General features: G+C 57.2%; 32 protein-coding genes (1 of these 32 running past the window's edge). 10 read left to right on the top strand and 22 right to left on the bottom strand.

Features of this window, described 5'->3' with window-relative positions; translation table 11 throughout:
• Nucleotides 1-1,977, bottom strand: partial view of a heavy metal translocating P-type ATPase gene (locus tag VAE57_RS11090; protein WP_322821943.1) — the 5' portion only. Its footprint begins 207 nt before the window's first position; the window shows 1,977 of its 2,184 coding nt (coding positions 1-1,977); it begins with the start codon at nt 1,975-1,977; its stop codon lies beyond the left edge, outside the window.
• 275 nt (nt 1,978-2,252) lie between these two features.
• On the opposite strand from VAE57_RS11090, the gene VAE57_RS11085 reads away from it, so the two are divergent.
• Nucleotides 2,253-4,499 (top strand): 6-phosphofructokinase, encoded by a 2,247-nt coding sequence (locus VAE57_RS11085; RefSeq protein WP_322821942.1) that lies wholly within the window; start codon nt 2,253-2,255, stop codon nt 4,497-4,499.
• 1,231 nt (nt 4,500-5,730) lie between these two features.
• Here the strand turns inward: VAE57_RS11085 and VAE57_RS11080 are convergent.
• From VAE57_RS11080 to pheT, 14 genes are all read right to left on the bottom strand, one after another.
• A complete protein-coding gene (locus tag VAE57_RS11080) occupies nt 5,731-5,997 on the bottom strand; it encodes a hypothetical protein (RefSeq protein ID WP_322821941.1) in 267 nt (88 codons plus the stop codon).
• 145 nt (nt 5,998-6,142) lie between these two features.
• Nucleotides 6,143-6,673, bottom strand: a complete 531-nt coding sequence (locus tag VAE57_RS11075; protein ID WP_322821940.1) for a single-stranded DNA-binding protein — start codon at nt 6,671-6,673, stop codon at nt 6,143-6,145.
• A gap of 158 nt (nt 6,674-6,831) precedes the next feature.
• Nucleotides 6,832-7,110, bottom strand: coding sequence for an Lrp/AsnC family transcriptional regulator (locus tag VAE57_RS11070; protein WP_012256760.1), 279 nt, complete (start codon nt 7,108-7,110; stop codon nt 6,832-6,834).
• Between the two features lie 87 nt (nt 7,111-7,197).
• Complete coding sequence (locus VAE57_RS11065; protein ID WP_322821939.1) at nt 7,198-8,286, bottom strand: glycosyltransferase family 39 protein; 1,089 nt, start codon at nt 8,284-8,286, stop codon at nt 7,198-7,200.
• Complete coding sequence (locus VAE57_RS11060) at nt 8,246-9,166, bottom strand: hypothetical protein (RefSeq protein WP_322821938.1); 921 nt, start codon at nt 9,164-9,166, stop codon at nt 8,246-8,248. The genes VAE57_RS11065 and VAE57_RS11060 overlap by 41 nt, the downstream gene beginning before the upstream one ends.
• A 99-nt stretch (nt 9,167-9,265) precedes the next feature.
• Nucleotides 9,266-13,777, bottom strand: a complete 4,512-nt coding sequence (rpoC, locus tag VAE57_RS11055; RefSeq protein ID WP_322821937.1) for a DNA-directed RNA polymerase subunit beta' — start codon at nt 13,775-13,777, stop codon at nt 9,266-9,268.
• A 297-nt stretch (nt 13,778-14,074) separates the two neighbouring features.
• Complete coding sequence (locus tag VAE57_RS11050) at nt 14,075-17,758, bottom strand: DNA-directed RNA polymerase subunit beta (protein ID WP_322821936.1); 3,684 nt, start codon at nt 17,756-17,758, stop codon at nt 14,075-14,077.
• A gap of 672 nt (nt 17,759-18,430) precedes the next feature.
• A complete protein-coding gene (locus tag VAE57_RS11045) occupies nt 18,431-19,831 on the bottom strand; it encodes a sensor histidine kinase (RefSeq protein WP_322821935.1) in 1,401 nt (466 codons plus the stop codon).
• An 8-nt stretch (nt 19,832-19,839) separates the two neighbouring features.
• On the bottom strand, nt 19,840-20,556 hold the full coding sequence (locus VAE57_RS11040) for a response regulator transcription factor (RefSeq protein WP_322821934.1): 717 nt from the start codon (nt 20,554-20,556) through the stop codon (nt 19,840-19,842).
• An 88-nt stretch (nt 20,557-20,644) separates the two neighbouring features.
• Entirely contained in the window at nt 20,645-21,115 is a 471-nt protein-coding gene (locus VAE57_RS11035; RefSeq protein WP_322821933.1) for a hypothetical protein, read from the bottom strand.
• A 124-nt stretch (nt 21,116-21,239) separates the two neighbouring features.
• A complete protein-coding gene (locus VAE57_RS11030) occupies nt 21,240-24,242 on the bottom strand; it encodes an aminotransferase class III-fold pyridoxal phosphate-dependent enzyme (RefSeq protein ID WP_322821932.1) in 3,003 nt (1,000 codons plus the stop codon).
• Between the two features lie 216 nt (nt 24,243-24,458).
• Nucleotides 24,459-30,182: a pullulanase-type alpha-1,6-glucosidase gene (pulA, locus tag VAE57_RS11025; protein ID WP_322821931.1), complete on the bottom strand. Its 5,724-nt coding sequence runs from the start codon at nt 30,180-30,182 to the stop codon at nt 24,459-24,461.
• Between the two features lie 1,346 nt (nt 30,183-31,528).
• On the bottom strand, nt 31,529-32,464 hold the full coding sequence (mvk, locus tag VAE57_RS11020) for a mevalonate kinase (protein ID WP_322821930.1): 936 nt from the start codon (nt 32,462-32,464) through the stop codon (nt 31,529-31,531).
• Between the two features lie 3 nt (nt 32,465-32,467).
• Nucleotides 32,468-35,050 carry a phenylalanine--tRNA ligase subunit beta gene (pheT, locus tag VAE57_RS11015; RefSeq protein ID WP_322821929.1) on the bottom strand — a complete coding sequence of 861 codons (2,583 nt, stop codon included), beginning with the start codon at nt 35,048-35,050 and terminating at the stop codon, nt 32,468-32,470.
• 399 nt (nt 35,051-35,449) lie between these two features.
• Here pheT and VAE57_RS11010 point away from each other — a divergent pair, with 399 nt between their 5' ends.
• A complete protein-coding gene (locus VAE57_RS11010; protein ID WP_322821928.1) occupies nt 35,450-36,145 on the top strand; it encodes a hypothetical protein in 696 nt (231 codons plus the stop codon).
• 314 nt (nt 36,146-36,459) lie between these two features.
• Here the strand turns inward: VAE57_RS11010 and VAE57_RS11005 are convergent, their stop codons facing one another.
• Together VAE57_RS11005 and VAE57_RS11000 are read right to left on the bottom strand one after the other, a co-directional pair.
• Nucleotides 36,460-36,906, bottom strand: coding sequence for a hypothetical protein (locus tag VAE57_RS11005; protein WP_162015851.1), 447 nt, complete (start codon nt 36,904-36,906; stop codon nt 36,460-36,462).
• Nucleotides 36,839-37,333: a hypothetical protein gene (locus tag VAE57_RS11000; RefSeq protein WP_322821927.1), complete on the bottom strand. Its 495-nt coding sequence runs from the start codon at nt 37,331-37,333 to the stop codon at nt 36,839-36,841. Before VAE57_RS11000 ends, VAE57_RS11005 begins: the two co-directional genes overlap by 68 nt.
• A 317-nt stretch (nt 37,334-37,650) precedes the next feature.
• On the opposite strand from VAE57_RS11000, the gene VAE57_RS10995 reads away from it, so the two are divergent.
• The 6 genes from VAE57_RS10995 (at nt 37,651) to VAE57_RS10970 (ending at nt 44,052) form a co-directional block, all read left to right on the top strand.
• On the top strand, nt 37,651-38,106 hold the full coding sequence (locus VAE57_RS10995; RefSeq protein WP_322821926.1) for a division/cell wall cluster transcriptional repressor MraZ: 456 nt from the start codon (nt 37,651-37,653) through the stop codon (nt 38,104-38,106).
• 275 nt (nt 38,107-38,381) lie between these two features.
• The gene (locus VAE57_RS10990) at nt 38,382-38,576 is read left to right on the top strand and encodes a hypothetical protein (RefSeq protein WP_322821925.1); all 195 of its coding nucleotides are present in this window, start codon (nt 38,382-38,384) and stop codon (nt 38,574-38,576) included.
• 120 nt (nt 38,577-38,696) lie between these two features.
• Complete coding sequence (locus VAE57_RS10985) at nt 38,697-40,121, top strand: CHAT domain-containing protein (RefSeq protein ID WP_322821924.1); 1,425 nt, start codon at nt 38,697-38,699, stop codon at nt 40,119-40,121.
• Nucleotides 40,122-40,161: 40 nt separating this feature from the next.
• Nucleotides 40,162-42,066 (top strand): N-acetylmuramoyl-L-alanine amidase, encoded by a 1,905-nt coding sequence (locus VAE57_RS10980; protein WP_322821923.1) that lies wholly within the window; start codon nt 40,162-40,164, stop codon nt 42,064-42,066.
• Between the two features lie 46 nt (nt 42,067-42,112).
• Nucleotides 42,113-43,189 carry a cell division protein FtsZ gene (locus tag VAE57_RS10975; protein ID WP_322821922.1) on the top strand — a complete coding sequence of 359 codons (1,077 nt, stop codon included), beginning with the start codon at nt 42,113-42,115 and terminating at the stop codon, nt 43,187-43,189.
• A complete protein-coding gene (locus VAE57_RS10970) occupies nt 43,186-44,052 on the top strand; it encodes a hypothetical protein (protein ID WP_322821921.1) in 867 nt (288 codons plus the stop codon). Before VAE57_RS10975 ends, VAE57_RS10970 begins: the two co-directional genes overlap by 4 nt.
• Nucleotides 44,053-45,288: 1,236 nt before the next feature.
• Here the strand turns inward: VAE57_RS10970 and VAE57_RS10965 are convergent.
• From VAE57_RS10965 to VAE57_RS10955, 3 genes are read right to left on the bottom strand one after another with little or no spacing between them, the layout of a single operon-like run.
• Nucleotides 45,289-46,494 (bottom strand): glycosyltransferase family 2 protein, encoded by a 1,206-nt coding sequence (locus VAE57_RS10965; RefSeq protein WP_322821920.1) that lies wholly within the window; start codon nt 46,492-46,494, stop codon nt 45,289-45,291.
• Complete coding sequence (locus VAE57_RS10960; RefSeq protein ID WP_322821919.1) at nt 46,491-47,603, bottom strand: glycosyltransferase family 4 protein; 1,113 nt, start codon at nt 47,601-47,603, stop codon at nt 46,491-46,493. Before VAE57_RS10960 ends, VAE57_RS10965 begins: the two co-directional genes overlap by 4 nt.
• Entirely contained in the window at nt 47,600-48,724 is a 1,125-nt protein-coding gene (locus VAE57_RS10955) for a glycosyltransferase family 4 protein (RefSeq protein WP_322821918.1), read from the bottom strand. The genes VAE57_RS10960 and VAE57_RS10955 overlap by 4 nt, the downstream gene beginning before the upstream one ends.
• Nucleotides 48,725-49,358: 634 nt before the next feature.
• Between VAE57_RS10955 and VAE57_RS10950 the strand changes: the two genes are divergently transcribed.
• Nucleotides 49,359-51,338, top strand: a complete 1,980-nt coding sequence (locus tag VAE57_RS10950) for a hypothetical protein (protein WP_322821917.1) — start codon at nt 49,359-49,361, stop codon at nt 51,336-51,338.
• 1 nt (nt 51,339) lies between these two features.
• Here VAE57_RS10950 and nadC read toward each other — a convergent pair whose 3' ends face one another.
• Nucleotides 51,340-52,185, bottom strand: coding sequence for a carboxylating nicotinate-nucleotide diphosphorylase (gene nadC / locus VAE57_RS10945; protein ID WP_322821916.1), 846 nt, complete (start codon nt 52,183-52,185; stop codon nt 51,340-51,342).
• A 214-nt stretch (nt 52,186-52,399) separates the two neighbouring features.
• On the opposite strand from nadC, the gene VAE57_RS10940 reads away from it, so the two are divergent.
• Nucleotides 52,400-56,008, top strand: a complete 3,609-nt coding sequence (locus VAE57_RS10940) for a substrate-binding domain-containing protein (RefSeq protein ID WP_322821915.1) — start codon at nt 52,400-52,402, stop codon at nt 56,006-56,008.
• A 93-nt stretch (nt 56,009-56,101) separates the two neighbouring features.
• Here VAE57_RS10940 and VAE57_RS10935 read toward each other — a convergent pair whose 3' ends face one another.
• Nucleotides 56,102-57,073 carry a hypothetical protein gene (locus VAE57_RS10935; protein WP_322821914.1) on the bottom strand — a complete coding sequence of 324 codons (972 nt, stop codon included), beginning with the start codon at nt 57,071-57,073 and terminating at the stop codon, nt 56,102-56,104.
• Nucleotides 57,074-57,671 lie beyond the last annotated feature (598 nt).

Raw genomic sequence — 57,671 nt, 5'->3', positions numbered from 1 at the left:
CAACTGCCGTAAATCACCACCGAGCAGCGTAATATCGGCAGTCTCCATGGCCTGCGTCGTACCCCCAGCCTGTACACCCATCGCAATCCCGACATCAGCGGTTGCCAGGGCTGGCGCATCATTGATCCCGTCGCCGACCATTGCCACGGCACCACCAGACTGACGTAATGTACTGACCACCTGAGCCTTGGTTTCGGGCAGCAGACCGGCGCACACCTCAGACACCCCAATCTCACCGGCAATCCGTTCAGCGGTCGCCGGTTCATCACCGGTAAGCATGACGATGCGTAAGCCCTGATCGCGCAGCGCCGCCACTGCACTTCGGCTCTCGGCCCGCACCGTATCGGCAACGGTGATTGTACCGCGATACTGACCACCGACACCGACCATTAGGGGCGTGTAGCCGAGCTGACTATCGCGTTTCGCCGCGAGACAATGCCATTCATCGTGACTCAACGCCTGATCGAAGACACGATGACTCCCGATCAAGACTTCGTCGCCATTGACCACCCCCACCACACCCTTCCCGGTCAACGCCCGTACCTGCTCGGCTGGCGGCAGGGTAAGACCGTGATTGACTGCCGCACCGACAATGGCGAGGGCAAGGGGATGTTCAGAACGACGCTCGACCGCCCCGGCAATCGTGAGCAGTTCATCGCAGGTACGGCAATGCCCGACCGGGGTCGCCTCACCTGCAGGACAACCAACGGCTCGCAGACCGACCACGGTTGGTTTGCCGGTTGTGAGCGTACCAGTCTTATCCAGCGCAATTGTCTGCACCCGTGCCAGCGTCTCCAGGTATGCGCCACCTTTAATCAATACCCCATAGCGAGCCGCTGTGCTCAGCGCACTCACAACACTGACCGGTGTACTGATGACCAACGCGCACGGACATGCAACGACCAGCAGAGCCAGACCGCGGTAGAGCCAGCCAAACGTATCGGGATCGGGATTCCAGAACGGTTGCCCGAACACGAGTGGAGGTACAATTGCAACCAGCGTTGCCAGCGCGGTGACCAGAGGCGTATAGATGCGGGCAAAACGGTCGATGAACCGTTGCACCGGTGCCCGGCGCTCCTGCGCCTCCTGCACCAGATGGATCATCCGGGCAACCGCACTCTCGGCGGCGGGACGATCAACGCGCAACTCAATACTGCCTTCACCATTCATCGTCCCCGCAAAAAGCGTATCACCCACGTCGCGCTCAACCAGCCGACTCTCGCCGGTAATCGGCGCCTGATTCACCAGCGAACTCCCGGCGACAATCGTACCGTCAACCGGTACCCGTTCACCGGGCCGGATCAGAATCCGGTCACCGACCTGCAAAGCGGCAACCGGCACCACCTGCTCACCGCTGGATGTCAGCCGTGTGGCGGTGGGTGGCGTTAGCTCTAGCAGACTACGAATAGCGTGGCGGGCACGATTGGCCGTATACCCTTCAAGCGCTTCGCCAAGAGCGTAGAGCACCAGTACCAGCCCGGCTTCAACATAAGCACCAATCACCACCGCCCCGATAGCAGCGATGGTCATCAGCGCATCAATCCCCAGCTCACGGTTAGTGCGAAGTGTTCGCCAGGCCCGACGGGCAATGCCCGGCCCTACCAGTGCCAGCGCCAGCAGCGATAGCACATCTATCCACAACGCATCCCAACCAAGCACTTCGTGGAGTACTATCCCCGGCAATACTAGCACCAGACCGATCAAGGCCAGTTGGGTCTCCCGACGGCTTGCCATGAAACCTAAAAACGTCGGTGGTAACTCATCGCCAGAACCGGCCTCGGCCTGAATGTCGTACCCCAAATCGCGTACCCGGGCAATCACTGTCGCCGGGTCTACATCACCGGCTACGTGCAAGCGGGCAGTGGTAAAATGCAGCTCGCACGTCGTCACACCCGGCAATCGTTCGACTCCCCGTTCAATCTTCCGCGCACAATCCGGGCAATCCATCCCGCTAATGGTAAACTGCTGTTTATTCATGGTTGAAATTCCTCAGCAGGCCAACAACGTTCAGCTTACGACTTCACTTTACGCTATTTTGTCGCCGAGTCAAGGGGAATGCATGAAAATGAAACCATGTCTTACTGGTTTTTTCAGCAATGAAAATACTGTTGTATTCAATACATAATCTCAACAAGACATACAGTTCTACCCATCGTCCGGTGTGGCGGCTCTGCACATGCTTCACCCCACGCTCCTGTGATATACTTGCGCATGCAACCATATCGCTATCCGCCAAGAGGGCGAGGAATACAATGACACATCCAACAATCCGAATTGGAGTCTTAACCAGTGGTGGCGATGCACCGGGCATGAACGCCGCAGTACGGGCGGTGGTACGTACCGGCATCAGTCGTGGCTGTGAAGTCTTTGCAATCTACGAAGGCTATCAGGGTCTGATCGAAGGTGGGAAGTTTATCCGGCGCATGGATTGGAGTTCCGTTGGCGGCATTATTCAGCGTGGTGGTACGATCATTGGTACGGCGCGCAGCACAGCCTTCCGTACCCGCGAGGGCCGGCGCCGCGCAGCAGCGAATCTCTTGGCCCACGGTATTGACCGCCTGGTCGTCATCGGTGGTGATGGCAGTCTCACCGGTGCTGACCTCTTTCGTCGTGAATGGCCGGAACTACTGGCCGAACTGGTCGCAGCGGGTGAGATCAGCAGCGAGCAGGCAGCCGCCCACCCCAACCTCCTCATTGCTGGGATTGTAGGCAGTATCGACAATGACTTCTGCGGCACTGATATGACCATCGGCGCCGACACAGCGCTGCATCGCATTACCGAGGCAATTGATGCGATCAGCTCAACGGCGGCCAGTCATCAGCGCACCTTTGTCATCGAGGTGATGGGACGGAATTGTGGCTACCTGGCGCTGATGGGGGCGATTGCCGGCGGCGCAGACTGGGCACTTATCCCTGAAATGCCTCCCCAAATGGACGACTGGGAGCAGCATATGTGCGATGTGCTGCGGATCGGACGCGAACAGGGGCGGCGCGATAGCATTGTGGTGGTAGCCGAAGGGGCGTGTGATCGTGACGGGAAACCAATCACGGCTTCGTATGTCAAGAAAGTTCTGGAAGAGCGCCTGGGTGAAGATACCAGAGTGACCATCCTCGGTCACGTGCAGCGTGGTGGCGCTCCCAGCGCATTTGATCGCTGGATGAGTTCATTATTGGGGGCAACGGCAGTCGAAGAGTTACTGGAAGCCGATCCCAATGCCGAACCGAAACTGATTGGGTTACGCGAGAATCGGGTTGTGCGCTTACCACTGATGACCTGTGTCCGCGACACTCGTCAGGTTGCCGAGGCGATTGCCCAGCGCGACTACGAACGCGCACTGGCGATGCGCGGCAATAGCTTTGTGGAGGCATACCGCACCCTTGGCACCCTCATTCAGTCGCAGCCTTCGCCTCCCGACCGACTGCGGCGCGGGCATCGCTTCGCAGTGTTACATAGTGGCGGGCCGGCACCGGGGATGAATACGGCAGTGCGGGCAGCGGTACGGATCGGTATTGATCGCGGCCATACCATGCTTGGTGTGCGCAATGGGTTTCAGGGTCTGATCGATGGCGACATCCACGAAATGGACTGGATGAGCGTAAGCGGTTGGGCAACGATGGGCGGTGCCGAGCTGGGCACCAATCGCAAGGTGCCGCAAGGCAGTGAGCTATATCAGATTGCCCGTAATATCGAACGCTTCGGGATTGACGGTATTCTGATGATCGGCGGTTGGGCCGGGTATCAGGCTATCTACAAGCTGTACAGCGAGCGACACATCTTCCCGGCATTCAATATCCCCATGATCTGCTTGCCGGCAACGATTGATAACAATCTCCCCGGTTCTGAGCTGAGTCTGGGAGCCGATACAGCGCTTAACAGTATCGTCCATGCCGTTGACCGTATCAAGCAGTCGGCAGTGGCTTCGCGGCGCTGTTTCATCGTCGAAGTCATGGGGCGCGATTGTGGCTATCTGGCCTTAATGAGCGGATTGGCAACCGGCGCCGAGCAGGTCTACCTCCCCGAAGAAGGCATCAGTCTACGTAGATTGCAGGACGATCTCGACAAGATGATGCACTGGTTTCGCGCCGGTAAGCGCCTGAGCTTGATCATTCGTAATGAAAAAGCGAATCCGATCTACACCACCTCGTTCATCTGTTCGCTGTTTGAAGAAGAAGGTGGTAAGTTGTTCGAGGTACGCCAGGCGATTCTCGGTCATTTGCAGCAGGGCGGTGATCCTTCGCCGTTCGACCGCATTCAGGCAACCCGTCTGGCTGTGCGCTGTATCGAGTTCCTGATCGAGCACGCAGATCGTCGTGAACCAATTGGGGCGTTCATCGGTTATCGGGGCGGTAAAGTCCAGATTCATCAGCTCGACGATATGCCACGTCTGATGGATACGGTGCATGCCCGTCCGCGTGAGCAGTGGTGGATGTCATTGCGACAAATGACCGATTTGCTCACAACGCCGCCATCGCCCACTATTGAGAGCGGGAAGTCATGAACACTATCCATTGTCACCCTAATGCTGCACCTAAGCACGGCACCAAACACTGCACCACAGTGCGCAAGCACAGGTATCCCCTGGAAGCGCGAGCCTCCGGCGCGGCCATCACCCGGAACCACGTACCCTGTTGACTCACCCTGAACCGGTCACACCCGCCCCCGCTGGGGGCGGCCGGGTTGGGGGCGTGTCTTACCTGAGAGCAGCGCAGGACTGACCCGCGATCCAGGCTCCACCCTGACATTGCCGCTGAACGTAATGGCACGTAAACCTGTCAATATGCGCTGCGACGACCTACCAGCGGCCCGCTAGGGGCATGCTCAGTCGAGCGTCAGCAAAAGCACGACAACCAGCACGATGCCCATTGTCAATCCAGATGTGATACAAGCGCTAGTATCTCCTGGGGGCGCGAGCCTCCAGCTCGCCCATCACCCGGAACCGCGTACCCTGCTGACCCACCCTGAACCGGTCACACCCACCCCCAACGGGGCGGGCCGGAGTGGGGGCGTTCTTTCGCCGCGCCGGGTTCAGAGCCAAACTGAAAATATAAGCCAGCGCCACTTCTACCCCCTCAGGAAGCTCTAGCACGGCTCTCAAATTTCCATTCTCCCGTGATGCTCCAGAGACAGGCAGGCAATACATCACCGCCTGCACTCCCCTAGACATCACCGCATGGCACCAGAGCAGTCATGATGCCGGAGGGAGCCGGTGCATCCGTCCATCACACCAGGACACACCGATGGAACCGGGATGGTGACAGCGATGGCGGACAGTGGCGTCGTGCCGGGCGGGGCTGGAAGCTTTCCTGATGGGTGCTGCTGCCCCTGAGCGAACCTCACCAGGGGCCAGCCGATGACCATCGTCGTCGTATGGATGGCTGCATCATCCTGCACCGGCATGACGTAGGGACACGCGGCCATGCGCCCCTACCGGGCAAGCTCAAGCCATCCCTGTTGGCCCGTGACACAACCGATGCTTCATACCGACTACCTGCGACATGGGGCAATGCATAGAGGGAACGGGGGTGAGGATGTTCAGCTTATCTCCATGCCCTATCTCCCGTATACACTCACACGTGCCTGCCCTTGAAGCCCACGGGGGAGACATCTGGCCATCCCTGTGGTATCCACAACAATTGGTGGCCTCGGCAACAGTGAACATTATCGGTTAAAACTCGGTATGACACGCCGCTACTTTAGAACCTATTTCAAAAAATCTGCTAGCAGTTATCTCAGGCATGCCTGACCGCTTCTATGATCGTGACGAGCACACACAGCATCCCCGTGACCAGCAGGGTCAACGGTGAGCCACGCACCGGATCGTAATCACGGCTGGTAATCACGGCTGGTGCGGCAGCCTGCTGCCGCATGCCAAACTCTGCGACACGGGTATTCCAGGCGGTTAAGGCAAGCACTCCACCCGCTGCCAGCACGACCAGAGCTGTGCACTGCCAACGAGCCAGGAGCAGGGTAGGCTGTCGGTGGCGATTAGCAGGCATGTATACGTCTGGACGACAGTCTGGGAGCGCGATAGCACAGCTTTTTATGAAATAAGCTCTAGGGTCACCGGTAACATGCTGTCTGCAAATCATGCGACAACGCGGGTGAGGATACTCTCACCCGCGTATAAGCCAGAAACCGGTATTAGAAGGGAATATCTCCGTCTTCGATAGGTTGCGGCTGATTGCGCGCAGGGGCACGGCTAACCGGTGGTCGGGTAGAAGGGGCATTGGTTGCCGGACGTGAAGGTGTGGGTGGTACCGGGGGCGGTGTTCGCCGCACCGGCTCGTCCATCGGCTCGTCGTATGCCGGTTCAGCATCAGGTATTGGCCCGCGCTCGCCTTTAGGGGAGAGAATAATCATATCCTGGGCGATCACCTCAGTCGTATAGCGATCCTGCCCGTCGCGATCCGTCCACTTGCGCGTCTGAAGGCGACCTTCAACATAAACGCGGGTACCTTTGGTGAGGTATTGATTGCAGATTTCACCGAGCTTGTCCCATGCGACGACGCGGAACCACTCGGTCTCTTCGTGAGTATTACCGTCTTTATCGCGCCACGTGCGGTTGCTCGCCACCCGGAATGTGGTTACTGCGCTTCCCTGTGCAGTGTAACGCATCTCAGGATCAGCGCCGAGATGGCCTGTCAATTGAACCTTGTTCAAATCCTTTGCCATGACACCCTCCTCGTTACTCGTGTGTTATCGTCCCGACTGTACCGAACCGAGCGAGAGCTTTCCCGCACGATCTCGAACTATTGTGCGAATTATAGCATATGCTCTGTCTCATCGTCAAGAGCATAGCATTACAATCATGTGGCAGATTTGTGATGTTGTTACGACAGGCCAATATCGAAGCCAGCTTCAAGGTCGCGCCGCGAGTAGCGGCGGAACGCGAGCACGGTTGTGGTGTGGCGCACACCAGGAATACGGGCGATACCGCCAGGGACAGCTTCATCAAGCGATTCATAAGCGTTGACCCGCAGCACCGCGATGATGTCGTAGTCACCGGTAACGGAGTAGACTTCGGCGACGTTGGGAAGTTCGGCGACTTCCTGGGCAATATCGCTAATTCGTTGTGGTTCACAGGTGATGAATACGAAGGCAGTGACCATGAGCGCACTCCTGAATGACGGATCCGAGGTCAGATAAGGTAATGATACCAGATTCTATCTGTCCATGCTGCTGTCATCGATGCTGACCTAAAAGGGTTCAGGTGGTCGGGCACGCCAAAGCATGGGTGTTAACCAGTACCAGAGTGTGTTGAGCATCACCAGCAAGCCGGCAGTGAGAACGCTGAGCCGTCCTGCCCCCCCTCGACGCCAGAGAGCATCGCAAGCGGCAGCACAGCCGGTTGCTACCACCCAACCGAGAGCCATCAGGTAGCGAGGACTGTGGGAGATTTGGGTGATGAAGGGTAGAGTAGCGAAGATGAGGGCAACAACGAAACTCAGCCCCATCAGTCCTGTCGTGATTTGCCAGCCCTGCCGTCGATACAAGAGCCAGAAACCGCCTATTGCAAACGGGATCGGGAAGAATCCATAGTGGGCAATCAGACCGGCCTGCCAGAGGGTGTTCCAGAGAACTTCTCGGCTGACCGGATCTTGTCCGGCAATTGCAGGTAAGCCACCGCTGCGTGCTATTTCCAGTTGATCAAGAAACATCGGCAAGTAGGCGCTGTAAAAGAAGACAATCGCAAAGATCGCTCCGCCAGCGATAGACATTGTTAGTGGACGGCAAACACGTCGTGCCCACGGAACACCCAACCAGCCAGCCAACCAGACGACACTCAGGAGCATTCCCAGTAAGGCACCGCTACTAATCAAAAATCCAAAATGACCGAGGAAGACCATCGCACTCAATGCTACCAGACCCAATGTCCATTCACGGTAGCATTGACCAGACTGCCACTCTTCCCACGCTCGAATAATCCCCCAGATCAGGAGCAGGTAGAGGCTTTGGGTGATAATATGGGTGTCAAAAGACCACCAGGTGGTGAGGTACGTTGCGGCGGTAAATACATAGATTGCGGCTGCCAGCACCGCTGGTCGAGAAGGGAGAACACGACGGGCAATCAGGTAAATCAGAATCGCACTCAGACTGTCAGCCAAAGCTGCCCCAATTTGTAAGAGGAGCGGAGTTTCAAGCCCCAATACGCGAGCTGGCGCCAGTAAGAGGTACGGTCCCGGTGGATATGGAAAATCAATTCCCCGATTCTTCGAGATAATCGTGATAAAACCGCCTAGCGTTTCATGAAAGCGATTGGTATGGAAACCAATATCGCCAGGCATGCTGGCTGGGTAGAAGCGTCCACACGATCCGGGTGGCAAAGGCAATTGCTACAATAGCGCTGAGTGACGACCCGGCCGCGTCGACGGCAAGCGCACGCAGTCCAGCCTGTACCGCTAGCGTTAGCGGGTAGGCGAAGGTCAATGCGATGAAGGTCGCTTCTGCACCGAACGCCCACCGTGCCGGATCGAGGATAAGCGCAAGGCTGACTGCACTGACTCCTATCGCTAATCCATACCCGGCCCATCGTGACAGGGTGCGGTGCAGGATAAGCCAGCCCAACATCGTCGCTCCCAGCCACCATAAGAGTGGTGGTAACACTGGCCAGACCCAGCCGCCAGGAACTACTGCAATCACGATTCGTTCGAGAGGTAGACCGAGTTGACGCAGATCTTGCACCGGCTGAAACACATCACTCACCAGCCGCAAGTACAGGTGATCATCACCGGTTGCCGGTATGTATAACCATTGCCGGCTACCAACCGCGCTGACCGGTACTTCAGCAATGAGTTGTTGATCGCTCCAGACCTCAATCCTGGTTGGCGCCTGTGCGCTAATCGACTCGCTCAATGGTAGCCAGCGTAGTTCGATCAGGGCTGGCCGGTTACCGGGCAGCGGGACGAAGATTTTTGAGTTTCCACCGGTCCATCGAAAGTTGCCAAGAGCACTCTCTTCGGGGGTGTTGAAATCGCGTAAGAATGGCAGATCAGCGTTGCCAACACCTTCTTCCAGCCCAACATCAATCACGTGTTGATGAGGCAACTGGGCAGAGATGGTGGCAACGATAATGATCACGCCTATTCCTATCCAGAGGATTGGCGCACGCAGTGCCCGCCATTCCTGAGCGAGCCACTGTTGGATATTGTCGCATAGTGCTTTCATATGAGCGTCAGATGTTTTTCAAGTCGCTCTCATGAACAAAGCCGCGAAGCGCATACCAGAACTGCACTTCGCGGCTCTACCATTACTCGTCAAACAGAGCTAGAATGCCGGTAAGTTGTTGTCTTCTTCCTCAGCATCGCCCGGCTCATTGTCACCATCACCACTCAGCAACTCTTCCAGTCGTGCCCGTAAGAGTGCATCGTTGTCGCTTTCTGGAGCTTTATTTCCATTTGGCGTCGGCAGTGGTGTCGCTCGCCGGGTCTCGGCAGAGGCTTCTTCCGACTGCTGCGATTCTTCGAGCATGCGAGCCATCTCGCCGATCAAATCCTCATGCGGACGTTCAATTCGCTTCTCGATTCCGGTACCGGCCGGAATGAGTTTCCCGATGACGACATTCTCCTTCAGGCCACGCAGGTAGTCAACCTTACCCTGAATAGCGGCATCGGTCAGCACTCGCGTTGTCTCCTGGAAGGAGGCAGCAGCCAGGAAGCTGTCGGTGTTGAGCGATGCTTTGGTGATACCGAGCAGCATCGTCGCCGCAGTTGCCGGATCACCACCCTGGCTAACAATGTCGTTGTTGAGACGGCGGAACTCGGCGCTATCGATCAGCTCACCCGGTAAGAGACCGGTATCGCCTGGGTCTTCAATCCGCACCCGGCGCAACATCTGCCGTACAATGACCTCGATGTGTTTGTCGTTGATGTTAACGCCTTGTGAGCGGTAGACCTTTTGCGCTTCATTGACTAGATAGCGCTGCACCGCCTCGCGGCCCTGTAGTTCGAGCAGCTCTTGCGGGTTCGCGCTACCGTCGGTTAGTTGCTGACCGGCCATCACCCGCTCACCGTTTTCTACCCGGATGCGGGCATTGTGCGGCACCACCAGTTCGCGCTCCTGGTGATCTTCCTGACTGACGATGATCCGGTCGCCTTGAATAAAGGCTTTGCCGGTCAGGCGGGTTACGATCTGAGCACCACCCGGCCCTTCGGCGATAACTTGCCCTTCATACACGTCGCTTTCGTGGTTGATGGTTGGACTGAAGCCGCGACCAAGCGGGTACTCATCAGTGTAAACATCGGTTGAGATGATGCGAATCGTCCGCACACCCTCTTCGTCACGTACAATCTGGACGACACCGTCAATTTCGGCCAGAAGCGCTTTACCTTTCGGTACCCGCGCCTCGAAAATCTCCTGCACACGCGGCAGACCCTGCGTGATGTCGTCGGCTGACGCAACACCACCGGTGTGGAAGGTGCGCAGCGTAAGCTGAGTCCCCGGCTCACCAATCGACTGGGCAGCAATAATCCCAACTGCTTCACCGATCTCAACCAGCTTGCCGGTTGCCAGGTTGCGCCCGTAGCACAGCCGGCAGAGACCGTGTTCGGCCTGACAACTGAGCGGTGAGCGAACGAAGACCGACTCCTGACCGCTGGCCAGAATAGCAGCAGCCAGCTCTTCGTCGATCTCAGTGTTGCGGTCGGCGATCAGTTCACCGGTCTCTTTGTGATAGATCGGTGCAGCCAGGATGCGACCCAACATACGCACCTGGAGCTTCTCCATCAGCTCATCGTCATCGGCACCATGGAGCCACAAACCCTCTTCGGTACCACAGTCCTCGATGGTGATGATGACATCCTGAGCTACATCAACCAATCGGCGGGTCAGGTAGCCAGCGTCAGCGGTGCGGAGTGCGGTATCGGCCAGACCTTTGCGGCCACCGTGGGTCGAGACGAAGTAGTCGAGCACCGAGAGACCTTCGCGGAAGTTGGCTTTAATCGGCAGCTCGATAATCCGACCGGTCGGGTCTGACATCAGGCCACGCATACCAGCCATCTGCGAGATCTGGTTGATGTTACCACGCGCACCTGAGGTAGACATCATCGCCACCGGGCCGAAGGGGTTGAGGTTTTCCTTGACCGCCTGAATGGTCTGCTTGGTAGCCCCTTGCCAGATACGCACAACCTCTTGATACCGTTCCTCTTCGGTGATCAGACCGCGACGGAACTGTTTTTCAACATCGGCCACCAACTGCTCGGCTTCACGAACGATATCGTATTTTTTGGCCGGTACTTCAATATCTTCGATACCAATCGTCATACCGCCTAACGTAGCATAGCGGAAACCGAGCGCCTTGATACGGTCGGCCTGTTGGGCGGTCATCTCCGAGCCGTAGATACGGGCCAGTTCCTGCACGTGCTTGTTGCCGTGGGAAGCCCGCACTTCATTAAGTTGATCTTCGCTCAGATTACGCAGATTGGTGTAGTACTGATAGCAATCGGCGATGATCTCTTTCAGCCCTTTCTTGTCGATCAGGCGGTTGCGGAAACGCAATGGCGGCTGCAATTCATTATTGAGCAGAATACGCCCAATCGTCGTCTCGATCAGCATGCGCGGCGTACCGTCAGCAGCCGGGGGGAGCTCGCGCACCGGGCGATCACTCTTGCCCGACAGCGTTCCGTTCATCCGAATCCAGATCGGAGCCTGGATATCGAGTAGATGCTTCTCGTAAGCCAGCATCGCTTCGTCAATTGAGGAGAAGCGCTTCCCCGATCCCTTTGCACCGTCACGCACCATTGTCAGGTAGTAGCACCCTAACACGATGTCTTGCGAGGGGGTGATGATCGGTTCACCGTGGGCCGGGCTAAGCAGGTTATACTTGCTCAGCATCCGCGTGCGCGCTTCTTCCTGAGCTTTGCGCGACAGCGGTACGTGTACCGCCATCTGGTCACCGTCGAAGTCAGCGTTGAAGGCGGCACAGACGAGCGGATGGAGCTGAATGGCCGATCCTTCGATCAGTTTGGCCTCAAACGCTTGAATTGAGAGCCGGTGCAGCGACGGTGCCCGATTGAGCAGCACCAGATAGTCTTTGATCACCTCTTCGAGGGCGTCCCACACTTCGGGGCGTACACGCTCGACAGCACGCTTGGCGTTCTTGATGTTATGGGCCACACCACGCTCGACGAGGCGGCGCATTACAAAGGGCTTAAACAGCTCAAGCGCCATCTTCTTGGGCAGACCGCACTGGTGCAGTTGCAGATTCGGCCCGACCACAATCACCGAGCGGCCCGAATAGTCCACACGCTTACCGAGCAGGTTCTGGCGGAAGCGCCCCTGCTTACCCTTGAGCATATCGCTCAGGCTCTTCAGGCGGTGCTTGCCTTTACCGCTCACAGCTCGACCGCGACGACCATTATCAATCAGCGCATCAACCGCCTCTTGCAACATACGCTTCTCGTTGCGCACGATGATCTCCGGCGCGTTGAGTTCAATCAGGCGCTTCAAGCGGTTGTTCCGGTTGATCACCCGGCGGTAGAGATCATTCAGGTCGCTGGTCGCAAAGCGGCCACCGTCGAGCTGTACCATCGGGCGCAGATCGGGCGGAATCACCGGCAGCACGGTAAGGATCATCCATTCGGGACGATTACCACTCTTGCGGAACGCCTCCACCACGCGCAGACGCTTGGTAGCCTTCTTCCGCCGCTGTCCCTGCGAGGACTGAATCTCGGCCTGCAACTCTTCGGCCAGTTTGTCGAGATTGACCGTCTTCTCGATCAATTCCCGCACGGCACCGGCACCCATATCGGCGCGGAAGACACCGGGAGCGATGTCGCGCAACTGGCGATACTCCGTTTCGGTGATAATCCGTCCGACTTTCAGCGTATCAAGTTGTTCAAGCTTCTCCTTCTCCTCGCGCATGAGATGATCGAGTTCGCGCTGGAGTCGCTCTTGCAGTCGCTCTTGCTCCTGGGTCGCCTCGTAGGCTTTGCGCTCACGCTCGGCATCGGTGAGCAGCTCAGCATCGGCCAGATCACGCCGACGCCGCTCTTCGAGCACCTCAAGCTCCTGTTCAACCAGCTCGTCAAGCTGGTCAAGGGTGTTTTCGTTGATCGGTTTACCCTCTTCAACGACGGTGACGCCACGGAAGAGAATATCCTCATCGGCCAGCGTACCACTGAGTTCCTCTAACCGCTCGCGCAGTTGTTCGGCCTCACTGGCGATCTCATCACGCAGACGGCGGTACTCTTCTTCAATCTGGCGCTGCGTGCTCCGTTGGGCCGTCTCCATCCCGCCGAGGTCTTGCGTCAACTGAGTGCTTAGCTCAATGCGCTTCTCCTCAGCCTGCTTCTGTATCTTCTGGCGACGAGCGGCATACTCTTCCTGGATCATCTCACGGGCAACCTGGAGCATATCTTCTTTCACTTCGACAATGATGTACGAAGCGAAATAGAGAACGCGCTCAAGATTGCGCGGCGAGATGTCGAGTAAAAGGCCGAGCCGCGACGGCGTTCCTTTGACGAACCAGATATGGCTGACCGGTGAGGCCAGGTTGATGTGGCCCATGCGCTCACGGCGCACCTTCGAGCGAGTGACTTCGACACCACATTTGTCGCAGACCACACCTTTATAGCGCACACGTTTGTACTTACCACAGAAGCATTCCCAGTCCTTGGTCGGGCCGAAAATGCGTTCGCAGAACAGACCATCACGTTCAGGTTTGAGTGTGCGGTAGTTAATAGTTTCAGGCTTCGTGACTTCGCCGTGCGACCACGATCGGATGTCTTCGGGTGAGGCGAGGCTAATCCGAATGGCGTTGAAGTCGTTAATTTCCAGCATGTGGGCTTACTCCTGTAGCGGGAGAATTCCGCCAGTCTCCAGACGCTTCATGTGGTTTAATCAATCACATGAGCGCACAACTGAGTTAGCTGCCGTCGTCTATGCGCCTGTCGTTCGGTGAGAAAAGCTGTTCACCAAACAGACATCTGTTCGGTGAAGGGCCAGGCACCAGGTATGCATCAACAGTCAGATCGAATTGTCATGCAGCCTGGATGCCAGCCCTTCGTGTACCAGATTCCTCGTTCGCTTAATGAGAACGAAAGGGAAGCCTGTGCCAACGGGTCAAAGCGAGCGATACTAGAACTCGCCGCGTTCCATACCACTCAGGTTAATTCCTTCGAGGGCACCGATGTCGCTGTCGAGATCATCGCTCAACTCAACCGGCTTCTCATCGGCGCTCAACACTTCGACGCTCAGGCCAAGGCTCTGCAATTCCTTAATCAGCACCTTGAAGCTCTCTGGAACACCGGCCTCCTGGATTGGTTCACCCTTCACAATGGCTTCATAGGTCTTGACCCGACCGACAACATCGTCAGATTTCACCGTCAACATCTCTTGCAATGTGTAGGCTGCACCGTATGCTTCGAGTGCCCAGACCTCCATTTCGCCGAAGCGCTGACCACCGAATTGGGCCTTCCCACCCAGCGGCTGCTGGGTAACCAGGCTGTAGGGGCCGGTTGAACGGGCGTGAATCTTGTCTTCAACCAGGTGAGCAAGCTTCAACATATAGGCATAGCCCACCGTGACCGGGTTATCGAACTTCTCGCCAGTCCGACCGTCGTAGAGCGTCACCTTACCATCGGCGGGCAACCCAACCTGCACGAGCAGATCTTTGATCTGATCCTCGTGCGCTCCATCGAAAACGGGCGTTGCCACACGGAACCCAAGGCGAGCAGCGGCCCAACCCAGGTGAGTTTCGAGGATCTGACCGATATTCATACGTGACGGCACACCGATCGGGTTGAGAATAATGTCTACCGGACGTCCGTCGGGAAGGAAGGGCATATCCTCGATGGGCAATACCCGTGACACAACACCCTTATTACCGTGGCGACCGGCCATCTTGTCACCAGCGCTAATCTTCCGCTTCTGGCACAGGAGCACGCGCACGGTCTGATTAACGCCAACCGGCAACTCGGCGCCTTCACTCCGCGAGAAGACCTTAACGTCAATCACCTTGCCGCGCACCCCATTTGGCACCCGCAGCGAGCTATCTTTTACTTCACGAGCCTTCTCACCAAAGATAGCGCGCAGCAGACGCTCTTCAGCAGTCAGATCGGTTTCGCCCTTCGGGGTGATTTTACCGACCAGAATATCATTGGGTTGAACTTCGGCGCCGATGTAGATAATGCCGCGTTCATCGAGATTACGCAGACTCTCCTGACCGACGTTGGGAATATCGCGGGTAATCTCTTCGGGGCCGAGCTTGGTATCACGAGCTTCAACCTCATACTTCTCGATATGGATCGAGGTGAAGATGTCTTCGCGAACCAGCCGCTCGCTGACCAGGATCGCGTCCTCGAAGTTACCGCCTTCCCAGGGCATGTAGGCAACCAGAACGTTCTGACCAAGCGCCAATTCACCCTGATCGGTGCTTGAGCTATCGGCAATCACATCACCGGCTTTCACCCGCTGACCACGAACAACCGCTGGCCGCTGATTGATACAGGTATCCTGGTTACTGCGCATGAATTTGCGCAGACGATACTCTGTTTGCTTGCCGTCGTCTTCCTCAATCACAATCCGTTCGCTGGTTGTGCTCACAACAATACCGTCGCGCCGGGCCACAATGACCTGACCACTATCGCGAGCCGCACGATACTCCATCCCGGTACCGACGATTGGGGCATCAGGACGAAGCAAAGGCACAGCTTGCCGCTGCATGTTTGAACCCATCAGGGCGCGATTGGCATCATCGTGCTCGAGGAAGGGGATCAACGACGTCGAGACACTCACCACCTGTTTTGGCGATACGTCCATATAATCGACCCGCTCAACCCGCTCACTCACGAAGTCTTCACCAAAGCGGCACGAGACAATCGTATCGAGGAAACGGTTGTGCTGGTCGAGGGGCGCGTTCGCCTGCACGATGACGAAACGGTCTTCTTCATCGGCACTCAGGTAATCAACCTCTTGCGAAACAACCGGGCGGATCTTGATATGCTTGATCGGCAGCTCAACAATCCGTTCAGCCAGCGCACGGTTGATCTCGGTACCGGCCTCGGCAATCAGCTCATCCGTATCAGGATTGACAATATCTTCGCGCAGGATCTGACCGCGCAGCAGACAGATCGTAATCTGGCGAGCGATCTCATCGTTCACCCGTGTGCCCTTGGCAGCGATCAGGTCACCTGTACGCAGATCACGCACATCGCGCAGCAGAATGCCCTTTTCCTTCCAGACCTGGACATTATCTACACTGTTGTACACCTTGCGGTACGGTGTTTCGAGAAAGCCCATCTCGTTGACGCGGGCGAAGGTAGACATCGTTCCGATCAGACCGATGTTCGGACCTTCCGGCGTCTCAACCGGGCAGATACGGCCATAGTGCGAGTGGTGCACGTCACGCACTTCAAAACCGGCCCGATCACGCGAGAGGCCGCCGGGGCCGAGCGCCGACAAACGGCGCTTGTTGGTCAACTCGGCAAGCGGATTGGTTTGATCCATAAACTGGCTCAACTGCGAGCCACCGAAGAATTCGCGCATTGCCGCAACAACTGGACGGATATTGATCAAACCATTTGGCGTTGCGCTTGCCGGGTCTTGCAGCGACATGCGTTCCTTGACAACCCGCTCAAGGCGCAGCAAACCGACCCGGAACTGCTGTTGGATCAGTTCACCAACCGTGCGCACGCGCCGGTTGCCGAGATGGTCAATATCATCGGGGCGCCCATGACCATTGTTAAGCAGAATAAGCTGCTCAACAATGCGGAAGATGTCACGTGGCAACAACACCCGCACACTCAAATCGGGAGCTTTGGCACCATCGCGACGGACATCCCGCTCCCAGAGATTCTTATTCAACTTATAGCGCCCAACCTTTGCCAGGTCGTAGCGACGGGGGCTGAAGAGCAGCGACTCGATCAGCGAGCGGGCATTCTCAAGCGTAGGCGGATCACCGGGACGGAGCCGCTTGTACAATTCGAGCAAAGCTTCCTTGGCATTGCGCGAAGGGTCTTTATCGAGCGTGGCATGGATGTATGGGTGCTCTGGCACTGTATCGACGTGACGGAACAACTCGATAATCTGGTCATTGTGGCCGTACTTATCGAGTTCATTATCCGGCACCCAGCGTCCACTCCCATTCTCCTCGGCAATCCAGGCGGTAATTGCGCGCAGCAGGATGGTCACAGGAATCTTACGCTTGCGATCCACTTTAACGCTGATCACATCGCGCTTGTTGGTCTCAAATTCGAGCCATGCACCACGATTGGGGATCAGCTTGGCAGTGTGCAGCGAGCGACCACTTGTTGGTTCCTTCTCATCTTTGAAATAGACACCGGGAGAGCGGATCAACTGGGATACCACAACCCGTTCAGCACCATTGTAGACAAAGGTGCCGTTATCGGTCATGATTGGGAAATCGCCAAGAAAGATCTCCGACTCCTTAATTTCGCCGGTGGTCAGAATACGCAATTCAACCCGCACACGCAGCGGAGCGGCGTAGGTCAAATCACGTTCACGACACTCGAACTCATCGTAGCGTGGCTCACCAAAGGTATAATCGCGGAAGTGGAGTTCAAGATTTTTACCGGTAAAGTCGGTGATAGGCGAAATCTCATCAAAGAGTTCGCGCAGCCCCTCTCGCTTGAACCACTCAAAACTCTTGAGCTGAGTTTCAATCAGTAACGGCAGATCGATAGCATCCTTGATCCGGGCGAAGGAGCGGCGTTCAATCCGGCGCGACCGACGCCCATCGGCGCCCGGGTCGATCGGGGCGATCAATGGCTGAAGAACCACGCTCTCAATCAACGGGGGCATACGCACCTCTCTCTGTATCACGCTTACGGTTCAGCACACGACCTTGCGTGGCGATCAATGATCGAAAAAACATAAATAGCCAACCTGCAGCGCTACCCATCAGCGGGCCGCAGGCGGACTGACACGGCACGTTGTTTGTTTACATCTTGTTGTGCCCCACACGGGGACTACCCACCATTACGCTGTATCAATACGGCGCATATACAGATCGTGAAAGACAATGATACCACGACTTTACGAAAATAGCAAGCGTCTTTTGCTGGCCCATGTTTCTTGCTGTTGCTAGTAGTATAGCACGATTCAATGGGACGAGGGAGGTAACCGGTTCACTTGCCGCCGAGGCGATTACCCGTGGAGAGGAGAAGATTGTTTTCGTATAGAACGAGATTGTCATATCAGCATTCACCGCTTGTATGCTGTCGAGGATGAGGTGAATATCTGAAGGGCATCGCTGTTTGAAGCACTGGGACGCAGACCTTGTTGAAGGTATAGCAAGGATGTTGGTTTCGACAACAGCAGCACCACGCACTGCATAGTTTGATTGGCAGCTTGCTGATTTGTGGCATTTGAAGATGTGTGGGTGACGTTGCGATAGGCGCGAGCAGTCAGTCAAAAGTGCCAAAGAATGCTGCCGATTCAGGTCAGGTCTTTTGTTTCGGTTGAGCAGGTATGTCAAATGTTGTTGAGCAGTGCTTCTGTAGATAGTTGGTTCGCCGGTTCAGGTACAGTTGGTGATACCGGTAACCGGAAACTCACCGTTGTGCCCTGCTGTACTGCACTGGTTGCCCAAATCTGGCCGCCGTGCGCTTCGACCAGACGGCGAGCAATTGCCAGCCCCAGACCGGCACCGCCGCTGCTCCGACTGCGGGCCCGATCTGCCTTGTAGAAGCGGTCGAAGATGTACGGTAGGTCGGCAGGATCAATACCGGTACCGGTATCACGCACCTCGAAACGAATGCCGCTCTCATCACGCTGGGCGCTTACGATCACTTCTCCGTCCGCCGGGGTGTGGCGGAGCGCATTTCCGATGAGATTGCCCAGCACCTGGGCGATACGCTGTGGATCGACTTCAATGTCAGGGAGATTGTCGTCAATCGTAGCGATCAGCCGCACATTGCGCTCGTCGGCGGCGGGGTTGAATGAGCGGATCGCTTCGTTGACCAGCATCTGCGGCGATACGACTTCGCGGTAGAGAGGCAGTTGACCGGCATCAGCCAGGGCTAGCAGATGGAGATCGTTGATCAGGCGTTCAAGCAGGGCCACCTCAGTCAGGAGTGCCTCAACCTGCTCGGCATCAGCTTCGTACACACCATCTTGAATCCCCTCGAGGCGACCTTTGATGATCGAGAGTGGTGTGCGCAATTCGTGCGCAATATCGGCGGTAAGCTGGCGACGTTGCTGATCGGCTTGTTGTAACGCTTCGGCCATACGGTTGAAGCTGGCAGAGAGATCGGCCAGTTCGCGCACATTGGCGGTTTGTACCCGGCTGCTATGATCCCCTTCAGCAATGGCTTGGGCTGCCGCGCTGATCTGGCGCAAGGGTGTACTGATCTGACGCGAGAAGATCCCTGCCAGCACCAGGAGAACCGCCATCAGTCCGGCACCGGCGCTGAGCATACCCAGCAAGAGCGGACGACGATTCAGGTTACCAACCGGAAAGGCTTCATCGGTATCTACCACCGAGATTACCAGAGTGCCGACTTGCTGATTATTGACAACAATCGGTATACGCAATACAGCTTCGTTACCACGCAAGATCATCGGACGCCGGCGACCGGCTACGATACGCCCGTTCTCGTCGAGCAGCGATACTGCACCCTCAATACTCCCAAAACCCTGGGGAAGTGGTCCTAACTGACGTTCAACCCCGCGCCACGAACCGACGCGCTGATAGTAGGCGGCAAGCTGAGCGACCTGAGCACGTGCGGCTGCCTCAGCCTCCATCCAGCGCATCTGTTCGGGGTCATTATGACCCACGACCAGCCAGAACGCAAGTGCCATCCCGCTAACACCGAGCACGATGACCAGGGCGAAGGCGGTGAGCATCAGGTTGAAGAGACGAGGCGGACGCATATCGCACCTCAATGAGCATCAGATGATGGATACGTTTCGGCAAACTTGTACCCAACACCGTAGACGGTCAAGATCAGGCGTGGCGGCCCATTCGGGTCGGGTTCAATCTTACGGCGGAGATTTTTGATATGGGCGTCGATAGTACGGTCAAAGCCGGTATATTCGGTGTTGTAAACACGGTCGAGCAATTGAGCACGGGTGAAGGGGCGACCGGGCGCACTGGCTAAAACGGCAAGGAGATCGAATTCGGTCGCGGTCAGGTCAATCGGTTCACCATCTCGGCGGACACTACGGCATTCGAGGTCGATAACCAATCCGCCGATCTGAATCTGCTTCCCCGGCGAGGTTGAACCTTCACTGCGCCGCAGAACGGCACGCACGCGCGCCACCAGTTCGCGTGGGCTGAAGGGCTTGGTGATGTAGTCGTCGGCACCCAGTTCCAGGCCGATCAGACGGTCGGTCTCCTCGACGCGGGCAGTCAGCATGATGATTGGCAAGCGGGCGGTGAGCGGGTCCTGGCGGAGGACACGGGTTACGTCAAGTCCATCCATACCGGGGAGCATCAGATCGAGTACCATAAGGGCTGGATGTTCCTGTCGTGCCATCCGTAACGCTGTCGGCCCATCGCCGGCACTGATCACCTGAAAACCGGCCCGTTCAAGGTAGTCGCGGGCAATTTTGACAATGCCCGGTTCATCATCTACCACAAGGATGGTGCGAGACATAGCCGTTGCTTCCTCCTGCCATTGCGGTAAGAAGGTGATGGGGACAGTCAGGCTGACTGTCCCGCGTCTTCTGTATCCGGTGCCAACGCTATTCGACGCGCGGATCATGCCCCGCCGGGGTAAGCGGTGGTTGGGGTGAAGGCCCGGCAGGTGGGTTCGTTGCCGGCGGTTGGTTCCGGCGTTGGCGGAAGACCTGGAAGCCCAGCCAGACCAGGAGGGCCAGGGCTGCCAGTTTGAGCAAGCCATCAACAAACCTGATCAATCCGCCAAACCAGTCGCGACCACCCATCATCCCCGGCCCACGCTGGACGCCCATGCCGGGATGCATCCAGCCGCGCTGGTTGTGCCAGCGGGGAGGCATGACCTGACTCTGATCACCCCGCCCGCGCATGGCAGGAGGTCCTTGTGGGATGACCTGTTGATTCGACCAGCCCGGCATTGTCCACATCGTCCATGCAGTCATGCGGCTCATCGACACGCTGCCGAAGGCAACGATCAGTGCCAGGAGCGAAATGCCAAGCGCCAGCCACGCTGGCCAGTTGATACGTCGTTGTTCCATAATACCGTACTCCTTCCATTGTCACTGGGTTGTCGAGTGTTTCCAGTTCCACTATCAGGATAGATGGCAATTGTGAAGATATCGTGAAGAGATAGTGGAAACTTTACGGATGGATACCGACATCTTATTCACCTGCCCGGGCAAGAAAGCTCTCGGCGAGTACGGTATCAAGTCGTTCGAGCAGAACGGTAAGTGCTGCCCGGTCAAAGGTGAGCGGCGGGCGAATTTTCAACACGTTATCGTAAGGGCCTTCGGTACCGATCAAAATGCGTTCAGCGCGGAGGCGCTCTTTGATATAGGATGCCGCTGTTGTAGCCGGGGCGCACGTAGTGCGGTTACTGACCAGTTCCACGCCGATGAATAGTCCCATCCCCCGCACATCACCAATGATTGGGTAGCGCTGCTGAAGTTCGCGCAAGCCGGCCAGCAGGTCGTTGCCGATGTGGGCTGCATTGGCCATTAAGCCCTCTTCGTCAATGATCCGCAGTACTTCGCGCCCCACCGCACACGAGAGCGTGCTGCCACCAAACGTCGAGAAGAATTCTATCCCGTTGTCAAACGCATGGGCAATCTCAGCAGTTGTGATAACGGCGCCGATAGGGTGACCATTGCCGAGCGGTTTGCCCAGGACAACGATGTCGGGAATCACGTCCTGGGTCGTGAATGCCCAGTAGTGCGTGCCCAGCCGCCCCAGGCCGGTCTGCACTTCGTCGGCGATACAGACACCGCCGGCAGCGCGGACCCGGCGGTAGACGGCTGCCAGATAGCCGGGTGGTGGAATGATCTGTCCGGCGACACTGGGGAAGGTCTCGGCGATGAAGCCGGCCAGACGCCGACCGCGGGCGACGATGCGTTCGATAGCCTGCTCCACCTCTGCCGCATACCGTTCGCCATCGGTGCCGTAAGGGCCACGGTAGGGGTCGGGGGCCATTACCACTTCGACCCAATCCGGTTTGCCGCTGCCGGCGGGGTGATTGAATTTGTAAGCCGAGATGTCGATAGCACCGGTGGTGTGGCCGTGATAGCCGTGATCAATTGTAATCATATCACGCGCCCCGGTGAAGGTACGGGCAAGGCGGAGCGCCAGTTCATTGGCTTCGGAACCAGAATTGACAAAGAAGCAGACGCTCAGCGGTGGGGGTAATTTAGCCAGCAGCTCGTGGGCAAACGCAATCTGGGCCGGATGCAGGTAGCGGGTATTGGTATTGATCATCCGAAGCTGATGCGCTGCGACTGCTTGAATCCGGGGGTGGGCATGGCCGACGTGGGGCACATTGTTGTAGGCGTCGAGGTAGGTTTTACCCCAATCATCAAACAGGTAGTGGCGCCAGCCGCGCACGAGTGTGCAGGGCATCGCATAGCTAAGGCGCAGATTGCCGGCAAAATGACGTCGCCGCTCCTGGAGCAGACCGGTCGTGTCGATTGGTTGATACGCAACTTGTTCATCGGCGAGATTGAGGAGTGGCGCCGGATTTGGGCATACCGCCCGCCACCATTCCCATTCGTCAGGTGATGCCACACCGGGCCAGCGCCCCTCCAGCGCCCACAGATCGAGGATGAGTTGCAGGTGAAGATGCGGCTGCCAGCCACCGTTGGTTGCAGCGTCACCCAGGGCGGCGAAGGGTTGCCCAGCGGCCATTGCATCACCGATGTGCAGATGATCCAGGCTTTTCGGGTCGAGATGCGCATAGAGCGTGTAGAAGTGGTCGCCATCTGGAGTCTGGTGTTCGAGGACGACCATACCACCAAAATCGAGTGGCGCGGTGAAGCGTTCAACGGCTACCACCATCCCGGGCAAGGGCGCGTACACGGGTGTCCCGGACGGGGCGAAGAGATCAACACCGAGATGTACCGTCCGCCGTTCGGCCAGGGGATGGTTCGCCGCGAAGAACGCCGGTTCGGTATAGATCAGCCGTGGCTCAGCATAGCGACCAATGTGAACAGTAGGAGGTGTTGGTTCGCTCAGTCGCCTCGCTTCAGCAGCGGTGAGGGCAAAGGGGTCTTGCGGCAGCGGCTGCTCGGCGACAGCCAGACTCACCACCGGAGCGTTCGTCAGATCGCAACCGAGCACAGGCGCAAAATGACCACGCGCCGCCGCCAGCCACGACTGCACGCGGGTTGCGGCAGAGCTGAACGGCATCCCACAGGCGACACGCAGCCGAGCCGCAACCAGCTCTGGATCGGTTGTCGCTGTAGCCGCGAGTAGACGCCAGGCCGGTGCTTCGGAAATGGTGATGTAGGGATCGTCCGGCCGCCGTTGTTGCATCAATGCCGAATTCACAACGCTTACCGCCAGTCGTGCGCGTAGCAGTGGCCAGAGCAAATCAAGCTCGGTGGTAGTCAATGGCCAGACGGCGTGATAGCCCTTCACCAGATCACTCAAACAGCGCAGGGGGTTAGGCTGATCGAGCAGGGCATAAGCGGCGGCAATAGCGAGTTCGCAGATACGTGGCGCCGCACACAGATCACCGAAGTCGAGGATACCGCTAATGCTGACAACACCTTTGGGCGAAGCCGACACGAGCAGATTGTAGTCGTTGAGATCGTTGTGGATGGCGGTGTGAGGCAACGAGCACAGCGTGGACTTCATGCTGACGTAGTCGTGCAGTGCTGCCGCAGCAAGCTGGCATCGGTCGGAATCGGCAATAACGGCTATCTGATCAAGTGCCCATTCCGCTTGCAGGAGATTCCACTTGAGCGGACGATACATGGCCGGGTGAGTAAACGTCATCAGTGCCTGATCGAGTTGGGCTGCCCGTCGTCCCAGATCGGTGCGCAACGCGGCTGTATGCGGTCGAAAGGTCGCATATACCTCACCAGGGAGAGCAGTAATCAGCCAGATCAGCCGATCATTGGCGACAACATATGCCGCGCCGGTATGGGTACGTACAAGACGCGGCACCGGCAGCTCGGGGGCTACCGTGGCAAGGCGTTCAAGCGCCGCACATTGCAGTTCAACCAGCGCCGGATCGCAATCCGGTCGCATCACCTTGAGCACGTATTGGGTTGCGTGGTCCGTCGTGACGAGCAGGTTGAGGTCGTATTCGCCGGGTAATGGCGTGAGTGTGCCGTGAATGTGGTAATGATGGGCAAGCAAATCTGACCACGACATACGGGTATACTCCATGCAATTCGTAGCCAGATTGTAGCACAGGTAAGGGTAGCTATTGCACTTTGCCCGGCACGGTGGGGAGTGGGGAGGAGCGTGCTCTGTACCATGCTTGCCCACCTTCCTGGGAGCTGGGAGCGCGAGCCTCTGACTCGCATGACCTCACACACCAGATGACGGAACGCACAGCGCTGTGCGTTCCGTCGCTCATTGAAGCGAAAAATGCGGTTTGTACTACCTCATCACCAGCGGAATGTACACCTTGTAGGTGTAAGGTGACGGTTCGGTCGTTGGCATGGCCGTTGGGGTGGCGGTCGCCGTCGCCGTTGGCGTGGCGGTCGCCGTTGCCGTCGCGGTGGCCGTTGCCGTCGCCGTCGGGGTCGCCGTCGCCGTTGCCGTCGCCGTTGCCGTCGCCGTCGGCACAAAATTGGCTGTCAGGACGCGGTTACTCGTGGCAACGAAGCTGTAGCTGGCGGTTGTTGCAACGACGGTTGTCCCTTCTGTCCAGTTTACAAAGGTATAGCCGCTAGCCGGGGTTGCATTCACGGTGACGGTTGCGCCGTGCAGATAGGTGCCACCACCGGTCACTGTCCCGCTACCGGTTGGGTCAGCCTGAACGGTGATCTGGTACTGTGGCCGGGCATCGACGTGGATGGCGAATGCATCTTGCGCGGCCAGGGTATAGTTGACGATCTGACCACTGGCGTTGACCTCAATCAATGCACTGGCCGGCGCCGGTGTGCTGGTACCGGGTAGGACACAGTTCCCGCCCTGGAAGTCGTACTTTGTGACGTCACAGTAGAAGCCGGCAGGCAGGCCGGTCTGGTAGGTTGTTGGTGCGGCCACCGATCCGTTGTTGATGGCGACAAAGCCCTTGTTGCCACGCCCAAAGGCAATATGGTTGGTTGGTGTTCCGCCAATATTCTGCCAGTTCGTTACCGGCTCGCCCTGTGTGGTCTGGCGGAACTGCACCATATTGGCAATTGCCGGATAGCGGTGTTCGCAAACCCACTTACCGAGATCGCCACCGGTCACCGGATTCGGGTACGTACCGGCACAGTTGGCCGGATATTCGCCTGCACTTTGCCCGACGCCGTAGACCGGACGGGTATCGGCACCTAGCCCCGGTCCCCAGGTTGTACCACCATCATTGCTACTCGGCGGGCCGAGGCTGTCTCCAGCATTGCTGCTGGGGTTGGTTGTCCAGTAATAACTGGACATGACAGACGGGTGGCCGTAGGGGTAGGCCAGCGTGAAGATATTGGCCAGTACGTGTGCCCGACCATCGCGATGGTCAACGACACAGCCACCACCGGGGCCGTGCCCGCGCTGGTTGTCGTGGTTGTCAACGAAAATCTGGGCGAAGCGCGAGGGCAGCAGGTTCGTGGTGAAGTTTTGCAGATTGCTGAGCGATCCACCACAATTGAAGGTGTTCCCGATCACGCTAATACTGTAGGCAAACTCGGTGACGTCACCGTAAGGCGTGTATTCCCAGTCGCGTATCCGCTCATTGGGCTCCATGTCAATAACTTCACTGAAGATGTACGGACGACCACCGCCGGGGAGAGTCAGGCCATCGAGAATGGCACCGACCTCGTGTGCCGCCATGTGCTTTGCAGCATCAATGCGGAAACCTTTGACACCGGCATTGAGCAGGGCTTGCAGGTAGGCACGCAGCTTCGTCTGCACAGTGCTCTTGCCGGTATCGAGGTCTGGCAGGCCGGCCAACTGACAATACTGAACCTGATTACGATCACTATAATCGCTAATCAAACAATCAGCGTGAAAATCATCGGGCAGGTATTGCGTTCCGTAAAATCGTGAGCCTGCCGGTTGCGACTGGTAGGTGGTACCGGCGGTACCGGTTGGTGGTGTGCCGACCTGAATGTCAGCCATGTGGTTGATCACCGCATCGACAATGACAGCAACCCCGGCGGCATTGCAAGCGTTCACCATCTGCTGGAACTCGGCCCAGGTACCGCTACGGCTGGTGAAGCGCGTGGTGTCGTGGGAAACCGGTTGATACCGTGCCCACCAGGGGAAGTCGTTGGCCGGATTGCCACCCAGATCGGCGGTTGGCACAATATGCTCGTTCGGTGGCGAGACCTGTACACCAGTGTAGCCTTTTTGAGCGAGGAAGGTGCATTCCTTTGCCACATCACTCCAGCGCCATTCAAAGAGGTGAACGAAGACGCCACCGTTTGGTTCGAGCGCACTATCTGCATTGGGAATGATCGTGATCAGGCCATCGCGCTGGTCATCATCGGCTGGATTACCGTTAATGTTGTAGCTGTCTACTTTCCACTTCGGTCCTTCGCCCGGCTTCTTGCAGTAGGTGGTAAAGCCATACGTTCCTGGTGCCAGCGCTTCCAGCGTCGCCTTGGGAATGGTCGCCCGATACTCGTCGTTATTCCCAACGTCGGTATTGTAGGTCATCGGCAGATCAGTCCACGGTTGACCGTAGCGCCCCCAATGCAGGTAACATTCGATCCCCGCACCCTGGCCCGTCCCTGGTGTCACCCCTGCTTCGTAGACCTGCACGAAGACATCGAATCCGGCCGGAGCGAAATTGTTCTCATTGATTGCGTGGGCAACACCACCGCGTGGGTACATCAACCCGACCCAGTCGATGGTGCTCGGCGGCTCCATCGGCTGGGTCGAAACGAAGACGACCGTCGTGCGCGCCGGGATGGTAAAGGTGTCGGTCGCGTCGTTGAATGTCGCAGTCGCGATCACCGGATCGTCATCGATACCATTGGTGTGCAGTGGATGCAGGACAAATCCGTTCGCATTGGTAATGGTGATCGATTGTGCGATCTTGTTGGCGTTGAAGAAGACCAGTATGTTCTCCCAATTCGGGTCGAGATCAGGCGTGACCTGATCAGAGAGCCGCATTACCAGCAAGGCATCGCGACTGTTGTCAGTGTTGTAGTGCGAAACGCGGGCATTCACGTCAGCTTCGCTGGTCAGGCGGAAGAGTGGCGAACTCATTCGCAGCCGCAATGTCTCACGCAGATGCGCCGCCGCCGCATTCATATCGGCAGTAGTGGGATCGAGAGCCGTGTTGTTGAGCAACGGGGTCATAATGCCCCAACGTGAACTATTATCCCAGGCCGGCGGCAGCCCACGCCCGAAGTTGTTCGCGCTGCGATCCCAGTAGACGCGGTTAAACCAATCGCCCGAATCGTAACTGTTGCGGTCGAGCGATTTCGAGCGCAGGATGTCCTGCCCCATATGGAAGAAGGGAATCCCCTGGGCCAGACCGATCAGGCTCACTCCCATATTCTGGCTGCGCACCCGATCACTCATTGTGATGGTGGGAATGCTACTGCCGATCCAGCCCGGATTGCCGCTACCGTCGCCGTTGGGCAACTTGAAGACGTTCTGGTCGAAGAGGGTCTCGTTATCGTGTTTTTCAACGTAGTTAATGGCCTCTTGCGGATCGTCGGTGAAGGGATTGCCCTGCCCGTTCCAATCGGTACCGCTGCCGCGCAACGCTGAACGTAGCGTGTCCATGGTAGCGTGCAGATCGCTCTGGAAGCGGTTGGGGTAGTTGTACCCGTTCCAATCGTAGCTCAGACCGTTGATAAAACCCTGGCGACGAATACCAACCGGGTCGGTGCTATAACCACCATGCGCAGCATCGCGAATGACATCGTTGAAGACACCGATACCGCTGCCGGTCATGTTGTGCTTGTGCGCATAACAATGCGGACAAACGGTTAGCCCTTTGTCTTTTGCCGAACCGAAATCCCAGCCTTCACCGTACAGGTAGATCGTGCTGCCATCAACGCCATGGGTGGAGAGGTTCAATGCCTGCACTGCTGATCGCACATTGAGCATGTTCTGGCGGGTGTGCAGGTTCATCAGATCGAAACGGAAGCCATCGATCTTGTACGCAGTCGCGAAGCGCACGACCGTATCGATCATGAGCTTCTCCATCATGGCATACTCAGTGGCGGTGTCGGCACAGCACGACGACTGGTAAAGCGTGCCATTGGTGTCGTAGCGATAGTAGTAGCCGGGAACGATCTTGTCGAGTACCGATTTATCATCTTGCCCGCTGGCGGCAGTGTGATTGTAGACCACATCCATCACCACGCGCAGGCCGTTCTGGTTAAGGGTTTGCACCAGCTCACGAAACTCGCGGATGCGCGTCACGCCATCCGGATCGCTACTGTACGCACCTTCGGGAACACCGTAGTGGTATGGATCATAGCCCCAATTAAAACTATCGGTTTGCCGGGTCGCACCAACTGCCGCCTGGGGATTGCTTGAAGCCCGGTCGGTCGCCGGGTTGAACGAGATGGTGGGTTCGCTACGCTCAGCAGGATTCTCGATCACCGAGGCGATATCGAAGGTTGGCAACAGATGAATATGGGTCAGACCGGCCTGCCGCAGTTGCAACAGATGGTTCATCCCGTCAGAGAGAGTTGGATTCGGGTGAGGGCCGGCACCATCGTAGGTAAACGCCCGATACGTGCCCCGATCAGCAGCAGCGACAGAGCTATCGTTGGCACTGAAATCCCGGATATGCACCTCGTAGATCACGATGTCTTCAGGGTTAGCCAGTGCCGGCTTGCTCAGTGTATCCCAACCGGTCGGTTTGAGATCGGCATCGTTGAGATTGACAAACTGACTCCGCACATCATTGGCGGCGGCGCCATCTTGCGAGAGACTGACGGCGTAGGGGTCGGTGACCAGGTTCGTGACCACTGCATCGAGTGTCGGAACGTAGACCTCGACCGCGAAGAGATAAAACTGACGATCCCAACTGGCATCACCGATGACACTCCAGACACCACTCGTCGGGTCGAGCGTCATCGGGTGATCGGTGTAGGTCGTCGTCGTGGAGCTGGCAAAACGGCGTAGGGTAACCGTTTTCGCCGTCGGCGCCCATAGCCGAACCGTGGGAATGGCACCGCTGTAGCTCACACCCAGGGTTTGGGCTGTCGCGTTAGCTGCGTAGAGATCATCAAGTACTCCCTGAATCTGCACACGAGTGGCATCAATCCGATTCCCACTGCCGTCGTAGGCGGCAACGATCAACTGCCCGCGCAACAGATGCCGGGCAGCGTCGGCGGTCAGACTGGTCAGCAGGCGGGTGAGACCGGTTGCATTTGGATTCTTGATGTAACCGCTTACTGTTCCGCTAGCTGTCAGAGGCAGATAACACGGCGTGGCCGGGGTAGGCAGCGTACACAACGTCGTTTCGGCAGCAGTTGTCATCCCACCGTCAGGATCGTACAGCAAGCGAAAACTGTTGGCTGCACCACCGTTCCAGGCTATCGTTGCCAGATCGAGCCAGAGTGCCCGACTCTGCGCGGGAGTAATAGCGCTCGTACCACTACTCACCGTGTAACTATAATTGCTCCCGCCGTTCGTATCGGCGTTAATCGTCATAAGATCGGCATCAGCGCCGGCAATACTGCTCGTATTTGCCGAACTGAAGACATAATAACTGACCGTCGTGCCGGAAGATTGGGCCGGTATCGTAGCGCTATACGAACTGCCGCTGCCGGTCATCTGAACAACTGTTGAAGCGCTCCAGTTACCATTGACGGCATAGCGCAGCCAGAAGGATTGTTGAGCAGGTGGCGTACTGCTAGTCGTCACCGTAACGGTCACCGCCTGACCGGCAGTTGGTGCCGTCGGCGAACGACTCACCCCGCTGATCGTAGCCGGAGCAGCGTCGAGTTGAAAGACCACGCCGTTCGTATTACCGTCCCACTTGAAGACGTATACGCTGTTATTAATGTGGGCAAATCTAAGATTACGCTCATTATAGCCGCCAGGGCTGAGACCAGTGAAGATCGTACCGAATGTAATCGTATTCGGCGCATCTTTCCCGTACCATTGTTCGGTGTCTTTGAAGAACTTGAACTGAACTTGCGAGAGACTACTGTCATTAACCGGATTACTTACGTACACATAGGTTCCGCCCAGGCTGGACGACATTAGGAGAGGATTCCATGAACTGAAGTTTCCTCTGACGGCTTCGCCAGCAGCGAGGACTGGGGGCGGTAACAGGGTGACGAACAACCCGAAGACAATGAGGAGGGCAAGAAGTGTTCGCTGGCTACGATGATACACGGCACGACCTCTCTAGTGCAACTGAGCAATGTGACTTCGTTGGCGCTTGAGTTATTGGTGGAAACCGGTATCACTATACCATAATTTAATTTTTTATGCAATAGTATTGTTAGCAACGAAATAAAAACAACCGGTATGCGGAACGTGCCCTTGCCGTATCCCCCTCACCCCCTGGCCCTCGCGTTGCTCCCACCGGGGGCAAGGCGCAGAAGAATGAATTTCGGTCGTGCGCCGCAACACCGCCGCCTCCAGCGAGAGCAGGCTCCTGCGCTCTGCGAGATCAGGGATGGGCAGAAAGGCTAACGCAAATTTGACCGAATCAGGAAGCACTAGCGCAAACCCCAGTCACCCCTCTCCCGCGTAGCGTGTGCTATGCATTACCCACATGTCACGCTGCGTTAGGCCGGGCTGTAAGTGCTCCCCGTGGTGGCTCCCCGTGGCGCTGGCTTCCAGCCCGCGTGTAGGCATCATCTCCACCGCTGTCAGGTGCTGGCCCCGCCGGCAGGCTCCCAGCCTGCCCCACGGTCTGATACACCGTCTATCACCGCTAGCACCGCGACCATCCACTTCCCATTCGTGACGTGAGACCCACGTGACAGCGATGCAACGCGATAGTGCCCAGGATCGCACACAATGAGATAAGTTCGACTGATGAGCGAAGCGGTTGACAACCTGGTTATGGGTAATGCATAGCGCGAGAGAGGTGAGCGTAGAGGGTGCGATTACATCTGACATGGCACGCGGTGCAAGACATTCCCATCCACCGCATCCCTTGGATGGTCAGGTTAACGGTACAGGTACCGTCCGTAGGGGCGGGTTTAGAACCCGCCCCTACGGAACCCGCCTCGACACACCACCGGTACTAGCACGTTGTGGGGCCGGCTGCCGGCCTGCGTTCAGCCATCGCCATCATCAGGGGCACGTACCGGCACGGGAGTCCGCTGCAATCCGCGCCGGATCGTGAACGCGGCTGCTGCGGCAGCATGGCTGCCGCACTCCAAACTGTGCGACACGTGCATGACGAGCGGGTCAGGCAATCTATCCAGCACGTGCCGGCACAGCTTGAGCGGCACCCTGCCACCGGGCCGGTCGCTCAAACCAGCACTCATAGCGATTATACCCGCTGACACGCACGTGGTTAACACCAGTTGTGGGTAATGCATAGCGCGTAGCGGAAGAGGGATCAGGGGTAAGGGCATTTCTGAGAGGTTTCAGCCGGTAGCTGCAATCGTGGTCACGAGGGTATGTGTTGCACCCGCAGCACGTAGTGCCGCTGCAATGACTGGTGCCTGATCGGGGGTAGTGAGTGCCAGCATCACCCCACCCCAACCAGCACCGGCCAGTTTAGCACCCAGCGCACCGGCAGAACGAGCGGCGGTGGTCAGGCGATCAAGTTCCGCCGATGACACCCCAATGTCGCGGAGCAATTCGTGATTGGTGTTGAGTAACGTTCCCAATGTCCCCGCATCTCCTTCGGCAAGGGCAGTTCGTGCAGCAACGACCAGCCTTGCTACCTGGTCGAATAATGCTTCATAGCGAGCAGGATCGGCTTGCCAACGCTCGCGTACAGCACCAACCGGTAAGCGCGTGGGGCTACGCACACCGGTATCACCGACCACCAGGGTCAGGGGAGTGCTAATGACAATCGGCTCGATGAGTGGTGGTTGATCAGGACGACGTTGAAACCAGATAGGCTGTTCAAACGCAACAACGGTATTGTCAATGCCACTCGGCGTGCCGTGATATGCACGTTCACTCTCGTAGACGATGGCAGAAATCTCTGCCGGTGGTAGCGTTTGACCACCGTATGCCAGCAACTCTCGCACAATTGCCGTGGCAATTGCGGCGCCACTGCCCATCCCACTGGCAATTGGGATGGCAGAGCGAATCGTGATTTCGACATCCGCCGGTAGCCCAAAACGTTCAACGACGGTGATGACCAGTCTACTGAGCGGATCGGCGGGCTGTTCGGCCACGCGCCACCTGCCACCGAGATCAGGCGCATGGATCATCGGCCCATTCCCGGCAGGAGATGGCGCTACGGTAGCCGTGGAGCGAATATCGGCCAGTGGCAGAGCAATCGCCGGACGGCCATAGACGACGGCGTGTTCGCCACAGAGGATCAGTTTCGCCGGTGCCGTTGCCATCGCTTAGCTGCGGATTGTAGCGCCCAATTCCCGTTCGAGACTGGAAATGATCTTCTTGCGAATCTTCGCCAGTGTCTCGTCGAGAAGGGTGCGGTCGGGAGCCCGGAAGGTCAGGTGATAGGTAAGACTGCGCTTGCCTTCACCAACTTGTGGCCCACTGTACCGGTCGAAGAGGATCAGGCTCTCCAGGTATTCGCCGGCACTACGCTGTATAACGCTCCGAATCTGGGCTTCGGACACCGTTTCGTCGGCAACAATGGAGAGGTCCTGCGTACTGGCCGGGAAGCGCGAAATTGGCCGGTAGACCGCCTGTCCGGCCTGGACGAACAGGGTTTCCAGATCAATCTCGGCCAGCACGATGCGCGGTACCGCCACCTCAAGCCGGGCACGTACCTGTGGATGGGCTTCGCCAAGCACACCAACGACCTGCTGCTCAACCGCCCGTCCACGCCCATCACGTTGCGTAGTGAGCACGAGCGTCGCTGAACGACCGGGGTGGAAGCGCTCGTCGTCGGTGAGCGGCGCAAAGCTTAGCCGATCGGACAGTCCCAGGCGTTCGCCAAGCAGCTCGACAATCCCTTTGACATCGTAGAAATCGAGCCAGTCGCGGTCGGTGCTCAACCAGCTCTCTGGCTGGCGAGGACCGGCGAGAGCGATTGCCAGACGCCTGGGCTCGTCGGGTAGCCAGCGATCATTCTGGCCGGGTTGGGCAAGTGGGAGATACACCCGCCCGATCTCGAAGACTGTCGAGCGTTCGCGTTCGCGGAGGTTCATCGCCAGTGCTGCGGCAATTGAAGGGAGCAGCGAGCGGCGCAGGTAGACATGCTCTGGTGTGCTGGGATTGCTCAGCTTGAGGTAGCGATCAGCGATCGCTTCAGATGGGTGGACCCTGGCAACCAGCTCCATGTCGATCAACGAATAGGTAATCAATTCAGTCAGACCGGCGCCGGCCATCAGATCACGAACCTGATCCTCAAGCTCGATAGTGCGCTGGGTCGCCGGTGGCGGCAGCTCGTCGGCCAGTCGGGTGTTCGGGATGCGGTCATAACCGTAGATGCGAGCAATCTCCTCGCACAGGTCAGCCGTCATGGTCACATCTTGCCGAAATGAAGGCACCTTCACGCGCACTGTCGGTTCAGCCGCCAGCATAGCAAAATCACCGACCGTTGCACTTCCCACCACCGTACACTCAAAGCCAAGACGGCTGAGCATGTCGGCAATGGTATGGCTATCGAGGTGAATGCCGAGGAGCCGACGCACTTCGGACGGAGGTAAATCAATCGTCACCGACTGCCACGGACGTGAGTAGACATCGATGAAATCGGCGGCAATGGTGGCACCGGCGTAGAGACGCATCAGTTCGAGACAGCGACGCAGCGCGATGGGGGGCAACTCGTAATCTACCCCACGTTCAAAGCGGCGTGATGCCTCACTGGGCAGCTTCAGGCCACGGGCAGTACGTCGGATCTGTACCGGTTCCCAGATCGCCGCTTCCAGCAAAACATTGGTCGTTGCTTCGCTCACCTCTGAACTTGCACCACCCATCACACCTGCCACCGCCAGCGGCCCGGTCTCATCGCAAACCAGTAAGGGCGGATGGGTTAGACCACTCTCGGCACCGGGGGTTAAATCACGGTCACGGTTGTCAAGCGTGGTCAGGCGTTCGCCGGGCTGGGCCAGCCGTACAATCAAATGACGATTGGCAACCCGATCAGCGTCGAAGGCGTGGGTTGGTTGACCCCACTCCAGCATCACATAGTTGGAAATGTCAACAATATTGTTAATCGGGCGCATCCCGGCATTGAACAGCCGACGCTGCATCCAAAAGGGCGACGGACCGATCTTGACACCTTCTGCCAGCCCAACCATAAAGCGCGGACAGAGATCGGGGGTCAGCACCGTCACCGCAGCCCGCCCAATCAGCGAAGGACCGGTTGCCTCAACCTGTGGTTCGGGGATATGCAGTGGCGCACCAGTGAGAGCGGCGACTTCGCGGGCCACACCAACGATAGAAAGACAACGGGCGAAATTAGGAGTGAGATCAATTTCAAGCACTACTTCGCCTAGATAATCGCGTAACGGCATTCCGACCGGTGCGTCCTCTGGCAGAATCAGAATACCTTCGTGATCCTCACTCAGGCCCAACTCTTTCTCAGAACAGAGCATGGCATCGCTCATCACGCCACGTACCGGGCGGCCCTTGAGTTTTGTAATCACCCACCCTTCAGCGTGACCATCGTACAACTGCGCACCTTCGCGAGCGAATACCGCCTTGAGCGGATGGGTTAAACGCCCCTGATCACGGTACGGGAACAGATTGGGGGCACCGGTCACCACCGTATGGGGCTGTGCGGCACCGTAATCAACGTCGGCCAGCACCAGGCGATCTGCGTTCGGATGCGAACGAACCTCCAGGACGTTTGCCACCACGATCAGTTCAGGGTCCCAGGGCAGAGGGGCACCTTCAACGCCGATACGATGAATCTGAGCCACCTCCATACCGCCAAAGGTCAGGCGACGGGCCAGTTCCTCGACCGGCAGATCAATTGTTACAAATTCTCGCAACCACGACAGTGGAACTCTCATATACTCCTCGGTGTAGCAATCTGGCTGCTGCGATTGTAGCCATGGCCCGGCGGCCTGTCAAGAGTGAGCACCGGTGACCCGATAGGTTCCATCACCCTGCTTGGACACAACACACCGTGTGACCACGTATTGCGCCGATTATCTACTGGTGGCAGGGATGAGAAACCTGCTTCTGGCCCAGCTATGCACAAAGCCTTGCGGGAGAGTGATGGGAAGTCAGGCAAAGTGGCGAACGTACTGCACCTGGCAGTGTGCATGTGAAAAGTACGATTTCCGCACTCCGAACCACTCGACACTATCTGCCATGTTACAAACCCGCCATACCATCGCAACGTGTGGATCAAACCACTAAGCATGATACAATACTGCGTGTGTCCGCGCAGATTAGACGAGAAGACCATGACCCAACCTGAACCGAATCAAACCCCTCTCCCCCAGGTACCAGCACGTACCGCGCCCCCGACCACTCAATCGCGCAGTTGTCTGAGTCGGCTGTTCGGATTCATCGGCTGGTTATTCACCTTAGTCCTAGCGGTGGGACTGGCACTGGTTGTTGCAGGTGGCATTCTCTACTGGGCAGGTGTCGATCTGACCACACCACAGCAAATTCGCGAGGCCAATACGGGCGTACAGACGCTCCAGGCACTTACAACCAGTCAGGCGGAGACTATTGGTCAACTTCAAACTGCTCAGGCCCAGACCCTGAGCGATCTGAACGGTGCGCGTGAGCGGATCGATGAACTGGAAGTACAGGCTGATGCTCTGACGACAGCGGCAACAGCCCAGGTTGGTCAGGCGGCTACTGCGATAGCGCTAGGCCGGGCATTGCAAACAGCGGTTGCTGAAGCGGTTGTCCTGCAAGATCAGTTGCAAGAAGAGCGCGTCCTGGTCGCAGTCGTTGCAACTGTCCAGGCACAGCAGAATGAGCGCATTCGTGAGGTTGAGCTACGGAGTGAACGCCTGATCCGATTTCTGAATCGACTGAGCGATATTGCCGGCGACACAGCGGAGGATGTTACAACACCTACGCCATTTGTGACTCCAACCGTTTCGCCGACGCCAACCAGTACAGTACAGGCAACACCAACGCCGTAACATCAACTCTTGCGCAACAGTGTACATCGTTCAGGTGCCGTATCTGTGTTGGAGTACCTTCAAACGTGCCATTGGCACGTAACAGGAGATTCATCGTGGACGTAGATGCAGCGCAACCTGATGCGACGACAAGGTGGGGCAAGGCATACCGTACCCCTATCCTTTCTCTGCTACCAGCATAGGGTGGGTATCCATAGCCGCCATACTCCTCGCATACAAGGGACGCAGGTCATACGTGATTTGAAGTACACTGGGTGCCAGTGCAGAAAATCCCAGCGTACTTCATCGTTTATCACCTCATACCCCCGATGATGCTACTCGCGGCCAATAGCTGCTTCGGTCAGCAAACGCACAACCTGTTCGAGAGCACGGCGGGCACGGGCCAGAGCCAGCGTCATATCGGCCAGGACAGCTTCAGCCAGCATAAAATTAGCCAGATAACTCTGCCGTAACGTCTCGAAGAGGTCTTGCGCTTCTTCAAGACAGGTTTGTGCCTGTTCGAGGGCGTGCTCACTCTCATCACGCTGACGGGCAGCAACCATCGGCCAGCGCCCGTTAATCTCGGCGCCACGCACGACAGCCATATGCCGCCGCATACGTTCAAGGTCGGCAAGAGCGTCGTACACGGCCCGTTCGGCAGTGACAATCAGCACCCGACACAAATGGACATTACGACCGAGTTCGGCACGTACCTCATCCAGCGTACTCCGGGCCTGAAGGATGGCCTGAGCCGCCTCTTCCGCCACGCGGATCAGTTCCACCCTCTCGGTCTCCAGTTCGGTTGGCCAGCGGCGCGGTATCGTCGGCATAATTAATCGCGCTCCTTCGTGGTCGGCGCAAGTACTCTTCGGCTGCGCGGCGACGCAAGACATTCTCGCCTAACTGCCAGAGAATGATAGGAATACCCGCAGCCACAAAGCTTCGCCATACCAGATCTTCATAGCGGCGCCAATCAAGGCTGCCAAGGCGACGAGCCGCCAGGGCAACCGGCGCCAGCGAGAGAACGACCCCGCCGGCGACCTCTGCCCACAGGTGATCGGGCAACACTGTTGGGAAGCGGCGCTCGATCAACTCGAGTGTGGCTGCGTAGACAGTTGATAGCCCCATAACCTGAAGTGGGAGTTGCACAGCCAGATGATCGGCATTGGTCACAGTACTCATGGTTGCATCGCTGTTCACTGTTTGCATTGCGGGGTTCCTTTCGGGTTCTTGTTGGCTACCATTTTAGCACAGGTCGTTCGATTTGTCTAGCCGTTGGGTTGTTATTGGATACTTGTTGGGATGTATTTAATCTACCTCATGAAACTCCTCCTGCATCGTTTGATCAACATTTTTGGCTTTTCAGGGCGATTTGATGTTATAATACTACATATTGTAGTAAAGTCAAGACCCCATCAACTACCCGACAGCAGACTAGACGGCTTGAATATTATATGCTATAGTATGAAAGGCGTACCAATAATAACCTTAAAACAACCCTTTTATCTCCCTGCAAAGAGGATGACATGTTACTTGGGACATGGGACGTGACACTCGATGAAGCCGGCAATCTGACGCTACCTGTTCCGCTGCGCCCGCTGCTCTTCCCCGGCGTCGTGGTTACCCGTGGATTCGAGCGCTGTTTGCATCTGTGCCCGGAACCGTTCTGGCGCGGGTTGGCCCGACGGGTGAGTAGTCTCTCATTAAGTGGTGCTGATGAACGCTGGCTGCGCCGGTTGCTGTTTGCCGATGCCCACGTGCTGGCGATTGATGAACAGGCAACTATCCCATTAAGCGAGTCGTTGCGCCGCTACGCTACGCTGGAACGACACGCGGTGCTGGTCGGCATGGATCAGTATCTGGAGGTGTGGAGTCCTGAACGCTGGCAGGAGTGTCAGGCAACTCTACTGGCTAACGCGGGCCGCTGGTCTCGCCGCGACTGGACGGTGGTCGGTTTGGCAGAGAGTGGCATTTCTTTGTGATCGTTTTTACTACAGTACATAGTAGCAAGGAAAACCGATGAGAATCTAGCTTTGATCCGTCTACCCCAGGGTTGAGGCTAAAGGCCGGGCGACCATATCAGACGGCACTTGCTCGTGATCGTGTTTACTACATTACATAGTAGAAAGGAAAACCGATGCCAATGCAGCTCTGATCCATCCGCCCCAGGGTATAGGTTGAAGCCCAGGTGACCATATCGGTCAGTGCTTTCTGGCGATGTTTACCCGCGATGCTTGCACAGTAGGGAGGATTTTCAATGATGACCCGCTCACATCCCAATACTCTTCATTCACCCCTGCATCGACCAACGGCCAGCGCGGCAATCGCCCGGCAACGGTTACGTCAGACATTGCAACGTGATCGCCTGATTATTGCCGAGCGGCAACCTGAACAGCAACTACTCAGCAGGTTACTTGAGGCTGAGGTGCCGCACTCGTCGCGTGAACGATGAAGGAAGTCTTTCCGATGATGTATGAGGGCTTGTAAAAGCACCGGTAGCAAACCACGCCGCATACGATGTACCGTTTTTCGCCAAGTTATAGTTTGCTTTATTCCGCAATAGTTGTGTTGCGTGCGAAGGGCACTGCTCGTGCGGTTTGGTCAGGTCGGTTCTACACTACAGCTCTCGTTTACGCTGAAACCAACACTGGCAAACGCTATGCGATCAACATACCAGCCCGTTCTCCTGTCCATCGATTTCAGTTCCTACCAGCGTGGTTTCTTTGTGCGTTGGGAGTCTAACGAAGTGATTGATATTACGCAGAGCCAAATGCCGATGCCAATTGCCGAAGCCGATGTGCCGCTGGTTTTGCGCGCACTCGATGTCTTGCAAGACCCGGCATATCCCCACCCCTGGACAACTACTCAGGAGAAGGCATTTACGTTTAGTCAGGCAGAGCAGGATCGTCTCCGTGAACTCAATTTTTGGGATGAAGATAACCGGGCACCGGTTGATTTGCCACGACGGGTTGGGCGACGGCTCTTTCGCGCACTGACGCACGATAAACGTGGTGCGGAGGCGTTGAAGATCGTGCGCGCCTACGCGCTGGCCGTTGATCGCCCGCTCCTGATCTCCTGCCACTTTCACGCCCACGCTCCGGCTGATGTCGCACTGGCTGCGTTACCTTGGGAATTGCTCTGGGCTGATGAACCAACGCCCCTGTTGACGGAGCGTCGCCTGGCGGCGACGATTGAACGACGATTGAAGCATACCGGTCCACCACCTGCACCGGCCCCAGGGCGTGGTGCACTGCGGATTCTCGCGCTCTCACCACAGGCCGGTATTCCAACGGAACTCCGCCATATTGAGCGGAGTGTGCGTATGAACGCCCTGCAACCTCTGCTCGAACGGAATCTGGCCGAGGTGCGCGAGCTGAGTCCCATTTCCCGCCGGGAGCTGGAACGTGTGGTTCGCGAATGGTCTCCTGATGTTATTCACTACTACGGCCACGGTCGCTACGAACAGGGAAGCGGCGCACTGCTCCTTGACCGTGAACGTGGTGGCGAGGAATGGACACCACCAGATGCCCTTGCGGCTGCCTTGGGTGGTGTGCAGATGGTCGTGCTCCATGCCTGTCAGGGCGCTATGGCAACCCCAGGCGCAACCCTGCTCAGCAGTGTCGCACCGGCGCTGAGTATGGCCGGTGTGCCGGTGGTGATTGGGATGCAGTTTACGATTCGGGCCGATGCCGCGACCCGCATTGCCAGTATCGTATACGCCGGGCTGGCCCAGGGGCGAAGTGTTCAGGAAGCGTTGGCGGCCGCCCGCATTGCCCTGTATGTCGGCGAAACCGATCAGGTATCGTGGTTTGTACCGGCCCTCTATGTGCGCAGTCGAAGCCACGGTCCTATCTACCTGCGACCGCCCACCGACCAGCCGCCGGTTCTCACCCTTGGCACATCCTCATCATCACAGTCTCGCCACCCACCACATATCCGGCGTTTACGCATTCAAGAGGAATGGGCACGTCAACGTTTGCAAGCGGATCGACCGTAACGGAATCTACTGACGCTATTGAACATATATCAGGTGAGTCATGTATCAGATTGAATGGCTAGGAATGATACGCAACAATTTCAAGCCCGGCACCCCTGATCGCATCCGTATGGTGGTGTTGCACGCCACCGCCGGTACGTATCCCGGTGATCTGAAGTGGCTGCGTCAGGGTGGTGCGCCGGGCCGTGAAGTGTCTGTGCATTACTACATCAATAAACGCGGACACATTGTGCAACTGGTTGCCGATCACGATATTGCCTGGCATGCCGGTGTCAGCCGTTGGGAGGTGGACGGGCGTACCGTCTACGGCTGTAACGAGGTGTCGATTGGGATTGAGTTAGAGAACCGGAACGATGGTCGTGATCCGTATCCACCGGAACAGTACGCGGCGGCACGCTGGTTAACCCGCGAGCTGGTGCAGAAATATCAGATTCCACCAAACCAGGTTGTCCGCCACCTTGATATTTCCCCCGGCCGGAAGACCGATCCGGCAGGCTTCCCCTGGCAACGCTTCGTCAGTGAGGTGTTTGCCGATCTCCCCGACGCACCAACCATGCCACCGACCGAGCAGATGCGCCAACGGATGCTCGATATTGCATACCGCGCTGCCGGGAGTGGTCTGCCTGCTAACTGGCCCTTTTTCACCACCGCACGTACCGCCCATCTGGGGATGCCGGTGGCATCGTTGATCGCCCGTCCACCGGCGTCACGTGCGGCGTCATCACCACATGATCGGGAACGAGTATTGTCACTCCCCGATGGTACCCGCTATCTGGTTGAGGTCTACGCCCGCGATACGCTCTTCGCACCCGTTGACCCGGATGACACCCTGCGTCCCGACGAGCCAATTCAGCGATTGCGTGATGTTCCGGCCAGTCCCCAACGTCTGACGCTCCTTGACGCGGTCTTCCGGGCTGCCGACCCGATCAACGGGTTTCAACCGGGCTGGGCATTCCATCAGTATTTTCTCGACCATGAGGCTGAACTTGGCATGCCGGTCAGTCACAACCATCGCCTCGCTCTGGCACCGGGATGGCATGTCGCCTGTCAGCACTTCGCCCTCGACAGCCTCTGCTCGCCAGTTGGTCAGTGGCAGGTGATCTACCGTCTAAGTGACATTCGACGTGCTGCGGCAGGCCGGATGATTCTGTCCGGTCTGAGTCGTGAGCGAGCCAGACAACTGGCACACCTCCTGCTTGATGATCTCTTTGCCCTGCGCACCGGTCGGCGGTATCAGGCTGAGGCAGCACTCGTGCGGTATGCACTTGACGAAGATCTGGGAGCGCCGCTTGGCCCACCCGAAACAGATGTCGTTGATGGGATACCCATCGCGTTGATGCCGTTTGCCCTCGATGTGGTGGCCTGTCGTCTACCGACACCGGATTGGCCGCTCGACCGGCCACTGCCACCGGGCAATCCGTTCGGTCGGCTCACCGCATTGCTCGGTGCTCACCGTCAGGGTGTATCCGGTGTTGTCCGATTATCACGGCTGCACAATCCGCGTTCGCTGCCGGTGATGCAGGCAACCCCGTTGGTGGGACCAGCCCGACCTGATCGCCCATTTATCGATGTCAGTCTCTTTGCCGGTGACGGTGAGGTGCGCCGACGAGCAATTGATACCATTATCGTTGTCCCGACGCCGGGACCGGCGAGCCTGGCGCTGACCCAGGCGCATACGGCTGCGCGCTGGCACTACTACATCGATCATACCGGCACCGTCTTTCGGTTGCGCCACGAACGCTATGTTGCGCGTGCTGCCCGTGGCATCGGCCTGCCTGCCGAACAGCTCGATCAACGGGCACTGGTCATTGCTGTTGAGGGTGAACTCGACCAGGCCCCGCCGACAATTCGTAAAGCAGCAAAGGCGCTCATTCAGTTACTCTGCCAACATTTTCGGATTAGCAACAACCGGATACACGTAGGCGAAGTGGCCATACATTCGTAAGCAATATGATGTGCGCTGCCGCTCATCACAACCTCACAGGACGTATATGCAGTCAACAGCTTCTTCATTGCACGCTCGCGCCCCGATCAACATCAAACTGATAGGATTGGGCGGATGCGGTGGGAATCTGGTCAGTACGCTGAAGCTCCAGAACGATCAGGTGGATCTGATCGTCGCCAACACTGATTTGCAAGACCTGGCAGGGCGTACCACTATTCCAACCCGTATCTTGCTCGGCCCACAGCAGACTGCTGGAAAGGGGGCGGGTGGACGGCCTGATGTTGGGGCAGCCGCAACTGTCGAGAGCGAGCCAATGCTGGCGAAAGCATTGAGCGGCGCCGATCTGGTTGTGATTGTCGCCGGTATGGGTGGTGGTACCGGTACCGGTGCCGCTCCGGTAGTCGCCCGGCTTGCCCGTCAGCTCGGCGCATTGACCCTGGCCTTTGTTACGATGCCATTTCAGGTCGAAAAGGGACAGCGGAGCCGGATTGCCGAACAGGGGCTTGCCAGTGTGAGCAAAGAGGCTGATGCTGTGGTTGTGGTTTCCAATCAAAAGATTTTGAATTTTGTCGATCCGCGGACAACCCTATCGGTTGCGCTGACGTACAGCAATACCATTTTAGCTGCTGCAATGAGCGGCGTGATCGATCAGCTCTCCCTCCCCTCACTCATGCAGCTCGATTTTTCCCATGTGCGGCAGACCCTCAGTCAGGCCGGACAAACGATGCTTGGAATTGGGAGCGCAACAGGAAGTGATGCTGCCCAGCGTGCGATGCAGCTCGCGCTGAAATGTGATTTGCTCGAAGGAAATTTACAAAAAGCTCGCCGTGTCTTCGCTTCGATCATCGGTGGCAGTAACCTGGGTCTGATCGATGTCCATCAGGCGATTGAGCAGATCCATCGTGTGGTTGCCAATGAGATCGATCTGGTCATCGGTGTTGCCACCTCACCACTGACGTCGCACCGGGATCGCGTGCGGGTAACGCTCATTGCCAGTGAAGTAGCTTCCTTCCGTCAGTCGCTCTCCTCTGGGCAGGCCAATCCAAAAGCATCTGTCACGTACACGATCTCCAGTAACGATCTACCACCCTTTTTGAAATTGCACCGACGAGGTTGTTTATGATTCTGCATCTCTGCCCAAATGATCCCCTGGTCTCTCTGGTACACGACCTGTTTGGCGCCAACGCCGTGCGGGTGCCCGATGCGCGCATTCGCCCACTATCGGTCGTTATTCATCGGGATAATCGGAGCGTGTTTCGTGGTTCGTTGTTGCCGCTCCTTACCGACTCCAGCCCATTGAGTGTGCAGCCTGCGGTGTCGCAATTGATCGATATCAGTGGTCGACGTTCGCGCCGGATCAGTCTCGACCTCGGCTTGCATATTCTGCGAGGGTTTCTGTACGGCTTCGGCGTACCAGCCGCCAGTCTGGCGACTTCGATCCAGGGTGCTGCAACAGTTTCGTTCTCTTTTCCCACTGCCATGCGTGTGGCCTACGATGTCAATGCGTTGGGCTGGGCATTGGCCGGTCGTGCCATCGATCGCTCAAATCCAGCGGCGGCGGTGCTGTTCGAGCAGACACCCTACGAGCTGCTCTTGATCGACTCGGTGCTCACCAGTCGTCATATCACGATCACCCTAAGCGGTAGCAAAGGCCAGCGGCTCAATGTCGATATTGATGCACTACGGCAGATGCTCAACGATCTCGGTGGACAGGTTGGCGTAAGCGGTGATTCCGAACTTGAAGTAACGCTGGCCAGCCCCCATGACTTAACCTTCGCTTTTTCGTGCGTCCGCCTCTTTTTCGACGACGAGGGCTTTATTACTGCCATCCCCCCCGATCTCAATCGGCGGGTGTTGGGAAGTGCCGGCGGACTTACAGTCCGTTATACACCTGACCGGGTACTCCTCAGTGCCCAGCCTGGCTTGTTGGTATGGGATCGCCTGCCAGCAATCTCGCCGGAACAGCCTCGTTCCGCTCGTCGCTAGCGTTCGTCAGGTGTGGGCGAGTTCAAAAGCAGAGCGACTCAGGCGGCAACGCGCATGCGCTTCCTGCTGTCAACGAGTATGACAGGCACCGAACATCCAGGCCATACTGGCGGGGAGTCGGGGCAGCATACCAACTCTTGCACCATCCGGTGCATCACGGCCCGGCATCAGACCTGCGGTGATCCCCGGCTTACCGTCCCTTCCACAACGATCCGAGGATGTTATCTGCATGGTACGGATGTGCAGGTTCCCAACCCGCCCCTTCCGTGTCGGTTCTCATCGCCATGCGAGAGATACGGCGGATAAGGAGGTAGCGAAAAGGCACATCGTGGATCGCGTGCCACGTCGTGGATTAGAGCAGATGTGATATGACATCACCCAGTATAGTGATTGAGACATAGTCTCTGAAGTGAGTGCGCATTTGATGTAGGTTGCAGTTTGGATTTGGATGTGATATGACACCACGCAACGTCGTGATGAAGACATCGTCTCGGTAGAACCTATTTCAAAAGCATCTACTAGAGGGTAGCTCATTCAATTACTGACAGACGACATAATTGGACGAATACGGACAGCATCCCCATGACCAGCAGGATCAACGTCATGACACGTGCCGGATCGTGAGTGCGGCAGCCATGCTGCCGCACTCCAAACGCTGCGACACGCGCATGAAAAACGGACAAGATAACCAAGCCAACGAGTGATGGCACTGACGATGGTCGTCAGACTCCTCGCTGCCATATCGGCAGACTGGGAGCAGAACAATACGGTCGTTAGTGATTGGCAGGCGTTCAGTGCCTGTGCGACCGTCTGGTGACAGAGAGCACAGCTTTTATGAAATAAGTTCTAGAGCCTGTTTCAAAAAACATCTACTATGAAGGTATCTCACATTGCCGCCCGATTCTATGTTCGTGACGAGCACACCCGGCGTCCACGTGACCAGCCGGATCAACGACGTGACACGCGCCATATCGTGTGTACGGCTGGCGCGGCAGCATGGCTGCCGCACGCCAAACGACGCTACACGTGGATGATGAGCGAACAAGGCAACCTGTCCAGCGCGTGATGGTACCGGAGATGGTTATTAGAGCGCGATAGTACAGCTTTTTATGAAATAAGTTCTAGTAAGAGAAGCGGACATGGTGGTTAGCCACCATTGTCCCGCGCCGGTTGTCGCACACCCGCGCTCTTCTGACACAGGTGTCGTTTCCAGTTTCAAACAGGCATCTGTTACCATCACGAATGCGGAGCCCGATTCCGGGCCGTCCGAATCCAGTCACGCGGTTTGATGCCGAGCAGCAGCCGGATGTAGAGCCACAGCTTCCAGATCACAAACAGCGGGGTAAAAAGTAACGAGCGGTAGACCGGCCACGGTGCCTTCACCAGGATCAGCCCACTGAGAATATACACAACCTGACCAAGCCACACAAAACCGGCCAGGGCAAGTGCTGCCGGGTCACCCAGGATGAGGGCGATCAGCAAGATCAGCACATTGGCCCCGGTAACCACCGAAAAGGGCGGGATCAGTTGCTCGATGGCAGCATCGATCAGCAAAAAGCTCCGTCGGCGCAGCCCTTCACGTAGCAGTTGCGGCACATAATGGCGAACCATCTCCATTCGCCCGCGCTCCCAGCGCTCATTTTGCGTTTGGGCAGACTTCAGGCTATCGGGCATCTCGGCCCACACTACGGCATCGGGCGCAAACATGGCACGCTCGCCCGCCAGAATCAGCCGCATGTGGTATTCAATATCTTCTGTCAGTGAGGCTGTCCAGCGCTGCTGCCGTAGAATCTCGGCGGCAAAGACCATCCCATTGCCCTTCAAGCCGGTTGAACCACCAAGTACCATGCGGCCCAGGGGGCGGAGGTAGTGCAGGACAATTAAGGCCACCGCACGGATGCCGGCACTCCACGCGCCTTCGGGCTGACGTACCGCGTAGTAAGCCTGGATAACTCGTTCACCCTGCGCCAGCCGGGCATCCATCACCCGTAGAAATGTGGTCGAGACCACCGAGTCGGCATCGAGAATGACAACCGCATCGTGCGGTTCCTGACGCAGCCAGATTTGCTGCAACAACCATTCCAGCGCGTACCCCTTGCCACGCAGCGTCTGATCAAATCGTTCGTGGACAATGGCGCCATGCGCGGCAGCCACTGCGGCAGTCTGATCCGAACAATTATCGGCAACGACGTGTACTGTGTAGAGATCACGTGGATAGTCGAGTTGCTGAAGATTGGTCAGCAGATCGGGCAATAGGCGCTCTTCATTGTGCGCTGGTATCATGATCACAAAGCGCGTGGTGGGATGCGGACGAAGCGTTGTCGTGCGCCGGGCGAAAAAGGCTGCTCCGGTGAGCAGCAGAAGATAGGCCACCATCCCTGCCAGCACAATCCCGCCGACCCAAAAGATCACCGTCGACAAGCCCCACATCAACGACATCATAGTCGCTCCTTATGCTTAACCGACAGCGGCTCAACACCGACTTCGGTCAGTGTCTCGTAGAGAAAATCGGTCAGACGTACAGCGTAATGATCGAGGTTCATCTCCTCTTCAACCCGCCGGCGCCCGGCGCGTCCCATACGGGCTGCCTTTTCCGGTTCAGCGAGGAGGTGTTCAATCGCTTTCCGCAAGGCATTCGGATCGCGTGGTGGTACGTACAGACCGGTTTCCCCCTCAACGACAACATCGGTCTGACCGGGTGTTGCGGTACAGATGACTGCCCGCTCCATCGCCATTGCTTCCAGAATAGCCGTTACTCCGGCCTGAAACTCTACCGGTTCGAGCGGCATTACCAGAAATTGGCTATCGCTGTAGAGCTGACGTAAGTCGTACTGACTGAACTTCTGGACACGCACATTGGGTGGAATCGGCTGGTTCCGGGTGGTATCTCTCTGTTTCGACCACGGACTGGCAGCGGCCACAACCACGTCTGCATCGAGACCATCAACAGCACGCAGGAGTGTTGGGTAATCACGCCGTTCAAGCCCAACAGCGCAAATCTGTGGGCGTGGGGTTGGACGCGGCGGTGCATGACGGGGATGAAAAAACTGGTCGTCAACCATAAATGGGGTGAACGGCACTCTTTTCACAGGTAAGCCCCACCGTTGAGTGATAAATCGCTGCTGCCACGTTGAATAGACCATAAAACGGTCAATGTGGGTATGGACAGCAAAACGATCAAGGAAGACCATCTTTTTCGGCACTGACAACACGTGGACAATCATCAGATGGCGGGGCCGCCGGTTGGGCGTAAAATACTTGAGCAGGGCTGCCAGCGGCAAACCAACCTGTTCGCCATCGGTGACAATCGCCTGATAGCGATAACGACGGGTAAAACAGGCCCAGGCCAGCAGCAGGTTCGGCCCTCCCAGGCGCTCAAACAGACGACCGACCAGCCCGCTGGTCTCACGGGCAATTCGATAGTCAATCAGATCGGCTCCAAAGTGGCGAGCGAGTTCGAGATAATCGGCACGCGGGCGCCGACCGGCAGCAATCTGCTGTTCAAGATCAGATGGAATATTTCCTGAAACAGTAAGCAAAACCTGATTCACGCCGGAATCCTCTCTTGCATACGGGCCAGATCGACCTCTCCCTTGATCAAATCAAGCAATCGCCCGGCATTATGGCGGGCGTCATACATACGTGACACGTGGATCGTTGCCCGCTCGCCAAACCGCAATCGCTCGTCGGGACGTGTGATCAGGCGACGCAGGGCCTCGGTGAGCGCACGCAGATCACCAGCCGGGATCAATAAGCCTGTCTCACCGTCACGGACAATTTCGGGAATAGCTGCGACACGGGTCGTCACCGCCGGCAAGCCGGCTGCCGCCGCTTCCGAAAGCACCATCGGCAGACAATCGCCGAACGTTGGCAAGGCAAAAATATCGGCCTGGTGGTAGAGTGCCTTCAGCGGGGCACTGTTCGGCTGCATCCCGTGATAGACAAACACCCCTGGCTCATCTGGCACATGGTCTTTGGTTACCAAATGCAGTTCAACACCGAGCGGACGCAGTGCCCGGAAGGCTTCGATCAGCAGCACCCCCCCTTTGCGTTCGAGGTTGGCACCCACAAACAGAATTTTTACCGGCTCCTCGTGACGGGTGCGCGGTGTGGGGCGTTGCCATTCATGCACATTCACGCCGGGGGGGATGACGGTAATCTTATCTGCCGGCACACCGTAACCCTCGATCAGGCCATCTTTCGCCCACTGACTCCAGGTGACCAGATGGCGGGCCAGTTGAAAGCAACGCCGATTGAGCTGCCATTTAATCCGTTCCAGCCATGGCGGGCCTGGATCATGCTGATAGTACGGGCCGAGTTGATCGTACTGCAACGGTGTGGCATCGAGCGAGACGATGCCGGGGTAGCGCCGCAACCAATCGGCAGCCAGGACCGCCGGCACCTGCGTATGAAAAAAGAGCGCATCAAGGGTCGTGTGTCTGGTCAGTCGGCGCAATGAGCGGCGCGCCCGCAGACCGGCACGCACTGTCCAGTTGCTTTTGTAGAGTGGTATACGCGCTGCCAGACCATGGGTTTCAAACGGAATGAGTGCCCAATGCGGGCGGACATCAGGATCATTGCTGATATTCGCCTGTAAGTTTTTGGCGTGAGTCACATGCCCCAGGGCCTGTTCGAGCACAAAGCCGATGTTGTAGAGCGCTGAACCGTTCATAGTTTTTCCTGATCGGAATGTTCAGAGTGTTCCTGCGCAGCGCAAAGGAAACCGCGATCTACGTTGAGTATAACGAAGAGGTATAACCTTAGCGTTAATGAAATAGGTGATACGCTTGCAATGTTGTCATATCAATCTGGGCAAAATGAGCTTATGAGGGTAGAAGCTATCTCAATTCATTACTGAGATCGTAACGATCACTCCCAGCATCCGCATGACCAGCAGGTTCAACGGCGTGCCACGTCCTGGTGCGTGAGCACAGCTGCTGCGGCAGCCATGCTGCCGCACTCCACACCGCGCAACACGCACATGACGAGCGGGCAAGGCAATCTATCCAGCGCGTGATGGTAGCGGAAATGATCGTCAGCCCTCTTCGCCGCCATACTGGTAGCCTGGGAGTAAAATATGCTGTCGTTGGTGATTGGCAAGCGTTCATGCGCCTGTGCAACGGTCTGGGAGCACGACTGCACAGCTTTTATAAAAGAAGTTCTATCAGATTGTTGAGGCATACTGCGGAGTCTCGTCGGGAAGGTGAAGGCCACCCGATGTTTTGTCGGCAGATCACGCCAGCAATCTTTGCGCATTTGTTATGATACAACTGAAATCTCGCTTCCTGATCAACAGAGGACCCGGCATGTTTCTTCGTCTCGTGACCGTTATCTTGCTAACCGGCATGATGGTGGCCTGTTCAGCACCACCGGCACCAACGCCTACGCCGGTTCCGCCAGTTCCAACGCCGATCCTGCTTGAACAGGATGTAACCTTTGCCGAATTTGGGTTACGTTTACGTTTGCCGGCAGGCTGGCAGAGTCGGGTAGAGGCCAACACACTGCGGATTGCCGCGACGGCAACTGCCCTCGATACAACGGTGATTGATGCACCGTTGTTGTTGATCGACACCACAACAGTCCCGGTGTTTACGGCGCAATATGGCACAGCCAATCCCGAAACCGTCTTCGAGCTGGCCAGCAGTGCAATCCAATCGTCCGGGTATACGATTGCGCCGACTCAACCAATCCGTCTGGGCAACGCTCAAGGATTGCAGGCCGATGTTAGTGGCACCGGTGGCCGTGGACGCCTGCTCGTGCTGGTTGATGACACGCACATCGTGCGTATCCTGGCCCAGGCCGCTGGCGATCAGTGGGAGCGTGAAGCAGCAACTATCGATCAGATATTCGCAAGTATTGAACTCTTGCCACTGGCTATCCCGACACCAACCCCACTCGCCCTGGCCGCACAGCCGCAGATCGTCCGTACAGGGCCACCCGGCTTCGTGTTACGACTCGGTGGCCGCAGCGGCCCGGCGAACAGCCGCTTTATCGCTGCCCGTGGCCTGGCCGCAGCCCCTGATGGTACGATTTATCTTGCCGAAAGTGGGCGCGGTGTGTGGGTCTTCGCGCCTGATGGCACACTACGCACTACATTTGGCGCTGAAGACCTGCTCGACGCCTACGATGTCGCCCTTGGCCCGAACGGTGATCTTTACGTCGCTGATTACGGACGCAATGCTATCGTGCGCTTCAGCGCGACAGGCGATCTAATCGGGCGTTGGGGTGGGCATGGCGATGCTCCCGACCAGTTTGGGCTATTGGCACCGCAACGGATTGCGGTTGGGAGTGATGGTACCGTCTATGCTATCGATACCCGACCCGGCCCCGATGGACTGGCCGTCAGCAGTATTGTGCGTTTCAGTGCTGATGGTCAATTGATTGAACGGATCACGCTTCCGGCTGATCTGGCGCCCGCCGATCTGGTGGTTGATCAAAGCGGTGTGCTGTACCTGGCAGAGAGTTTTGCCGGCGCGATCGTCAAACTGGCTCCCGATGGCAGTGTGCTGGCGCGCTTTGGTGACCCGGCTGACCCAACTCTGCTAGCGGGGCCAGTGATCGATCTTGATCGTGCCGGCTATCTCTACCTTGCCACCTATGCCGGTACCATTCTCCGGCTGGCTCCCGATGGCACAATTGTGGCCCGTGGTGGGGCACCGGCTACGCCCGGCAGCATCCCCAACCCCGGCGAGATCAGTCTGCCCAACGGGATCGTTGCTGCACCAGGTGGTGTGGTCTGGATAAGCGACAACAGTGGCGAATATAGCGCGATATCAGCCTTCCGCTTGCAGACCGACGAGGCAGCGCTGGCAACGGCGCTAGCCCTGGCACCGACCCCAGCCGCCCCAACCGGTGAAATCAGCCGGCAATGGGCAAGCGCAGCCACGGCCAGCAGCTTCTACGCGCCTGACTATGATCCAGCCGGTGCCGTCGGCCCGCCTGATGTCACAGAATGTCAGGACAGCCCCAATGCCTGGGCACCGGCAACTCCCGGCAGTCGTGAGACGTTGACGGTCACGTTCGCCGATCCGGTCTTCGCTACCGGCCTGATCATTCACCAGAATCACCAACCCGGCTACATCACGCTGGTCGAAGTGATTGATGAACAGGGGACAAATCGGGTCGTCTACCGAACCGATCCGGCACCAGCCCCCGAATGTCCATTTGTTCAGAGCATCACCTTTGAACAAACCCTGACCCGGATCGTCAGTGCGCGTATCACCATCGATCAGCGTGATGGAAGCTGGAGTGAGATCGACGCTGTCGCCCTGTTGGGTGTGCCATAAATCAAATATCGAGACCGATATCGAGCGCCCGCACCGAATGGGTCAGCGCTCCAACCGAAATATAATCAACACCAGTTTCGGCAATCGCGCGCACGGTCTGCAACGTCACGCCACCACTGGCTTCAGTTTTGGCACGCCCGGCAACAGCCTGTACCGCCAGCCGCAACTGATCAGGCGGCATGTTATCGAGCAAGATCAGATCGGCCCCCGCTTCGGCAGCAACGACTGCTGCCGCCACACTCTCGACTTCAACTTCAAGCCGCACCATCGGCCCAAGCTGCCGGCGCACGTGCCTGATCGCCCCGGCCAGATCGATCCCCTGGGCAGCCAGGATCGCCAGATGGTTGTCTTTCAACATCACCCCATCGTACAGGCCAAACCGATGATTGTAGCCACCACCTACCTGTACAGCGTATTTCTCCAGAGCACGCAGACCAGGCGTTGTCTTCCGGGTATCGAGAATCTTCGCCTGCGTGCCGGCCACTACGGCAACGTACTGCGCAGTCAGGGTGGCAATCCCGCTCAGCCGCTGCAACAGATTGAGCGCCACCCGTTCACCGGTGAGAATACTGCGCGCCGAACCGGTAATCGTTGCCAGGGTCGTACCGGCAGAAACAGCCGCGCCTTCAGCCACGTGGCATAACACCGTCAGTTCCGGATCGATCTGGCGAAAAACGGCTATCACGACCGGCAGACCGGCCACGACACCGGCTTCACGCGCCACAATCTGCGCGGTACTCTGCACTGTGGCTGGAATAGCGGTCAAGGTAGTCAGATCGCCATTACCAATATCTTCAGCCAGCGCCTGCGCAACCACGGCGTCAACGATATGACGGGGAAGTTCCATTATGACATCCTTTACTACAACCCGATCCTCCGACGGTATTGTATCCGATGATAGTCATCGCACCGTGAGGTTACTTGCACGTTATGTCGGCAATTTCCCATCGCACAGCACGACAGCCATCCTTGCCCGACCAGAATTATATTCTTGATCAATATCCACACTTCAGAAATGGTAGTATCATAGAAAGTATCAATCGCCAACCAGCAGAAATCCTATGCGTAATACCAGAGCAATGTCGCAGCGAACTCGTTGGCCAACTGTCGGAGTGATTGCCGGCTGGCAATTCTACAGCACAGCATTGACCATGAGCTACCTCAGCCCGATTTATCTCGGCATCCGACAGGCAGCCCAAGACCTGCAATGTAATCTGCTCTTAGCGTGCGGCATAGGGCCATCACTCCAGCTCAACGATCCCTCGCAACCCGCATGGTTTACCATCGCTGATGATACCAATTTTGTACCGGTTGGACCGTGGAATACCAACGGACTGATCATCATCAACCCCTTGCAGCGGCCAGAGCGGTCACAGATGGTGCAGGCCATTTGCGATGCCGGCCATCCGGTGATCTTCGTCGGTTCCGGCGAGCCGGGGCCGACTATCGTCGCCAACAATGCAGGTGGGATTTACCTCGCCCTTCAGCACCTGATCGAACACGGCCATCGTCAGATTGCTTTCATTGCCGGTAGTGAACACGACCTTGAAGGTGATACCGGTGACCGACTGCGGGCGTTTCACAGCAGCATGGCCCGGTTTGGGTTAGAGGTTGATGAACGCCTGATCGCCTTTGGACGCCACGTGTTCACCGGCGGCTACAGTGCGATGCGCCAATTGCTGGCTACAGGCGTACCGTTTACAGCAGTGCTGGCAAGCAATGATGAATCGGCGTTGGGCGCCATTTCGGCGTTACAGGAAGCAGGGCACCGGGTTCCAGACGATATTGCCGTCATCGGCTTTGATGACCGGCCAGAAGGCTTGCTGGCCGAACCAGCACTCACCTCGGTACAGATTCCCCTGTTCAAGATGGGATATCAGGCGCTGAAGCTCATGGTTTATCACTTGCGCGAACGGGTACCCCTGCCGGAACTGGTACAGGTGCCGACTCGTTTGATCATCCGTGAGTCGTGCGGTTGTAGCCAGAATGCGGTGCTGGCCGATGCCCTGGAGATGACTTCCCTGCATCCCGATATCTCAGACACGACTGATCTGCGCGATGCGGTGATTCGCTCAATGAGAGATCTGCTCAGCCAGAAATCACGTGGCTTCACATCCGAAGAGATTGATCGGCTTTGCCGGCGTCTGCTTACCGCGTTTCTTGAGAGTGTGCAGTCTGCCAGCCCTGATCAGTTCCGTACCGTACTCGCTCAGATACTCGAGCAGGTGACATCGTTCGGCGATGATGCGCACGAATGGCAGATTGCTATCTCGTACATACGCGATGTCTTGCCACGTTTGCTCGATCCGGCACTCCATACTGCTGCGCTGAATCTCCTCGACGAGGCTCGCATGACTATCAGTGCGGCCATGCGCGTTCAGCACTGGCATTACCGCCATACCCAACACCAGACCAACAACCGGATCGGTCGCCTCACCGCCCGTTTGCTGAATGCGCTGGCTGAAAGTGACATCTACGACATTCTGGCCCAACATCTGCCCGAACTCCACCTACCGCTACTCTGGATTGGCTATTTTGAAGCTGATCGCGACGATCCAGTAGCCTGGTGTCGCTTACGAGCGGTGACGATGCCCCAGCAACCAGTCATTCGGATCCGTAGTCGCTCATTTCCGCCTTCCCAATGGCTGACAACGGGCCAACCATTTCAGCTCAGCCTGATTCCGCTGACCGGGATCGATAGTGAAGCCGGTTTTGTCACCTTCGACTGCTCACGCCTCGATCTCTACGGCACTATTGTGCAGCAGATCAGTGCCGCACTGAATGCCGCCCGCCTCTACCGGGCGGCAACTGAAGGGCGCCGCCTGTCTGAAGAGGCAAATCAACTCAAGAGTCGCTTCCTGTCGATGGTGAGCCACGAATTGCAAACACCGCTCAACCTGATTGTCGGCATGAGCGATCTCCTGCTGCGCGAGAGTGTCGAGGGAACGCAGCATTTACCGCTACAGGTACGGCACGACCTCAAGCGTATCTACGACAATGCCCGCCATCTTAGCCGGCTGATCGGTGATGTGCTCGATCTGACCAGCAGCGATGCCGGACAATTGCGTTTGGTGTGTGATGTTGTTGATCTGGGGCAGGTGATGCGTGCAGTAGCGGATATTGGTCAGCAAATGGCAGCCGACAAGCACCTCATCTGGCACGATGCCATTCCCGCCGAGGGGCCGTGGGTCTGGGGAGATCGCACTCGCTTGCAGCAGATCGCCTTAAATCTGGTCGTTAATGCGATAAAATTCACGAATCGCGGCAGTGTCAGCCTGACAGTGACTACCGAAGCCGATGCAGTGACGGTCACTGTGCGCGATACCGGGATTGGCTTATCACCGGAAGAACAGGCGCACATTTTTGGTGAATTCCAGCGCACAGAGCGCAGTATTGAACGAGGTTATAGCGGCATCGGCCTGGGGCTGGCGATCTGCAAACGGCTGGTTGCGTTACACAGCGGCACCATAGGCGTACACTCAAGTGGCGTTGAAGGTGAGGGATCAGACTTTTTCTTCCGTCTACCCACGATTGCTGCCCCTTCCGTCAAACAACGCCGTAAATCGCAACCGGTTCCAACCCGATCACGTGTGTTGTTGCTCTCAACCGGTACCGACGAGCGGCTTCAGCATCATTTAGAGAAACGTGGTTTTGCCGTCACCTCATTCCCGATAGATGATAGTGCAGCCTGGGTGAGTGAACTCTTAAACAAAAGCTACAGCGCTGTGGTGCTGAACGCGGTGCAAGGCGATCAGGCATGGTGGCAGGCCATTCGGGTGTTAAAGGCGAATTCGGCGACTCGTGATCTGCCATTGTTGTGTTGTGCGATGACCGAACAACACGGTACGGTGCTTGAGTTTAACTACCTGACCAAGCCGGTTGAACTGGCCGATCTGGCCCGCGTCCTCGATCAGTACTGGCTCAAGAGTGATCCCGGATCGGCAGGCCATACCATTCTGGTGGTCGATGATGACCCCGATACGCTTGAACTCCACGCCCGGATCATCCAATCATACAGCGCCGGTCATCGGGTGCTCCGCGCTCGTTCGGGCCGTGAAGCGCTCACCATGCTTCAGCAGCAGCCGGTTGATCTGGTATTGCTGGATTTAATGATGCCGGAAATGAATGGCTTTACCTTGCTTCAAATGATGCGCGAGGATCAACGATTACGCGAAATCCCGGTCATTGTGATTACCGGTCGGATGCTGAGTGAAGAAGATATGGCCCTCTTGAACCAGGGCGTCACAACTATCCTCAGTAAAGGCATTTTCAGCGCCGATGAAACTCTCGCCCATTTACAGGCCGCGCTTGAGCGCCGACGCCGGCTGAGCGATCAGGCGCAGATGCTGGTACGGAAGGCAATGGCGTATATCCATAGCCATTATACCCATCCACTGACCCGGCAAGATATTGCCCATTATGTTGGCATGAGTGAAGACTATCTGACCCACTGTTTTCGGCAGGAACTTGGCACCACCCCGGTAGAGTATCTCAACCGCTATCGGGTCTTGCAGGCCCGCCACTTACTTGCCGAGAGCGACAAGAGTATCACCAATATCGCGCTGGAAGTAGGCTTTTCGAGTAGTAGCTACTTCAGTCGTGTCTTCCGCAAGGAGGTCGGGCAATCGCCGGAAGAGTATCGGCGCTTGAAACAGAATGGTGCCCGCTGATACCGGTGCGATCTGTGGATGTATTCACGACCGTCGCAACAAGCGAAGGTGTCATCACTATCATTGGAGTGCAACTACACCAACCCGCGAATCTTAGCGCAGCGTGGCATACCATTCGGTATACAGCTCTTGAAAACTCTTGCCATAGATGCCGCGGTAGTTGGCCGAACCCGGTGCTCGCCCGCGACCATTGGCGTACAGTTCATTGAACTTATCCCAGCCATAGGTGCGGGCCAGATACTCAACGAAGCCAGCCCACATCTCATAGGCGGCCATCGAGTTGGCACTGTTTGCAAACGACGCCAGATTGCCCCGATACCCGGCATTGTACAATTCACGGGCACGGGCTTGAAAAGACGGTGCATCGTAAAGGCTGAGCCAGTATTCACCCGATATCCAGGTTGCCAGCCCTTCAAGCAACACCAGATCGGCCTGCGCCTGAGCTTCGCGACCGTAGGCTTCGGCCTGCAACGCATGGGCCAGCTCGTGGGTCAGAATCACCAGCGCATGGTAGGCGTCTTCATTGGCGCGGTAGAAGATGCGGATATTGGTGCGGTCGTAGGTATACGCGATCCCACGTGTGTCGCTGGTTGGCGCCAGCACCGGATTATAGAATCCCACCGAGACTCGTTCTGTCAGCTCCACATCGAACCGTCGTTGCAAATATCCCAGGGCATATTCAGCTTTCACCGCCAGATCGCGCACCTGATCGGCACTAAAGGTGCCGCGACCAACATAAAAATCGAGGCGGCGTCCGGAGTAGACGAATTCCCCCGGCAATACCGGACCGCGACCGGGCAGAAAGCTGGTTGGGGCAACCTTCGCCTCATACGACTCGATAAACTCGCGGCGGGCGAGGGTTGGCGTAAGCGTTGGTGATGGCAGTGGTGATGGAGTTGCGGTTGCGGTTGGCGGGATGGTTGCCGTTTCGAGCGGTGATAGTTCAACAACCTTCAGACTCGGCGGCGGTGGCGGTGCCGGTGGCGTGGCAGCCATCAATCCAACCAATAGAAACAGTGCCAGCACGGGCAACAACGCAAGCAGAGCGCGTTTCGGATAGTTCACGCTATCTCTCCCTGAATGGTGCAACGGGGCACCAGGTTTGGTTGCTAACAGTCATGCGTAGCTTATACCACTCCCGGCCGGAAACTGTCAAGCACACCGGCGATACGTTCAGCGCCACCGCAGGACACTGTAACCCGTTCCTGCGGGTAATCGAAGCATGATGATCGCTGTCTACGAGTAGTTCAAGGTTGGATAACCTGAAACCGGGTTATAAAAACTCACGTTGCCACGTATGCTGTGAGCAGGCACTGGCGGCTGACCGTCAGGATGAACAGCACGACGTTGTACTCAACACCGTATGACGCAACCACATGCCCACTGTGGGGAGCAGCCAGGTTCCGTGGATGTGCTCCGTCACGCCTCATGGTAGTAACCCGGCTTATACCCATCCTCTGTGTCCGCCGTATCTCTGTAGTGAAAATACCGCGATCCGCGCCTGCGGCGCGGGCAGGGGGATGCTGCGCCCCCCTGCACCCCCAGCACCGGTAGCGCAGCCCGAAGGCTGTACAAAATACTTTACAATGTCAAAAAGGCAAGAAAGTCAAAAAGACATTAAGACGAAGGCAGGGAGAATAGACGGGCAAGACGCACACCCCAA

The sequence above is a fragment of the Chloroflexus sp. genome (assembly GCF_034434295.1).
Lineage (GTDB): Bacteria > Chloroflexota > Chloroflexia > Chloroflexales > Chloroflexaceae > Chloroflexus.
This window is presented reverse-complemented; position numbering and strand designations above follow the sequence as displayed.

Coding starts and splice junctions, on each gene's coding strand:
- pulA (WP_322821931.1), bottom strand. CDS start 30,182: ATGTCGTCCAGCCTGGGCGGAACCTATGTGTACGTAAGTAATCCGGTT.
- VAE57_RS11065 (WP_322821939.1), bottom strand. CDS start 8,286: ATGCCTGGCGATATTGGTTTCCATACCAATCGCTTTCATGAAACGCTA.
- VAE57_RS10950 (WP_322821917.1), top strand. CDS start 49,359: ATGTTTCTTCGTCTCGTGACCGTTATCTTGCTAACCGGCATGATGGTG.
- VAE57_RS10975 (WP_322821922.1), top strand. CDS start 42,113: ATGCAGTCAACAGCTTCTTCATTGCACGCTCGCGCCCCGATCAACATC.
- VAE57_RS11040 (WP_322821934.1), bottom strand. CDS start 20,556: ATGTCTCGCACCATCCTTGTGGTAGATGATGAACCGGGCATTGTCAAA.
- VAE57_RS11000 (WP_322821927.1), bottom strand. CDS start 37,333: ATGCAAACAGTGAACAGCGATGCAACCATGAGTACTGTGACCAATGCC.
- VAE57_RS11035 (WP_322821933.1), bottom strand. CDS start 21,115: ATGGAACAACGACGTATCAACTGGCCAGCGTGGCTGGCGCTTGGCATT.
- VAE57_RS11045 (WP_322821935.1), bottom strand. CDS start 19,831: ATGCGTCCGCCTCGTCTCTTCAACCTGATGCTCACCGCCTTCGCCCTG.
- VAE57_RS10980 (WP_322821923.1), top strand. CDS start 40,162: ATGTATCAGATTGAATGGCTAGGAATGATACGCAACAATTTCAAGCCC.
- VAE57_RS10955 (WP_322821918.1), bottom strand. CDS start 48,724: ATGAACGGTTCAGCGCTCTACAACATCGGCTTTGTGCTCGAACAGGCC.
- mvk (WP_322821930.1), bottom strand. CDS start 32,464: ATGGCAACGGCACCGGCGAAACTGATCCTCTGTGGCGAACACGCCGTC.
- VAE57_RS11080 (WP_322821941.1), bottom strand. CDS start 5,997: ATGCCTGCTAATCGCCACCGACAGCCTACCCTGCTCCTGGCTCGTTGG.
- VAE57_RS11070 (WP_012256760.1), bottom strand. CDS start 7,110: ATGGTCACTGCCTTCGTATTCATCACCTGTGAACCACAACGAATTAGC.
- VAE57_RS11085 (WP_322821942.1), top strand. CDS start 2,253: ATGACACATCCAACAATCCGAATTGGAGTCTTAACCAGTGGTGGCGAT.
- VAE57_RS11010 (WP_322821928.1), top strand. CDS start 35,450: ATGACCCAACCTGAACCGAATCAAACCCCTCTCCCCCAGGTACCAGCA.
- pheT (WP_322821929.1), bottom strand. CDS start 35,050: ATGAGAGTTCCACTGTCGTGGTTGCGAGAATTTGTAACAATTGATCTG.
- VAE57_RS11075 (WP_322821940.1), bottom strand. CDS start 6,673: ATGGCAAAGGATTTGAACAAGGTTCAATTGACAGGCCATCTCGGCGCT.
- rpoC (WP_322821937.1), bottom strand. CDS start 13,777: ATGCTGGAAATTAACGACTTCAACGCCATTCGGATTAGCCTCGCCTCA.
- VAE57_RS11030 (WP_322821932.1), bottom strand. CDS start 24,242: ATGGAGTATACCCGTATGTCGTGGTCAGATTTGCTTGCCCATCATTAC.
- VAE57_RS10995 (WP_322821926.1), top strand. CDS start 37,651: ATGTTACTTGGGACATGGGACGTGACACTCGATGAAGCCGGCAATCTG.
- VAE57_RS10940 (WP_322821915.1), top strand. CDS start 52,400: ATGCGTAATACCAGAGCAATGTCGCAGCGAACTCGTTGGCCAACTGTC.
- nadC (WP_322821916.1), bottom strand. CDS start 52,185: ATGGAACTTCCCCGTCATATCGTTGACGCCGTGGTTGCGCAGGCGCTG.
- VAE57_RS10990 (WP_322821925.1), top strand. CDS start 38,382: ATGATGACCCGCTCACATCCCAATACTCTTCATTCACCCCTGCATCGA.
- VAE57_RS10965 (WP_322821920.1), bottom strand. CDS start 46,494: ATGATGTCGTTGATGTGGGGCTTGTCGACGGTGATCTTTTGGGTCGGC.
- VAE57_RS10970 (WP_322821921.1), top strand. CDS start 43,186: ATGATTCTGCATCTCTGCCCAAATGATCCCCTGGTCTCTCTGGTACAC.
- VAE57_RS11050 (WP_322821936.1), bottom strand. CDS start 17,758: ATGCCCCCGTTGATTGAGAGCGTGGTTCTTCAGCCATTGATCGCCCCG.
- VAE57_RS11060 (WP_322821938.1), bottom strand. CDS start 9,166: ATGAAAGCACTATGCGACAATATCCAACAGTGGCTCGCTCAGGAATGG.